Origin of the sequence: Alistipes sp. AF48-12 (assembly GCF_003477565.1) — a bacterium.
Taxonomy (GTDB): Bacteria; Bacteroidota; Bacteroidia; order Bacteroidales; family Rikenellaceae; genus Alistipes_A; species Alistipes_A hominis.
On the sequence record NZ_QUDJ01000001.1, the window covers coordinates 1 to 57,671 of the forward strand.

Annotated in this window: 48 protein-coding genes, 2 tRNA genes and 7 pseudogenes (1 of these 57 running past the window's edge); 31 read left to right on the top strand and 26 right to left on the bottom strand. The window is 53.0% G+C overall.

Features of this window, described 5'->3' with window-relative positions:
- Window positions 1-204: 204 nt before the first annotated feature.
- Both DW082_RS00005 and DW082_RS00010 read right to left on the bottom strand, forming a co-directional pair.
- Complete coding sequence (locus DW082_RS00005) at window positions 205-588, bottom strand: hypothetical protein (protein ID WP_118456792.1); 384 nt, start codon at window positions 586-588, stop codon at window positions 205-207.
- A gap of 37 nt (window positions 589-625) precedes the next feature.
- A complete protein-coding gene (locus DW082_RS00010; RefSeq protein WP_118456794.1) occupies window positions 626-1,798 on the bottom strand; it encodes a site-specific integrase in 1,173 nt (390 codons plus the stop codon).
- Between the two features lie 349 nt (window positions 1,799-2,147).
- Here DW082_RS00010 and DW082_RS00015 point away from each other — a divergent pair, with 349 nt between their 5' ends.
- The 3 genes from DW082_RS00015 to DW082_RS00025 all read left to right on the top strand — a co-directional run bounded on the left by DW082_RS00015 (window position 2,148) and on the right by DW082_RS00025 (window position 6,532).
- Complete coding sequence (locus DW082_RS00015) at window positions 2,148-5,165, top strand: FG-GAP-like repeat-containing protein (protein ID WP_118456796.1); 3,018 nt, start codon at window positions 2,148-2,150, stop codon at window positions 5,163-5,165.
- A gap of 424 nt (window positions 5,166-5,589) precedes the next feature.
- Window positions 5,590-5,964: a hypothetical protein gene (locus DW082_RS00020; protein WP_118456798.1), complete on the top strand. Its 375-nt coding sequence runs from the start codon at window positions 5,590-5,592 to the stop codon at window positions 5,962-5,964.
- Window positions 5,951-6,532 carry an RNA polymerase sigma factor gene (locus DW082_RS00025; RefSeq protein ID WP_118456800.1) on the top strand — a complete coding sequence of 194 codons (582 nt, stop codon included), beginning with the start codon at window positions 5,951-5,953 and terminating at the stop codon, window positions 6,530-6,532. The genes DW082_RS00020 and DW082_RS00025 overlap by 14 nt, the downstream gene beginning before the upstream one ends.
- 25 nt (window positions 6,533-6,557) lie before the next feature.
- Here the strand turns inward: DW082_RS00025 and DW082_RS00030 are convergent, their stop codons facing one another.
- From DW082_RS00030 to DW082_RS00070, 10 genes and pseudogenes are all read right to left on the bottom strand, one after another.
- Window positions 6,558-7,727, bottom strand: a complete 1,170-nt coding sequence (locus tag DW082_RS00030; protein ID WP_118456802.1) for a glycosyl hydrolase family 28-related protein — start codon at window positions 7,725-7,727, stop codon at window positions 6,558-6,560.
- A 158-nt stretch (window positions 7,728-7,885) separates the two neighbouring features.
- A pseudogene (locus tag DW082_RS00035) lies at window positions 7,886-9,960 on the bottom strand (alpha-galactosidase).
- A 28-nt stretch (window positions 9,961-9,988) separates the two neighbouring features.
- Window positions 9,989-12,057: pseudogene (locus tag DW082_RS00040) on the bottom strand (alpha-galactosidase).
- Window positions 12,058-12,078: 21 nt separating this feature from the next.
- A complete protein-coding gene (locus tag DW082_RS00045) occupies window positions 12,079-13,236 on the bottom strand; it encodes a sugar MFS transporter (protein ID WP_118456804.1) in 1,158 nt (385 codons plus the stop codon).
- A gap of 37 nt (window positions 13,237-13,273) precedes the next feature.
- The gene (locus DW082_RS00050; protein WP_055205334.1) at window positions 13,274-13,864 is read right to left on the bottom strand and encodes an SIS domain-containing protein; all 591 of its coding nucleotides are present in this window, start codon (window positions 13,862-13,864) and stop codon (window positions 13,274-13,276) included.
- Between the two features lie 2 nt (window positions 13,865-13,866).
- Complete coding sequence (locus DW082_RS00055) at window positions 13,867-14,838, bottom strand: ROK family protein (RefSeq protein ID WP_118456806.1); 972 nt, start codon at window positions 14,836-14,838, stop codon at window positions 13,867-13,869.
- Window positions 14,839-14,850: 12 nt separating this feature from the next.
- Window positions 14,851-17,273 (bottom strand): annotated as a pseudogene (locus DW082_RS00060) (glycoside hydrolase family 2 protein).
- Between the two features lie 27 nt (window positions 17,274-17,300).
- The gene (locus DW082_RS15380; RefSeq protein ID WP_409049059.1) at window positions 17,301-17,564 is read right to left on the bottom strand and encodes an alpha-L-rhamnosidase C-terminal domain-containing protein; all 264 of its coding nucleotides are present in this window, start codon (window positions 17,562-17,564) and stop codon (window positions 17,301-17,303) included.
- Window positions 17,465-19,935: pseudogene (locus DW082_RS00065) on the bottom strand (family 78 glycoside hydrolase catalytic domain). Before DW082_RS00065 ends, DW082_RS15380 begins: the two are co-directional and overlap by 100 nt.
- 85 nt (window positions 19,936-20,020) lie before the next feature.
- On the bottom strand, window positions 20,021-21,043 hold the full coding sequence (locus tag DW082_RS00070) for a LacI family DNA-binding transcriptional regulator (protein WP_101572355.1): 1,023 nt from the start codon (window positions 21,041-21,043) through the stop codon (window positions 20,021-20,023).
- A gap of 191 nt (window positions 21,044-21,234) precedes the next feature.
- On the opposite strand from DW082_RS00070, the gene DW082_RS00075 reads away from it, so the two are divergent.
- The gene (locus DW082_RS00075; RefSeq protein WP_118456808.1) at window positions 21,235-23,037 is read left to right on the top strand and encodes a hypothetical protein; all 1,803 of its coding nucleotides are present in this window, start codon (window positions 21,235-21,237) and stop codon (window positions 23,035-23,037) included.
- Window positions 22,998-23,537 (top strand): hypothetical protein, encoded by a 540-nt coding sequence (locus DW082_RS00080; RefSeq protein WP_118456809.1) that lies wholly within the window; start codon window positions 22,998-23,000, stop codon window positions 23,535-23,537. Before DW082_RS00075 ends, DW082_RS00080 begins: the two co-directional genes overlap by 40 nt.
- 117 nt (window positions 23,538-23,654) lie before the next feature.
- Here the strand turns inward: DW082_RS00080 and DW082_RS00085 are convergent, their stop codons facing one another.
- Together DW082_RS00085 and DW082_RS00090 are read right to left on the bottom strand one after the other, a co-directional pair.
- Complete coding sequence (locus DW082_RS00085; protein ID WP_118456811.1) at window positions 23,655-25,961, bottom strand: PAS domain-containing protein; 2,307 nt, start codon at window positions 25,959-25,961, stop codon at window positions 23,655-23,657.
- Window positions 25,962-26,224: 263 nt separating this feature from the next.
- A complete protein-coding gene (locus DW082_RS00090) occupies window positions 26,225-26,893 on the bottom strand; it encodes a hypothetical protein (protein ID WP_055205327.1) in 669 nt (222 codons plus the stop codon).
- Window positions 26,894-27,096: 203 nt separating this feature from the next.
- Between DW082_RS00090 and DW082_RS00095 the strand changes: the two genes are divergently transcribed.
- The 4 genes and pseudogenes from DW082_RS00095 to guaA all read left to right on the top strand — a co-directional run bounded on the left by DW082_RS00095 (window position 27,097) and on the right by guaA (window position 33,906).
- The gene (locus DW082_RS00095) at window positions 27,097-28,401 is read left to right on the top strand and encodes an aspartate kinase (RefSeq protein ID WP_220452625.1); all 1,305 of its coding nucleotides are present in this window, start codon (window positions 27,097-27,099) and stop codon (window positions 28,399-28,401) included.
- Window positions 28,402-28,403: 2 nt separating this feature from the next.
- Window positions 28,404-29,560: pseudogene (gene lysA, locus DW082_RS00100) on the top strand (diaminopimelate decarboxylase).
- Window positions 29,561-29,887: 327 nt separating this feature from the next.
- The gene (pheT, locus tag DW082_RS00105) at window positions 29,888-32,350 is read left to right on the top strand and encodes a phenylalanine--tRNA ligase subunit beta (RefSeq protein ID WP_118456813.1); all 2,463 of its coding nucleotides are present in this window, start codon (window positions 29,888-29,890) and stop codon (window positions 32,348-32,350) included.
- A 27-nt stretch (window positions 32,351-32,377) separates the two neighbouring features.
- A pseudogene (gene guaA, locus DW082_RS00110) lies at window positions 32,378-33,906 on the top strand (glutamine-hydrolyzing GMP synthase).
- Between the two features lie 56 nt (window positions 33,907-33,962).
- Here the strand turns inward: guaA and DW082_RS14395 are convergent.
- The 3 genes from DW082_RS14395 to DW082_RS00120 are packed head-to-tail and all read right to left on the bottom strand — an operon-like array spanning window position 33,963 to window position 35,497.
- A complete protein-coding gene (locus tag DW082_RS14395) occupies window positions 33,963-34,115 on the bottom strand; it encodes a hypothetical protein (RefSeq protein WP_153498304.1) in 153 nt (50 codons plus the stop codon).
- Window positions 34,116-34,141: 26 nt separating this feature from the next.
- Window positions 34,142-34,804 carry a uracil-DNA glycosylase gene (gene ung, locus DW082_RS00115; protein ID WP_101572343.1) on the bottom strand — a complete coding sequence of 221 codons (663 nt, stop codon included), beginning with the start codon at window positions 34,802-34,804 and terminating at the stop codon, window positions 34,142-34,144.
- Window positions 34,805-34,825: 21 nt separating this feature from the next.
- Entirely contained in the window at window positions 34,826-35,497 is a 672-nt protein-coding gene (locus DW082_RS00120; RefSeq protein WP_055205424.1) for an XRE family transcriptional regulator, read from the bottom strand.
- 227 nt (window positions 35,498-35,724) lie between these two features.
- Here DW082_RS00120 and DW082_RS00125 point away from each other — a divergent pair, with 227 nt between their 5' ends.
- The 3 genes from DW082_RS00125 (at window position 35,725) to terL (ending at window position 38,125) form a co-directional block, all read left to right on the top strand.
- The gene (locus tag DW082_RS00125) at window positions 35,725-36,003 is read left to right on the top strand and encodes a hypothetical protein (protein WP_055205321.1); all 279 of its coding nucleotides are present in this window, start codon (window positions 35,725-35,727) and stop codon (window positions 36,001-36,003) included.
- A 157-nt stretch (window positions 36,004-36,160) separates the two neighbouring features.
- Window positions 36,161-36,562, top strand: coding sequence for a hypothetical protein (locus DW082_RS00130; protein WP_125147213.1), 402 nt, complete (start codon window positions 36,161-36,163; stop codon window positions 36,560-36,562).
- Window positions 36,563-36,667: 105 nt separating this feature from the next.
- On the top strand, window positions 36,668-38,125 hold the full coding sequence (gene terL / locus DW082_RS00135; protein WP_101572341.1) for a phage terminase large subunit: 1,458 nt from the start codon (window positions 36,668-36,670) through the stop codon (window positions 38,123-38,125).
- Window positions 38,126-38,282: 157 nt separating this feature from the next.
- Here terL and DW082_RS00140 read toward each other — a convergent pair whose 3' ends face one another.
- Together DW082_RS00140 and DW082_RS00145 are read right to left on the bottom strand one after the other, a co-directional pair.
- On the bottom strand, window positions 38,283-38,699 hold the full coding sequence (locus DW082_RS00140) for a biopolymer transporter ExbD (protein WP_055205318.1): 417 nt from the start codon (window positions 38,697-38,699) through the stop codon (window positions 38,283-38,285).
- Between the two features lie 3 nt (window positions 38,700-38,702).
- Entirely contained in the window at window positions 38,703-39,404 is a 702-nt protein-coding gene (locus tag DW082_RS00145) for a MotA/TolQ/ExbB proton channel family protein (protein WP_055205317.1), read from the bottom strand.
- A 432-nt stretch (window positions 39,405-39,836) separates the two neighbouring features.
- On the opposite strand from DW082_RS00145, the gene DW082_RS00150 reads away from it, so the two are divergent.
- From DW082_RS00150 to DW082_RS00190, 10 genes are all read left to right on the top strand, one after another.
- Window positions 39,837-41,012 (top strand): site-specific integrase, encoded by a 1,176-nt coding sequence (locus DW082_RS00150; RefSeq protein ID WP_118456815.1) that lies wholly within the window; start codon window positions 39,837-39,839, stop codon window positions 41,010-41,012.
- Between the two features lie 6 nt (window positions 41,013-41,018).
- Window positions 41,019-42,158 carry a hypothetical protein gene (locus tag DW082_RS00155; RefSeq protein WP_118456817.1) on the top strand — a complete coding sequence of 380 codons (1,140 nt, stop codon included), beginning with the start codon at window positions 41,019-41,021 and terminating at the stop codon, window positions 42,156-42,158.
- A gap of 116 nt (window positions 42,159-42,274) precedes the next feature.
- Window positions 42,275-42,565 (top strand): AlpA family transcriptional regulator, encoded by a 291-nt coding sequence (locus tag DW082_RS00160; protein ID WP_118456819.1) that lies wholly within the window; start codon window positions 42,275-42,277, stop codon window positions 42,563-42,565.
- On the top strand, window positions 42,565-42,867 hold the full coding sequence (locus DW082_RS00165; RefSeq protein WP_118456821.1) for an AbrB family transcriptional regulator: 303 nt from the start codon (window positions 42,565-42,567) through the stop codon (window positions 42,865-42,867). The genes DW082_RS00160 and DW082_RS00165 overlap by 1 nt, the downstream gene beginning before the upstream one ends.
- Before the next feature lie 28 nt (window positions 42,868-42,895).
- Window positions 42,896-44,335, top strand: coding sequence for a phage/plasmid primase, P4 family (locus tag DW082_RS00170; RefSeq protein ID WP_118456959.1), 1,440 nt, complete (start codon window positions 42,896-42,898; stop codon window positions 44,333-44,335).
- Complete coding sequence (locus tag DW082_RS00175; RefSeq protein ID WP_259335433.1) at window positions 44,322-45,326, top strand: DUF6371 domain-containing protein; 1,005 nt, start codon at window positions 44,322-44,324, stop codon at window positions 45,324-45,326. The genes DW082_RS00170 and DW082_RS00175 overlap by 14 nt, the downstream gene beginning before the upstream one ends.
- Window positions 45,293-45,616 carry a hypothetical protein gene (locus DW082_RS14765; RefSeq protein ID WP_259335434.1) on the top strand — a complete coding sequence of 108 codons (324 nt, stop codon included), beginning with the start codon at window positions 45,293-45,295 and terminating at the stop codon, window positions 45,614-45,616. Before DW082_RS00175 ends, DW082_RS14765 begins: the two co-directional genes overlap by 34 nt.
- 87 nt (window positions 45,617-45,703) lie before the next feature.
- Window positions 45,704-45,952 carry a hypothetical protein gene (locus DW082_RS00180; RefSeq protein ID WP_118456822.1) on the top strand — a complete coding sequence of 83 codons (249 nt, stop codon included), beginning with the start codon at window positions 45,704-45,706 and terminating at the stop codon, window positions 45,950-45,952.
- Between the two features lie 21 nt (window positions 45,953-45,973).
- The gene (locus DW082_RS00185; protein WP_118456824.1) at window positions 45,974-46,213 is read left to right on the top strand and encodes a hypothetical protein; all 240 of its coding nucleotides are present in this window, start codon (window positions 45,974-45,976) and stop codon (window positions 46,211-46,213) included.
- Between the two features lie 3 nt (window positions 46,214-46,216).
- The gene (locus tag DW082_RS00190) at window positions 46,217-46,888 is read left to right on the top strand and encodes a hypothetical protein (RefSeq protein WP_118456826.1); all 672 of its coding nucleotides are present in this window, start codon (window positions 46,217-46,219) and stop codon (window positions 46,886-46,888) included.
- A 1,005-nt stretch (window positions 46,889-47,893) separates the two neighbouring features.
- Here the strand turns inward: DW082_RS00190 and DW082_RS00200 are convergent.
- The gene (locus DW082_RS00200; protein ID WP_118456830.1) at window positions 47,894-48,712 is read right to left on the bottom strand and encodes a Bro-N domain-containing protein; all 819 of its coding nucleotides are present in this window, start codon (window positions 48,710-48,712) and stop codon (window positions 47,894-47,896) included.
- Window positions 48,713-48,716: 4 nt separating this feature from the next.
- Window positions 48,717-48,980 (bottom strand): helix-turn-helix domain-containing protein, encoded by a 264-nt coding sequence (locus DW082_RS00205; protein ID WP_118456831.1) that lies wholly within the window; start codon window positions 48,978-48,980, stop codon window positions 48,717-48,719.
- A gap of 168 nt (window positions 48,981-49,148) precedes the next feature.
- On the opposite strand from DW082_RS00205, the gene DW082_RS00210 reads away from it, so the two are divergent.
- The 6 genes from DW082_RS00210 to DW082_RS00230 all read left to right on the top strand — a co-directional run bounded on the left by DW082_RS00210 (window position 49,149) and on the right by DW082_RS00230 (window position 50,984).
- A complete protein-coding gene (locus DW082_RS00210; RefSeq protein WP_118456833.1) occupies window positions 49,149-49,457 on the top strand; it encodes a hypothetical protein in 309 nt (102 codons plus the stop codon).
- A 7-nt stretch (window positions 49,458-49,464) separates the two neighbouring features.
- Window positions 49,465-49,779 carry an SH3 beta-barrel fold-containing protein gene (locus DW082_RS00215; RefSeq protein WP_118456835.1) on the top strand — a complete coding sequence of 105 codons (315 nt, stop codon included), beginning with the start codon at window positions 49,465-49,467 and terminating at the stop codon, window positions 49,777-49,779.
- A gap of 1 nt (window position 49,780) precedes the next feature.
- Entirely contained in the window at window positions 49,781-50,002 is a 222-nt protein-coding gene (locus DW082_RS14400) for a hypothetical protein (RefSeq protein WP_118456837.1), read from the top strand.
- A 195-nt stretch (window positions 50,003-50,197) separates the two neighbouring features.
- Window positions 50,198-50,479, top strand: a complete 282-nt coding sequence (locus tag DW082_RS14205) for a hypothetical protein (RefSeq protein WP_147386935.1) — start codon at window positions 50,198-50,200, stop codon at window positions 50,477-50,479.
- Between the two features lie 3 nt (window positions 50,480-50,482).
- Window positions 50,483-50,713 (top strand): hypothetical protein, encoded by a 231-nt coding sequence (locus DW082_RS00225; protein WP_118456838.1) that lies wholly within the window; start codon window positions 50,483-50,485, stop codon window positions 50,711-50,713.
- A gap of 73 nt (window positions 50,714-50,786) precedes the next feature.
- Complete coding sequence (locus DW082_RS00230) at window positions 50,787-50,984, top strand: hypothetical protein (protein ID WP_118456840.1); 198 nt, start codon at window positions 50,787-50,789, stop codon at window positions 50,982-50,984.
- Window positions 50,985-51,558: 574 nt separating this feature from the next.
- On the opposite strand, the gene DW082_RS00240 is transcribed toward DW082_RS00230, so the two are convergent.
- Together DW082_RS00240 and DW082_RS00245 are read right to left on the bottom strand one after the other, a co-directional pair.
- A tRNA-Leu gene (locus tag DW082_RS00240) sits at window positions 51,559-51,641 on the bottom strand.
- Window positions 51,642-51,680: 39 nt separating this feature from the next.
- Window positions 51,681-51,765 (bottom strand) — tRNA-Leu (locus tag DW082_RS00245).
- A gap of 410 nt (window positions 51,766-52,175) precedes the next feature.
- Here DW082_RS00245 and DW082_RS00250 point away from each other — a divergent pair.
- From DW082_RS00250 to DW082_RS00260, 3 genes are all read left to right on the top strand, one after another.
- The gene (locus tag DW082_RS00250; RefSeq protein ID WP_055205303.1) at window positions 52,176-52,760 is read left to right on the top strand and encodes a 50S ribosomal protein L25/general stress protein Ctc; all 585 of its coding nucleotides are present in this window, start codon (window positions 52,176-52,178) and stop codon (window positions 52,758-52,760) included.
- Window positions 52,761-52,861: 101 nt separating this feature from the next.
- Complete coding sequence (pth, locus tag DW082_RS00255) at window positions 52,862-53,425, top strand: aminoacyl-tRNA hydrolase (RefSeq protein ID WP_118456842.1); 564 nt, start codon at window positions 52,862-52,864, stop codon at window positions 53,423-53,425.
- A 9-nt stretch (window positions 53,426-53,434) separates the two neighbouring features.
- A complete protein-coding gene (locus tag DW082_RS00260; RefSeq protein WP_055205301.1) occupies window positions 53,435-53,860 on the top strand; it encodes an RNA-binding S4 domain-containing protein in 426 nt (141 codons plus the stop codon).
- A 71-nt stretch (window positions 53,861-53,931) separates the two neighbouring features.
- Here the strand turns inward: DW082_RS00260 and tatC are convergent, their stop codons facing one another.
- The 3 genes and pseudogenes from tatC to DW082_RS00275 form a co-directional block, all read right to left on the bottom strand.
- The gene (gene tatC / locus DW082_RS00265) at window positions 53,932-54,804 is read right to left on the bottom strand and encodes a twin-arginine translocase subunit TatC (RefSeq protein WP_172970805.1); all 873 of its coding nucleotides are present in this window, start codon (window positions 54,802-54,804) and stop codon (window positions 53,932-53,934) included.
- A gap of 87 nt (window positions 54,805-54,891) precedes the next feature.
- The gene (locus tag DW082_RS00270; RefSeq protein WP_101572337.1) at window positions 54,892-55,137 is read right to left on the bottom strand and encodes a twin-arginine translocase TatA/TatE family subunit; all 246 of its coding nucleotides are present in this window, start codon (window positions 55,135-55,137) and stop codon (window positions 54,892-54,894) included.
- Between the two features lie 252 nt (window positions 55,138-55,389).
- Window positions 55,390-57,671 (bottom strand): annotated as a pseudogene (locus DW082_RS00275) (glycoside hydrolase family 78 protein); it runs 492 nt beyond the window's last position.

Here is a 57,671-nt window from a genome sequence, read left to right on the forward strand (position 1 = left end):
TTTGTCCCAAGAGCAATTGCTCGATTCTACCTAAGCGTTGCTCGATACTAATTTCGTTTTGCATGAAAAAGGTTTTAGGTTAAACATGATTAGCATCGGCAAATATATAGTACGAAATAACCTTTTCAATCTCAAATTCTCACTCTTTCTCACTTATTATAAAATTAAAATACTATTAATGAGAAATATATACGCTTATAACGCTTAGTGCAAGCCTTTGACAATGTCGATATATTGCCGTATTATGTCCTTGTTTTGAATGGTGTCGAATTTGACGGCGCAATACTTGGCACTTGATAATATATTGCGCGTAATGGGTTTCCCTTTGACGGAAACAAAACATCGGTTTTCTTCTGCAATGGTTTGCCATATATTCGCAATCATCAATTGCTGACTCATATAGTCCATGATGTAGCAAAGCAACCGGGCATTGCGGACGATCAATGGTTTTTGAAGCCGACAGTAAAACAGATCGGCAACGGCCATAGCATCTACTTCAGGCTGAAATATGCGAAATTCGTTGAATAATTCGGCCAGTGCGTTTCGCTGTTTTCCGTTCAGCGAAATGCTAAATCCTTTTCCAATCATATGTGTCCAGATTATATACGAAGATAACGACCTTTATCTATAATTCTAACTCCGGCAGGGCATTAACCGCCTTTTCTTTCAGGGCATCGACGGCGCGGGTATATTTTTCGGTGTGTTTGAGGCCGCTGTGACCCAACAAGGATGCGACGGTCTTGATATCCGTGTGACATTCGCCGAGCAAATTGACCGCAAAGCTGTGCCGGGCGCAATGCCAAGTGATATGCTTGTCGATCCCGGCACGGGCCATCCATGTTTGCAAAGCTTTGAGGCATCCGGTATGGCTCGGCAACATAAAGATCGGGCCATCTTTTTTAGGCTTTTCTCCGATCAGTTTTAAAAGGGTGCTACTCAATGGAATAATAACAACAGAACTTTTAGAGTGACCTTTGGTTTTACTTTGTTCAAATTTGATGATTTTATTTGCGTAGTCTACATCGCTATACATCAAATCAACAACATCACAATATCGCAATCCTGCGTACAAACAAAATAAGCAAGCGCGTTGTATCTCTTTGTTTTTGTATGGGGTATTGGCAAGCTGTTTTATTTCATCAAGGCTTAAAACGTCTTTTGTAAGGGCTGTATCGTCAATTACACATAAAACGTCCGTGCAAGGATTCTTTAAAATAATATTCTGATCGACAGCATATTTAATTACTTTCTTAAAACGTTTGAAATAACTATGCGCGCCCTCTCCTTTAGAATGTGCCTGAAGATACTCGACGAACTTTGTCATCATCTCTTTGGTAATTTGTTCAGGCTTTAGGTTAGTCTTCATATTCGGATAGGACTCTGCAAGAAAACTCCGGAAACGGCCCAATGCGCCCTCGATCATTCGTATATCTTTTTTTGTATAGGCTTTGACATACGCTTCGTAAAAATTCAAAAAATTGATCTTTTGTTTGACCGGGGCGGCTTTGTCGTATTTACGGGCAGTCAGCACTTTTTCCTTGTCTATGCGGATTTCGGCGGCAAGGGCCAATGTTTCTTTGTTCTGTTGCCGTTCTTCGGGTGTCCGGGGATTGGACAACAGATACAGGCCCAGATATTCTTTCGACCGGATATGCTTGATATGCTCCCGTCCTGTATTCTCGTCGAATACCTTGTTGTAGCCCATGTAGTATTCCAGATACAAACTTTGCCGACCGTCGGCCAGCGTTTTTTGCATCAATTTTGGATTTTCTTTGGTTTTTGTTTGCAATTTTGCCATAACAACCGATTTTACTATATTTGTATAGTATTGATTATATGGCGTAAAGATATAAAATAATTTCTGATTTCAGGGTGTAAAAAAGGTGTAAAAAATAACGGAAAATGCGTAAAACAAGGGAAAATAACCAATGCATTAAAATACTTAAATAACTAATAATTAATAGTATATATTCTTTTGATTGGATGATATTAGATAGATGTGTACCCGTCGGGGGTACTAATAGCGTTGACAATCAACGCTATTTTTGTTTCCGAATACCGTACGCGGTACTTTCTGAAAGAGAAAGTGTTTTCTGAGATATCACATTCGCCTGCAAACTTCAAAATTTTCCAATTAACTTACGATAATGACGACGACGCTTAGAACCACCGCCTTTGTATTGAACTTGCTGGCTACCGTTAGTCTGCTATCCTCCTGTACCGTACAGCCTGAAACGAAAGTGTGGCTGGATGAAGATTTTTCACAGGGACAGGCTCTTTCCGGATGGAAATTTACGCCCGAAACGTCATGGAGCATAGATACTTTGGAAGGAGTGATCGGAAAAGGCTCCCTTAAAGTGGCAGGGGACGGCATGAAAAGTTATGCCGACGCTTCCGTTACTTTCGAATTCGACTCCCTCCGAGGGGAATTCATGCGCCTGGGGGGATGGGTTAAAACGGAGAAGGTAAATTACCGGCGGGACGCCATTGTAGAGCTTACTTTTTCGGGAGAAGGATTCACATATACACTCTCCCAATACAATCGGAATACACCTTTCAGCTATCTCGAACGTACGTTCAGGGTTCCGCCGGGACTGGATAAAGGCACTCTTACGATAAAATTCTATGGTTCTGCGGGTACGGCCTGGATAGACGGTCTGAGACTGGAATCCGTAGACGAACCGCTTATCGCGGAACTCCCGAAAGAGAACCGCTACGACATCGTCGAAAAGCGCCTCCGCTCCGACGGCAATTGGGCGGCGCCCGAGTTACCGTACAGGATAACCGGCAGCACCGACGACAACAGCGCCGGAGCGCCCGTATGGGCGGATCTCGATTTTGCGAGACTATTGCTGGTGGCGGGGCAAAACCGGCCCGTAGATCCCGCTTCCGTACGTATTTTCGCCGTAGACACGGATGGAAAGAAAACCGACTGTCCCGTCTCTTTCGGCGATCCGCTGTCGTCGCTGAGCGACCATTACCTGCGCAACGGCACCCTCAAGTGGAAAGCTCCCGAAGGAGCCGCCGGATACGAGATATACTTTGCCGCCTCCCATGCGGAAGGCCCCCGACCGCAGGCCGGAAACCTCAACCTCGGAGTCGGCGAACTGCTGACCTACGATGCCTCGGAGCCTAACATGTCATGGCTCGGATGGCCGGGCATGCAATTCGAAGCGGTCGATGCGGACGGAGACGGCGATTTCGATATTTATGGGATAAGAACGGACGGGGGAACCTGGTTGCAACGCAACATAGGCAGCAACAGCGAACCCAGGTTCCTGCCCCGCAGCCGTGCCCTGCCCACCGACCGACTTCCGTCGCCGGAACTTTCGTATATAACGCTCGACTGGGATGGCGACGGCGTGTCCGACCGCGTCCGATTCCGCAGGCATCCGCGCACCAACCGTTACCACAATATGAAAGGAGACATCGTTGTGGAACTCACCCGTAACGGCAAACGTACGCCGCAGGTCGTTCATACTCCCGACGGCCGTCCCGTTGAATTTCCCAATTCGTCATGGTCTGCGCTGAAGGCGGCAGACATGGATAACGACGGCCGTCCCGACCTTCTGGTAGGCACGGCCAACAGCGACTTGTTCGTATTGACGAACAAAGGTGTGGACGGCGAGCTGCCTGTTGCGGAAGTGAACAAAGTACCTTTCGGATATTTCGGTGACGATCCATATATTTCGGGTGACATGTCGCTCAAACCCTTCCCTTTGGATTGGGACGGCGACGGATACACCGATATCGTATGCACGGCATGGCAAGGATTCTACTGGCTGTTCCGCAACAAGGGCGTTCAGGGCAGTCTCGAATTCGAAGAGCCGATAAGATTCTTCCAGCAAGGCGGGGTACTCGTGCATAACGACTCGCCGACCCCCTACGCCGTGGATTGGGACGACGACGGCGACCTCGACCTAATATCGGGAGGATGCGGCGGCAACATCATGCTGTTCGAGAACACCGGGACGCCTACTCAGCCGAATTATAAAGGCGGCGTATTCTTGCAAGACGATTCCGGGGAGCCATTCTTTTTCAATGCCGTGGAGAACGGCGGTACCGTACAGGGTATGGAAGAACAGTATTGGGGATACCTCTCATGCGTTCCGAGGGATGTGGACGGCGACGGCGACCTGGACATCATTATTTCCGACTGCCTGGGCAAAGTCCGGTGGATAGAGAATACCGGGACGCGACAAAAACCGGTACTGTCGAAGAATGTACGCAATTTCTATTACGGGAACCAGCCGCTCGTGACCCCATGGCGCAACAGGCCCGGCGTCGCCGACTGGAACGGAGACGGGCGACTGGATTTTATAGTACTGGACGACCGGAGCGACCTGATGATGTATTCGCAGTCCGCACATAATCCGGAAGTCTTGGAAAACAAACGCAAACTGCGCAAAGCCGACGGCTCGGTTTTCCATATAGGACGCCTGACCCACCCCGGCGGTCAGGGACGTTTCAATATGGACGTCGCCGATTGGAACGGAGACGGTCGTTTAGACCTGATAATGGGCGAGCCGCGCAATTACCTGGGCGGCGGAAACATGACTATCGCCATAAATGTCGGCACGAACGAAGATCCCGTATTCGAATACGATTATATGATGGCGCGCGGCGGTTACTTTGTGGAATGGACCGGTTCCGACGGCCATGACGCCTGGCACTGTTGTATGCCATGCGTGTTCGATTTCGACGGCGACAGCCGCCCCGACCTGCTGGTGGGTACCGAATCGGGACGCATATCGCTCTACTCTCACGATTATTTCGACGGCGAAAAATTCCCAATATTCAAAGCTGCGAATTTCGACCGCAAACAGGGGAACAAAGTCTTCAGGATACTCGATTTCGAAAACCTGACCGAAAAGACAAAGGGCCTCAATACGCGCAACGTCCAATTACAGAAACTGCCGGAACAATCGGAGGAATACCTGACGGGCGAAGGTATCAAAGTCGAAATAGTCTCCCCGACCGTGGGCATCGTATTGTCCGGCAAAGTCCCTTACGTCGCGACGGTCACGGGAAATAAATCTGTCACGGGAGTCGATTTTTATATTAACGGAGAAAAAATTTGCACGGAAAAATCCGCTCCTTACGTGCCTACGGCGACGACAACTTATGGGATACCGCCGAGGTGCCGGACGGGCACTGCATCCTGAAAGTAATCGTACATACGGCCGACGGGGAAAGTTATGAAACGGAAAGCGGGTTCGAAGTGAAAAACAAATAACCTCAAGGTCATGGATCTCGTCAAAATAATCTGAAAATCGCTGAATAAATTAACGACGGCTTTCAACAAAAACAGAGCGGGAAATTCGCTCCATTTTGACGTATTTTTAACATTTCTGTTCGCACGTAGTCGTATTATCTCACTTAAACAGACCGAAGGTAGGTTCAAATAAGGCGTAAAGGGAGTCCCTTTACGCCTTACGAACATCTATGCGGTACTACCGACCGAAAAATCCCGAAAAACACGTTGTCGCGATTAATCGCTATTTTTATAAAATATCTTCCGTTCACGTTCGTCAGGGAATACGGGCGAACATTCGCCCGCGAAGAACAAAACGACAAAAACACGATACCATGAAAAACAAATTTCTGAGAGGCCTGATCGGAACGTCGATCTTCATCGCCGTATTCGGCGCGGCATCTACCGCGGTCATGTTGCTGTGGAACTGGCTCGTCCCGCAAATCATCGGCTGGACGGCCGTTACCTTCTGGCAGGCGGCGGGCCTGGTGCTGCTGAACAAACTGTTGTTCGGCGGGATGGGAAGGCACTGTTTCGGCATGAACGCCCTCCGCCGGTCAGGGCCCACCTTCCCCACATGGAAAGAGCGCGCCGCGATGCGGGACAGGATCCGGGCGATGGGCAAAGAGGAACGCAGGGAGTACATCCACCGGCAGATGTTCGGCTGCGGCCCGGATCAACCGGAAAAAACTGACCATGACAGCCGTTAAAAAGAAACGGAGACTCGACTCCCGAAGCGACCTGCCGCTGGTCTACGATCAGTACAAGCCGGAGCCCGAAGGGTATATCCGACGTAGGATGGACTCGGCGGAAGATACGGAAGACATCCTCCAGGACGTTTTCTACAAACTGACGAAAACGGATCTGCAGGAGAACCCCATCGAATACCTGTCGGCCTGGCTCTACCAAGCGGTTACAAACCGCATCATCGACCGCCGGCGAAAGAAACGGGAGCAGGCGCTGCCCGAAACCCGGCAGGAAAACGAGGACGACTATTTCCTCGACTCGCTGTCGGACTTCCTGGCCGACGACGGGAACGATCCGGAGATCATGTTCCGCAACGAACTGATCCGGGAAGAGATCGAACTGACGCTGTCGGAGCTTCCGCCCGAGCAACGTTCGGTATTCGAACTCACCGAATACGACGGTATTCCCTACAAAGAGATCGCTGAAACGACCGGCGTTCCCGTTCCCACGCTGTTATCGCGGAAACATTACGCGATCGGCCACCTCCGCAAAAGACTGCAGCAACTTTACCGGGAGATCGTCGCCCGGTAGCGGCCCGCCGGCACGAACCGGCCCGTCAGAACGACGGGCTCGCCTTCAGATGCGCGCCGCCGTCGGCCTTGAAATAGGAATTGTCGGCCCCTACGTTCGATTTGACGATGTGGTAATGCAGCGTGCCGTACAAATGGTTTTCCGGATCGTCTACGAAACAGCGGTAGTTGAAATCGACCGGCTTCTGACCGCTATTCACCTCGATGCCTACCTGTTCGATTTTCAGAAAAGCATCCCCGACGCCGTGCCCGGCGAACTCTACGTTCAACGACGAAACGATGTTCGCGCAATTCTGAGCGTGGATCCGACCGAACCAGGCGGAATGATCCATTCTCGAAAAGACGAAAGCGTTGTCGCAGTTCCACGCCGACAGGTTGTTTCCGTTCGCATGTTCGGAAAAAACGAAACCGAACCGGAAGGCGCTTTTGACACAAATATTCCGGAAATCCTGCTCCGGATTGCACCAAGTACGCGGAGCGATGAACCCGGCCGAATAGTGCCCGTCTCGGGTCGGCGAAGTCAGCACCATATTCCGGATCGACGAATAAATCAGAATATTATCGGTATATACGGTCGCCGCATAGGCCATATTCACACCGGACAAGTACGGGTATTGCCCCGCCTCGGCTTTCACCTGGAACGCAAGATCCTGCAGCCTTACGACCGCCTGGTTCAGCAGGTAAAGATTGTCTCCGGCTCCGGCGGCCAGAACGGATACGGGGGCCTGCGCAGGATCGGTCTGCAACTCGCCGGCCGCATCCGAAACCAGAACGGTACCGTTTCTCCACACTTCGGCCTTATCCTCGGCCGTATGGCTGGCATACGAGCACGGGGTGACAACGCTGCTTTCGCCCTGCAGCCGGATCATCACGTAATCGCGGCGGCCCGGACTTTGGCGGGGCTTCACGATCAGGTGGGCCCGCACTTTGCACGTATCCTGCAACGTAGCGAGCCGGTACAGGCCATTCGGGAAATAGACTGTACCCCCGCCGTGATCCACCGCATAATCCAGGGCAGCCTGGATGGCGCGCGTATCGTCGGTCACACCGTCGCCTACGGCTCCGAAATTTTTCACATCGTAAACCAAACCGCCGTCCGTTTTCATCGGATCGACCGCGCCCGCCCGACTGCGATCCGCACGTCCGGCACAGGCGCACAGCAGGACGGCACAAGCAACGTAAAATATCTTTTTCATCCGTTTTATATTTTTAATTTCGATTCAGACTCCTTTTTACCCGACTCGGCCAGGCGTGTTAAAGATACGGATAACATCCGAATATTCTACACGAACCGTACGACAAGGCGGGAACATCCGAAGAGTTCCCGCCTTGTACGATAACATACGGGCAGACGCTATTCGGCCCGGTATTTCAACAGCAGCGAACTGCGCGGCTGGTCGAGCGTCAGCACGAACCCTTCGGCCAGTTCGAGGCCGCTCTTGGATACCGTTTCGCCGGTATCCTTATTCGTAATGGAATAAACCGCATCCGGATCGAGGCCCGACAGCTTTACGGTGTGGGTCTTGTCGGGACAGGCTTCCCGGCGGAACGCCACGACGAAACCGCTCTTGTCGGACGGCCGGTAGAGCTGGTATGCCATCCAGATATTATCGCCGGTGATGTCGCCGGAACCGGTCAGCGGATAATAATCTTCGTAGAAATAGGGACGCACTTCGCGGAACTCCTTCATGCAGTCCTGGATTTCATAGAACGACGAGGAGCCGTTGGTGATCTTCCAGTTATAAACGACCGAAGTGCCTAGGCTCGAACGGAACGTAAACTTGTCTGTCTTCTGCACGCCCGTACCGTGCTGCGGCAAGTACATTTCCAGCCCGTAGGTATGGCACTGATAACCGACCGGTTCGCCGTAATTGTAATCGGTACGCCACATCGGGGCGCTGCGCGAAGTGGCCTCGAGGTCGATCCGGCGGCCGCCGCTCGCGCAGTTGTCTATCAGCAGGCCCGGGAAACGCTGCCGCAGGTAATCCCAAAACGCGTACAGGCCTTCTATATGCCGGATTTCACGGATTCCGGTACGGCCCGGTTCGTCGTTCTTCCGCCAGAAGATATCCGGTTCCATATTGAAATCCTGACGATAGTAATCGATGCCGTTCTGCTCGATCAGTTCCCCGATCTGGTCGCAGAACCATTCGAGCGCCTTCGGGTTCCCCAGGTCGAACAGGTAGGCATCCGTCCCGGCGTCCAACATCCACTCGGGATGCTCCTCGGCCCATTGGGAGCCCTTGATCACCCGCTCGGGCTCGAACCACACCATAAATTTGGCCCCGGCCTTGTGCGCTTCGTCGGAAACCGGCTTCAGTCCGTCGGGGAATTTCTCGCGGTCGACCGTCCAGTTGCCCACCGTATTGGCCCAGTTCTTATGATTCTTATAGTCGGCCGCCTGCGAATACCATCCGGCATCGAGCCAGAACACTTCCGGTACGATGTCGAACTGCTTGTAACGCCGGATCAGCGCGATCGCATAATCGGCCGTCAGGCAGGTGTATTCGTTGCACGGAGACGGGTCGCCGTAGTTGAAACTCGACGATTCGGGAAAAAGGGCGGGTTTGCCGTCCACCTTCGGCGTATGATGCGCCATCACGAACCGGCGGAACCGGTTGTGTCCGACCATCCGATCGTCGCCTTTCCAGAACAGCAGACAGATGCTCGGCGTGCGGATCGACTCCTGCGGATAGAGATACGTATCGAGGTATTTCATGCCCGAAGCCAGCGTCACGCTACGGTCGGTCTTACCGGCGATATCGGCGAACCATGTTCCCGTCCAACCGACGGCCACCATCACGCCCTGCCTGCGGGAGACTCGATGTTGAAGAACGGGAAAGCCATCTGCGACGAACGTCCGCCCTGCGGGGCCATGTACAGCGAATCGCCCGGCGCGAGCACTTTGGTACGCTGGTGAAAATCGTGTTTCGAGACATGGCTTCCGTCGGCATAGTGCAGGATAAAATCGCCCTTTTGCGGGGATTCGAAATCGAGATCGACCACCTTGACCTGAGAAATAGGTGCGGAATTGGCCTGCGAGTCGTTCTTAAAATTCAAAACCCACTCGACCGCATCGAAATCGGTAAAACCTTTCACCCGGCATTCGACCTGAAGTCCGGTCGAACGATCCAGGTACGTATACAGGTATTCGACCGCCTCCGGTTCGCCGGATTCGACGCGGGCGGCCGTGTACTTCCACTTTTTCAGCAGCTCGCGGGACGGTTTTCCGTCGTAAACGAAAGAGAACGGAGGAATTTTTCCTTTGGCAAAATGCGTCTCGATCCAACGGGTCACATCGAACGGCTTATCGGTCATGGCGGATTTGGCCTGTCCGGAAACGAACTGCGGGAATACCGCCAGCGTAAGCAGTGAACAAACGAACGACCGGAATTTCGACCGGAATGTATGGATTGTATTTCGTATCATCGTTTTAAATTTTTAATGAATGCAGAAACTATTCGACGGGTTTATATTGCAGCAACAACGAACTTTTCGGCTCGGCGAGCGTCAACTCGAAACCGGATGCCAGTTCCGCCCCGGTCTTGACGACCGACTCGCCGGTATCGCGGTTGCGCACGTCATAACGCTTCGCGGCATCCAGTCCCGACAATCTCACCGTAATGCTGCCGTCCGGATTGGCGGCGCGGCGGAATGCCACGACAATCCCCGTCCCGTCCGACGGGCGGTTCAACTGGTAAGCCAGCCAGATGTTGTCGCGGGTCAGGTCTTCGCAGCCCGTCAACGGATAATAATCCTCGTAATAATAGTCGCGCACTTCCTGATACTCTTTCACGCGCTCCTGCATATCGAGGAACGAAACGCCGGGCTCGGTGATCTTCCAGTTATAGATCAACGCGCTGCTGATACTCGACCGGAACGAATATTCGTCGGTCTGCAAAATCCCGGTTCCGTGGATCGGCAGGAAAAAATTCAGTCCGTAAGTGTGTCCCTGGTAGCCGTCCGGATCGTCGTAGTGGTAATAGTCGCTGCGCCACAGCGGTGCGCTGCGCGAGGTCGTCTCCAGGTCGAGCCGGCGACCGCCGCTCGCGCAGTTGTCGATCAGCAGGCCCGGAAACCGTTCCAGCAGATAATCCCAGAATGCGTAAAGTCCTTCGACATGACGAATCTCCTTCATACCGGTACGCCCCGCCTCGTCGTGTGCGGCCCAGTATTTATCGGGTTCCATATTGAAGTCCTGGCGGTAGTAATCGATGCCGTTCTGCTCGATCAGATCGCCGATATAACGGCACAGCCACTCGCGGGCCTCTTTGTTACCCAGGTCGAACAACAGGTAGGTTCCGTCGGGTTCCGACGGCAGGTCGAGCATCCAATCGGGGTGTTCGACGGCCCACTGCGTCCCTTTGATCACGCGCTCGGGTTCGAACCAGACCATAAATTTGGCTCCGGTCTCATGCACGGCGTCCGCAACGGGTTTCAGCCCGTCCGGAAAACGGGTCGTATCGACCGTCCAGTTACCGGTGGTATTGGCCCACGACTTGCCGTTTTTGTAATCGGCGGCACCGGTATGCCATCCGGCGTCGAGCCAGAACACTTCCGGAACGAGTTCGAATTGTTTATAACGTTTGACCATCGCGATCGCCCAGTCGGCCGTCAGGCACGAATACTCGGTGCACGGAGCCGGATCGCGGTAGTTGAATCCGCTGCACAGCGGATATTTCTGCATCTGCCCGTCCACTTTGCGGGTATGATGGGCGAGGACGAAACGACGGAAACGGTTGTGGCCGGCCATCCGGTCGTCGCCGTTCCAAAACATCAGGCTGATGCTCGGCGTGCGGATCGACTCGTCGGGATGCAGGTACAACCGCATGGTTTCATCCCTGAAACGAGCGTCGCGCCGCGGTCGCCGGTCTTGGTCAGATCGGCGTACCACATACCGGTCCATCCGATCCCCACCACTACGCCCTCTTTGCCCGACGGAGCCGTCAGGTTGAAGAACGGAAGGAAATCGCCCTGCGACGAACGCCCCCCTTCGGGCGCCATCCGAAACGGCTCGGTCGTACTCAGCACGGTCGTCCGGGGATGGAAATCCTCCTTCGAAATGTGATTTCCGTCGGCATAGTACAGCGTGAAGTCGCCGGCGGCCGGCGCCTGCATATCGAGATCGACCACTTTCACTTGCTCGAGCACCCGCGAATCGCTTTTGCCCGTGTTGGTAAAGTGCAGCACCCATTCGACGGCATCGAACGCCGGAAAGCCGGTAACAAAACACTCCACCTTCAGCCCCGACGGACGTTCGGTATAAGTATAAAGGTATTTCACTACGTCCGGATCGTCACCCGGCAGGCGTTTCATCGAATAATTCCAGCCGGGGAGCAGACTTTTAGACGATTTGTCGCCGTAAACGAATGAGAACGGCGGAACCTTTCCCCGCGCGAAGCGGGTTTCGATCCAGCGGGCGGCATCGACCTGTCCGGCGGACATTTTCATAGAAGCCTGACCGTGCGCGAACAACGGCAGGATGAGCATGATTAAAAAACTGTAACGGATTGCAGTTCGTTTCATCGGTTCGTTTGATTTCAGGATTTATGCTTTTGTTTTGATTTGTCCGGTCAGCCAGACCATATACAGCCAGGCGGCGGCCAGCATGATGACGGCGGCCAGTTGCGTGGCGAACAGGTCGGTCACCACGCCGAGCAGCGGCGGCAACACCGCGCCGCCCGACACGCCGACGATCAGCAACGCCGAAACTTCGTTGGCTTTTTCGGGAACCCGTTTCAGCGACAGCGAGAAAATGATCGAGAACAGGTTCGCATAGCCCACGCCGAACACCGCAACGCATCCGAGGATAAACCACAGGTTCTCGCTCAGCAGCATCAGAACGAGTCCGAGCAGCGCGATGTAGGTGCTGTACGTAAAGAACTTGCTTTCGGAATACTTCATCAGGAGAATACCGCCGAGGAAAGCTCCGACCGTGCGGGCGAAGAAATAGACGCTGTTACCCATACCGGCGTCGGTCAATTCCAGGCCGCACCGCTCCATCAGCAGTTTCGGGAACGTCATGTTCATGCCGACATCTACGCCGACCAGCACCAGAATACCGATAAAATAAGCCACGATCCGGCTGTCGCGCAGCAGGTCGAAAGTCGCCCGAAACGAAATATTCGTCGACTTCTCGCGGATATCCCGGATCGGCGTCAACCACAGCCACAGCAACGCCACGAGCGAGGCGCCGGCATAAATCGGGAAGATCATCTTCCACCCGAAGAACGTCCCGGCGGCCCAAGCGGCCAGAATCGGCCCGACGAACGAGCTGACGGCCTTGACGAACTGCCCGAGGGTCAGCGTTCCGGTCAGCTTGTCTTTGGTAACGACTTCCATCACCAGCGGGTTCATCGACACCTGCAGCAACGTGTTGCCGATCCCGATCAACCCGAAAGCGATCAATACCGACGCGAAATCGTAAGCGATCAGCGGCATACACATCGCCAGCACATGGACGGCGAAACTCAGCAGCACGGTGTTTTTGCGCCCGATGCGGTTCATCAGCATCCCCGTCGGGATCGACAGCACCAGGAACCACAGGAAACATGACAACGAGATCATATTCACCACCGAGTCGCTCAGGCCCGCGAAATCGCTCTTGACATAACTGGTCGCGATACCGACGATGTCGACGAAACCCATGATGAAAAATCCGAACATCACGGGCAATATTTTCAGCAACGAAGTTTTCGAATTCATTTGTTTTTGGTTTTAGGTTATCCGGCCCGTCGCCGGTTTATCGCTTCGCATCCGAAGCGTAAAAGATCGCGTCTTCGAGCGCTTCGATCAGAATGTGAATCACTTTGATATGGATCTCCTGGATGCGGTCGGAGTGCGGGGTGCGCGGAGCGCAGATCGCGACGTCGGCCAACTCGGAGAGCTTGTTCCCCCCTTTGGCGGTCAGCGCAACGACCTTCATACCGCAGGCTTTGGCCTTCTCGATCGCCATCACCACATTGCCCGAATTGCCGCTGGTACTGATTGCCAGCAGCACGTCGCCTTCGCGTCCGAACGCCTCGACCCAACGCGCAAAAATCTGGTCGAAACTGAAATCGTTGCCCACGCAGGTCATGTAAGCCGCGTCGTTGATCGCCATGGCCGGCAACGGACGGCGGTCGCCTCGGAAACGCCCGGTCAGCTCTTCGGCAAAATGCGCGGCATCGCACAGCGAGCCGCCGTTGCCGCAACTGATGATTTTACACCCTTTATCGAGCGCCTGTTTAAAAATTGCGACCGCCTTTTCCATCAGCACGGGCGTCTGCGGGTCCGAAATGAACTCGTGCAACGCCGTCTCCGCCTGATGCAAACTGTTTTCTATGATTCCCATAATTATTCCTTTATTAAATCCGCGGCTACCGAAAGCGCCGCATAATCACCGATCTGTTCGCCGAGCGCAGCCGGACGGATCGAACAAACCCGCCGGGCGTGCGACAGCGCCTCGCGCTCGATCTCCCGCAGCACGAAAGGCTCCATCATCTCCCGGTTGCGCGTATAAATGCCCCCGATAACGATCACCTCCGGATTGATCAGGTCGATTACGATCGCAAGCCCGCGGCCGAGGTACGTAGCCGAAATCCGGTAGATCTCAAGAGCCAGCTCGTCGCCGGCAGCGGCCGCATCAGCCACGTCCCGAGCCGTAATCTCATCCAGTTGTCCGGGCGCGCACCAGCTTACCCGTTGGCCCATCTGATGCTTCTCGCTCACTTTGAACCGCGCGAGCTGCGCGATCCCGCCGCCGCTGGCGAATCCTTCGAACGAACCGCACTTACCGTAGCCGACCGGGCCGAAATCCGACAGACGGATATGCCCCAGCTCGCCGGCGTTGTCGTTCGTTCCGGCATAGAGCTTCCCGTCGAGGATCAACCCTGCGCCGAGCCCCGTGCCGAAAGTCAGAAAAGCCATGTTCCGCGCACCGATGCCGGCCCCGAATTTCCATTCGGCCAACGCGCAGGCGTTCGCATCGTTATGAATCCCCGTGCGGATACCGAAACGATCGCCCAACAACTTGACGATCGGGATGTTGTCCCAGCCAGGCAAATTCGGCGGCGACATCACTACGCCGGTACGGCTGTCGAGCGGACCGCCGCAACTGACTCCTATCGCGGCCGTATTGCCGGCCGTCAATCCGTTCTTTCGCATCACATCGTCCACTGCGCGGACGATGTTGGCGATCGTCTCGTCGACATCGGTCGTCGCAAACCGGATCTTCTCCCGGATATGCAGCTCGAAACCTTCCTTTTGCCCGTAGGTCACCGCACATTTGGTTCCCCCGACATCCACTCCGATGATATTCGTTTTCATGTCAACCGACCGCTATTTATCTTTGTTCGTATACATTTTCGTCTTGTCGAGCCATCCCTTGTACTCTTTCAGCTTGTAGGGCGGTTCGCCGTACAGGAAGTGGTTGCTGCAACTTTCGCCGTTCGCATCGTAACGGATCTGCAACATTCCCTGTCCCTTCATCACGGGCAGGTTCGAAACGCACTGCCGCCCGTTGGGGCCGACATTGTAGCTGCCCTTGAACACTTCCTTGCCGGTCGCCACGTCGGTAACCGTCACCGTCCCTTCGGCCGGAAGGCGCGTATCGTTCACCGCAACCAGCGGATAGGCCCCGTCGACCGGATCGTTGATCAGCAGGCAGACGTTTTTCTGCACGTTCTGCAGGAAATAGTAAGCCAACTTTTTCGAACCGTAATAGTCGACCACGGCGTCCGAAATGATCGGCCAGCCGTCGCGCACATTCCACCAGATAATGCCCGTACGTTCGAACTTACGACTGCGCCACATCTCGACGAAATACTTCATCGCCTCGGCCTGTACCGACTGCGATGCGAAAACGAAATCGTCCAAATCGTCCGGAACCGATCCGAACAGAATGTTCACCTGATTCAGCATCAGATTGTTGCGATCCATCGTCGGCCCCCACGCCTCGTAGCGGCGGGTCGACTTGGTGATCCATTCGTCGTTCCATTTACGGCCTCGGTCCACGGATAGACGCCCTGTTTGGTCATCATCTTCTCGATGCTGCTGCGGTTCGGACAGCCGTGATAGCCGATCTCGCTGACGAACGTGCAGGGAGCCGTCGTGTAGAACTTGTCTTTGTAATATCCCCGCGGTCCCCACAAGTGGTTTTCGGGCAGGTATTGTTCGAGGCTCCCCTTCTCCCACACGGCTTCGCTGTAATAGGGCGAGCTGGGCAGGTAAGGGCGCGTCGGATCGAACTCATAAAGGACTTCGGGAATCACATGGCGCGAAACCTGGTCGCGGTTCGGATCGAGATGGAACGGCTGCAAGCGGCTCCAGAACAGATTCGCATCGTCCTCGTTGTTACCGGCCCACAATGCGAGAGACGGATGGTTACGCAGTTTCAACACGACCGAGGTGACCTCCTCGCGAAGCTGATCCAGGAAATCGGCGCGCTGCGGATAGAACGAGCATCCCATCGCGAAATCCTGCCAAACCAGAATGCCGTTCTCGTCGCACAGGTCGAAGAAGCGGGTATCCTCGTAAACGTTCCCGCCCCAGCAACGCACCATGTTACAATTGGCGTCGGTCACCAATTTCATCGCGCTCTCGTACTGCGCCGCGTCGCGACTGTGCAGCGCGTCGAGGGGAACCCAGTTCGTGCCGCGTACGAAAATTTTCTCGCCGTTGACGATAAAACAGAATTTTCCGCGCTCGTCGGGCAAATGAATATCTGAAAGATCGAGTTGCACGATACGCAGGCCGATCCGCTTGACATCCGTATCGAGCACCTGTCCGTCGGCGCCGATCAATTCGCCTTTGGCTTCGTACAGGGCCGGTTCTCCGTACCCCCGCGGCCACCACAGGTCGGCCTTTTCGAGGTTCACGACGATCCGTCCGGCATGCGCGAACAGCACTTGCTCGCCCCGGTAGGCTTCCTTGCCGTCACGCGTCAACGTAAAACGGACTTTCGCCTTGTCGTATTGATCGAAAGGCAGTCTCGTCTGGAAATCGACGAACAAACTCACGTTGCGCGAAGCCGTATCGACGTGCGTCGTCACCCAATTGACGTCGGTGAAACGCGCGGGATTGAGCGTGCGCAGTTCGACGCCGCGCCACAGTCCGGCGCTCACCAGACGGGGCATGATGTCCCAGCCGTACATGTGCGGCGCCTTGCGGATATAGACCGATTCTTCGGTCGCGAAATTACCCATGCTGAACGAGCCGAGCAGGTGATCCTGCGCGCCGAGCACAACCGGACGGATGATAACCTGTACCGTATTGCTGCCGCCCTGTTCGATCAGATCGGTCACGTCGAAACTGCGCTCGATCAGCATATCGGCCGACGAGCCCGCATGTTTGCCGTTGACCCAGACGTCGGCCAGGCAGTCGATCCCGCCGAACCAGAGTTCGGCGCGCTGTCCGGGCTCCAGTTTCGGAGCGTCGAACCGGCGCGTATAGCACCATTGATACCCCTCCCAGGCGCGCAGTTTGTTCACGTTGGCTCCGATCATCGGGTCGTCGATCAGGCCGGCGGCCAGCAGGTCGAGTTCGACGTTACCGGGCACCTTCGCAGGAATGGTTTTCACTTCGATCCCGGAGAGCGCCGCCGGATCGGTCACGGCTTTTTCGGGTTGGGGCCAGTAAGAGAGTTCCCACTCGCCGTCCAGCGAAACCGGAGCCGCCGGCGCAGTCGCGCCCGATGCGGACGCGACCGTCCCCAGCAACAACAACTGACTTAGACAAAATCCGAGTATTCGGTTCTTTTTCATCGTTTCGTTCTTTAAGTTTATCGTTTTTTAAAATTTGAATTCATGCACGCCGGCGGAAACCGGAATCTCTTTGTCCCCGACGATTACCGTCCCGGTCGTATTGACCGGAACATCGACGGTCAGCCGCACTTTTCCGCCGTCCCGCTTCCACTCGGAACGAATCGGGCCGTTGACCGAACGGTATTCGGCTTTCACCCAGTCGAGTCCCTCGACAAAATGGGGCCGGAAAAGAATGTGACGGAAACCGGGCTGCTGCGGATCGAAATTGATCCCGGCCAGGTCGTTATACATCCAGGCGCTGACATCGCCCAGGAACACGTGTTGATCGACGCGTCGCGGAACTCTTCGGAAAGCTGCCACGTTTCGGCCAGCGTCGTGAACCCGCGGTTGATCCACCCGCCCCACGACGGGCAGTCTTCCTGCGCCACCATCCGGTACGCGAGGTCGGCATATCCGTATTTGGTCAACATCCGCAGCGCGAACTTGCTGCCGAGCATCCCGAAATCGAGGTGTCCGTTCGACGCTTCGACCGACTGTGCGAGCCGGTCGGCCACTCGCTGTTCGTACTGCTGCGGCACGAGCCCGAGCGCCAGCGCCGTCGCAAGGGCGGCCTGCGAACCGTTGGCATAGGTCGCGCTGTCGGCGTTGAAATATTTCTTATTGATCAATTCCTTAAGATTTTCCGCTTTTTTGGCATAGGCTGCTCCGTCGCGACCGGTCAGTTCCGCAAAACGCGTCATCAACGCCTGGTCGAGGTAATAGAAACAGGTGGTCGTGTAATCCGTCGGGGTCTGGGTCTTGTAGGGCACCCAATCGCCGATTCCGTAAGTCACCGTACCGTCCTGGTCTTCGCGCGCCTGCAAGTAACCCAGGTATTTTTCGCACACCGGTACATTTTCTCGATCGCCCGCTTGTCGCCGTAATAGTCGTACAACGCATTCGGAATAATGAACATAGCCGCATCCCATACGGGGCCGATCCAGTCGGCGTAACCCCATCCCGAACTCGGGATAATCCCCGAGATGCTTCCGTCCTCGCGCTGGTTGTCGACGAAGTCGTCGAGCCATTTTTCATAGAAACGAATGCCGTCGAAGTTCAGCAGCGCCAGGTCGATCGAAATGTGCGCATCGGCCGTCCAACCGTTCTTTTCGCGCTGCGGGCAGTCGGTCGGGATGCTGTGCAGATTCGACAGGTAAGATTGGTTGGTGGCCTTCCAGATTTTGTTCATCAATTCGTTCGAGCAACTAAAAGTGCCGACCGGCTCGACAGCCGTATGCACGAACAAGGCCGTCAGACTCTCTTCGTTCAACTTCACGGGACGGTCGGATTTGACCTCGACATACTGGAAACCGTGATACGTAAAATCCGGCGTAAACGTCTCGACGCCTTCGCCCTTCAGCGTATAGGTATCGGTCTGGAAAGCGAGACCCGGCAACGGTTTGTAATAGATGTCGATATTCCCCATTTCGACGCGGCCGTTCGCTTTCTGCAATTCGCCGTGCTGCATCGTGATCTTCGTACCCTTCTCTCCCTGCACCGACAAGCGGCATACTCCGGCCATGTTTTCGCCGAAATCGAAAACATACACCGTATCGCCGAACGATTTTACCGCAACCGGACGGATCTCGCGCGTCGCACGGATCGCCGGGGCGGTCTGCGCCACCAGCAGCGGCGACGGAGCCTCTACCTCGACGGCCGCGCTCCACGCCGCATCGTCGAAACCGGGTTCGTCCCAACCCGGAATCTCCAACCGGGCGTCATACGTATCGCCGCTGTAAATGTTGTTCTGCACGTACGGCCCGGTAGCCGTTTTCCACGTGCCGTCCGATGCGACGACCTGTTGCGAACCGTCCGCATAAACGATATGCAGCTCGCCGATCATCCGCGCCCGGTCGCGCCAGCGCGCGTTTTCGAAATCCCAGGTAGCGACCGGTGCGTCTTCGTTATAAAACCCGTTGCCGAGAACGGCCGAAAGCACGTTTTCGCCCGGAACGAGCAACCCGGTCACGTCATAGGTACCGTACAGGTTCCGTTTGTCGTAATGCGTATAACCCGGTTCAAGGCGGTTCGGCGTAACCGGCTTGCCGTTCAACCGCATCTTCCCGTAAGCCGCTGCGCTCATGTAAAGACGCGCGTCGCGTACCTCTCCGGTTACGTCGAACGATTTGCGCAGCATCGGCGCCGCAGCGAAGCGCTTGTCGTGTCCGTCGGTAATCCAGCGGGCCGTCCAGCCCGACAGGTCGGCCTGCGCCGTTTCGAAGCTGTCGACCGGCGACACGACGATCCGTCCGTCATCGCCCCAGGCCACCGCATTCCAATAATAACGGGTACGGGGCTCCAGCGGCTGCGGCGCGTCGTACTGCGCGAAACCGTTCACCGAAACGATCTCCGGAGAAGACCATACGTCGCCGTCGGCCAACGAATCGGCCAGCGCCGCTTTCGTCGAAGCGACGCGCACGCGGCAGCGCTGCTGCACGAAATCGTCGTCGCCCGTATAATTCCATGTAAACCGCGGCGGGGTATTCGCGCCGATTCCGATCGGGGAACTCATGTATTCGCACCGCATATCCGCGATTTCCGCCCGACGCTGCGCGCAGCCGGACAACAAAAACACCGTCAGCGCCGCCCCGGCGCAAACCGTATTTATCCGATATCCTGTCATAGTTTTTATTTTTAATTCCGGGGCATTCCGACCCGGATAAAAGTTACTTAATCGTTTAAGTTTCTTGCCCTCAAAAAAAGTCCCGTCAATCCCGGAAGCAGAGTTCGCAGGGCAGCACGAGCGACTCAAACTCCCGATCGGCAGACCGCGGCAGACTGCCCCGGTTCCGGATATCGCCCAGCAGCATCCGCACCGCGTTGCGTCCGATCTCCCCGACCGGCATCCGCGCCACGTTCATCGCAGGAGCCAACACGCTCATCGCAGGCACCTCGTGAATACAGGCCAGCCCGTAACCGTCGTTGATGTCGATCCGGCGGCCGTGGAAATAACGGAACGCCTCGAGCGCCAGGATATGGGTCGTAAAGAAAAAACCGTCCACGTCGGGCGCCTTGGCGAAAATCCGGTCGAGCGCGCGGAACACGTTCTCTTCGTAACCGACGAACGCCGCCTCGCCGTACAGGTCGGGATCGACAGGAAGACCGGCTTCCGTCAGCGCCCGGGCATAACCGGCACGCCGCTGATCCATCGTGGTCAGATGCGGGTTGGTCGTCACGATGGCGATCCGGCGGGCTCCCCGCTCGATCAGGTGGCTCACCAACCGGTAGCTGCTCTGTTCGTTGTCGATAATTATATAATGGGTTTTCAGTTCCGAAAAATAACGGTCGAAAACGACCAGCGGGAACGCGTCGTCAACCAACTGCCGGATCTCCGTCTTCGAAATCTTGGTCGGGGCCAGAATGATCCCGTCGACCTGCTTGGCGCGGAACATCCGGATCATCCGGTTCTCCCGCTCGCCTTCGGACTCCGAACTGCATATCATCAGCGAATAGCCGTGCCGTTCGGCTTCCATCTCGACTTCGCGGGCGACTTGCGAATAAAACGAGTCGGAAATAGAAGGAAGAATCAGGCCGATCGTGCTGGACACCCCGGTATTCAGGCTGCGAGCCAGCAGATTGGGCTGATAGTTCATTCGCCGGGCGCACTGCTTGACCCTGTCCTGAGTCGCCTGGCTGATCCCGCGCTCGTTCCCACGACCTGAAAGCACCCACGAAACGGTCGTTTTCGACAGGCGAAGCTCTTCGGCGATATCTTTCAACGAAGTTTTCATACGATCGGAAAAACGGGATATGCTACCCCGAATCGACTTTTAAATCACTTAATCGGTTAAATCCGCACTAAATTACTTCTTTTTCCAAAAATAACAAATTAAATCGCAAAAAAACGGAACAAAGCGGATATTTTTTTCAAAAATCTATCCTATTTATTTATTACTTTTGACAAACCCAAAACTTAACCCGCATGAAAAAAAACATTTACAAGATCATCGCTCTTTCGTTGCTGCTGACGCCCGGCGGCGCAGCGGCGGAAGACGCCCGGACGCGTCTCGTCGGAGACGGATGGTTCGAAATGCCGTTCCGGCCCTCGCAGCAGAATCCGCAAGGCGAATACATCTATTTCGTCGGAGGATACAACTCGGAAGACCGCGGCACCCCGCCCTGGGGCAGTCTCGTGGAATCGGAAAACCTGTTCATCGGCGACCGGGCCGGCGAGATCGTGATCGCCTACGCGGACGGAACCGCCGACGTAATTCCGCTGATCTTCGGCTACACCATGTGGTTCAAAGCGAACTGGCGCGACGGAGGAGCCCCGTTCAAAACGGAAGAGGCGGAACCGGCCATGACGGCCTGCCTGCGGAAAGCGCTTCAGTTGCAGGGCGGATTCGAAGGAAACGACCAGACCGCCATCAAAGTGAAAATACAATCCAAACCGATCCGCGAAATCCGGCTCGCCGACAATCCCCGCAAAGCAGGGGAACCGGTGTTCGACGGCGGATATCTGCTCCGTTCGGACGAGCGGAAAACGCTCTCCGGCGGCAAACCGGTCGATGCGGCCGATCCGTTTTTCGACACGCATACGATCGACAGCCGACGCCCGGACACGATGCGCCGCGAGATCGAACGAATACGCCGCCGCCTTTACACATTCGAAAGCGATTTTAAGAAAGCTCCTGCGTTCAAATATCCCGAAACCTACGAACGCGCCCGGATTTCGTTTACCGGCAACCGTTTCGCCGACATCCTGACGCAGGTGTACTACTACAACGTCGAGGATATCCTGACCAAAATGCGCGACGACGGAATGATCGACGAAAGCTCGCCGGGAGCCCCGTCATGGCGGTACGACGGCTTCGGAACCTGGGTTCCGCAAGCGAACAGCTATTGCGGAGCGATGTATTCGCGGAACCGGGCGCTGGGAATCCTCTCCTACCTGGATCTGCTGCCGAAAACGCAGAAATCGGTCGATTTTCTGCACAAATGCCTGATGTATTACCCGGACAACGGACTGACGATGCTCGGCAAACGGATTCCGGGGCACTGGAGCGTCATCCCGAACAAACCGATGGAATACTCGAAAGTGCTCGTCCCGGTAGCCAACTGGCCGACGCAGTACACAAAAGAACTTTTCGGGGACGACTACCAGAACTTCGGCAACAGCGAACCGGACGGACACGGACTGACCATGATGAGCATCGCCAACGTATGGCGCAACGGCGGAGCCGACCCGCAGTGGGTGCTCGACAATTGGACATACGTCAACGAAGCGGTGCACTACATCGACTGGGCGATGAAAAACCCCGACATATCGTTCAACAAGAACGGACTGATGTACGGCGAAACGGAAGCCGCCATGATGGACTACACGATGTTCGCCAACATCCCGTGCTACCTCGGCGTGCGGATGTACGTCGAAATGGCGCAGGCGGCCGGCAAAACCCGCGAAGCGACGGCATGGACCGAACTGGCCGACCGGATGGAGCGGGCGATCCTCGACGGATTCTCCGACGGGCGGCAGTGGACCCCGGAAAAGTTCGGATTTTTCCACGACCCGTCGATGTCGATCTACGCCGACTACGTGGCTACGACGTCCGCAACGACGCGCCCGCAGCATGGTATTCGCTCTGCGACAACACCTACCGGAGCGATATCGACCGTTATATCGGCAACGCGTTCTTCGGGCCGCGCGGACTCGGATACGACCACAACATCATCACGCAGACCTCGATGCTGCTCGACCGGAGCGACGATTACGACCGGTTCCTGACCAATCTTTCGAAACTGTGTTACAGCCCGAGGTTGCCGAAGCCGTTCATCGTCCCGGAAGGCGCGTCGTACAGCCGAGAGCAGGGAATGTACCGACGCCAAGGCGATCTCGGCAATTTCGTGCAGCAGAATGAAACCGTCCGGACGATCCTGATGGCGGCCGGCACTTCGAAAGCGCAGGGCAACGTCGTCAAGATCATGCCCCGGCTGCCGAAAACATGGAACGTCGAAGTAAACGACCTGACCGTTCCCGGCAGCGAAGCGAAAATCAGCTACCGGGCGACCTGTCCGGAAAATAACGTGCAAACCGCCTCGTTTTCGATCGAAAACAAAGGAAACCTGGATACGCTGAAATTCAGGGCCGGACCGTTCACGTGCGACCGGGTTACCGTGAACGGCACGGTCGTCCGCACCGAACCGGCCGGAGACGCACGATGGGCATGGATTACCGTCGACCGGTTGCAGAACGGAGAGAAGTACACGTTCAATATCCGGCCGTAACCGGCCGTATCAAACAGAAAAGGCGGGATAAATCTCCCGCCTTTTCTGCCACAACCAAAAATCAATATTTTACAAACCAGTCACTTACAGCCGAAACAAACATCGGACCAAAAGGAATCAGCACTTCCGGTAAGGAAAATTAAACCGGAATATCGAACCTTCGCCCAGTTTCGATTCGGCCCATATTTTCCCATGCTGCCGTTCGACGATCATCCGGCAGATGGCCAGTCCGAGCCCCGTTCCCGCAATGAATGAATTCAATTTCGTGAAACGGGTAAAAATCGTGCTCAGTTTGTCCTCCGGAATCCCCAGGCCGGTATCCGCCACATAGAACTCGACCCGATCCTCCCTGAGCCGATACCCGTAACGGATGAACCCTTCTTTGGTAAATTTGATCGCGTTGGTAATCAGGTTGACGATCACCTGCGACAACCGGCCCGGGTCGCAAAGCGTCACCAGATTGTCGAAAGCGCCCTCGAATACCAATTGCACGCCCGGAGCCGTCTTCTCGATCAGCGTGCAGTAAATATTCTGGCACAGATCGGTCAGGTTCGCCGGGATGTCCACGAACTCGATGGTTCCCGCCTCGATCTTCGACAGGTCGAGGATGTCGTTGATCAACATCAGCAATTGATCGGAATTGGTGTCGATGATATTGATGATCGAAGCGCGCTCCATCTCGTCGGTAATTTCGGGCAGTATCTTGGCAAAGCCGACGATAGCATTCAGCGGCGTCCGGATTTCGTGGCTCATGTTGGCCAGGAAAGCGGTTTTCAACTGGTCGGACTGCTCGGCCTTCACTTTGGCTTCGAGCAACTCGGTCTCGATCACCTTGCGTTCGGTAATATCCCACGAAATCCCCATCAGCAGCGGCAGCTTGCGTTCCTCGACCGGAACCAGCATCTTCACCGTATTGACGATCCGCTTCTGGCCGGTTACGACGGAATACTCCTCTTCGAAAGGCGGCAACTCGCCCCGCTTCAACAATTCGAGATCGTCGCGCTGGAAATGAGCCGCATCGGCCGGATTCGGAAAAATTTCGAAATCGGTCTTCCCGATCACCTGCGAAGCCGGGATTCCCGAATGCTTGACGAACGACTGGTTCCAGTACAGATAACGGAACTCGTTGTTCGGATCTTTCACGAACAGGTATACCGGGATATTATCGAGAATCGCTTCCATCAGCCGGTTCAGTTCTTTCAACTCGTTCCCTTGTCTGACTCGCTCGGTAACGTCCCGGCAGAAAAACCAGACGACCTTCTGATCCGAAAACGAATCGTCCAACAGGTAAACCATCGACTCCATCGTGATCGACTCGCCGTCGGGCAATTCGTAGGAGCACGTATTCTGCAACACTCCGCCGTTCCGCCGCAACCTATCGACCAGGGCCTCGAAACCGTCCGGAGCATACTGTCCCTCTTTGAGATCGTTCAGACTATATTTCGCGACGTCGTCCGTAATCCGGTGGTGCGACAGGAACGTCCGGTTGGCAAAACGGAACATGCCGTCCAGCGAACAGCAGAAAATCTCTTCGCTGGCATTATTCACCGCATATTTCAGGATTTCCAGTTCATGGTAACGCTCGATAATCGGCGTTACGTCTTGCACGTACCCCTCGACGACGCGATGTCCTTTTTCGACGGACTCCCGAAGAACCCGGTGACGCAGGTATTTGACTTTGTCGTCGGTAACGATCCGAAACTCGATGTAATCTTTTTCTCCCAGCTCCGGATTATAATGCAGCAACTGGCGCGCTTTTTCACGGTCGTCCGGATGGACGAAATGCTCGAAATAGTAATCGGCATTCACAGAATCGGCTCCGCTCTCCCGTTCCAGCAGTACCGGCAGGATATCCGGGGCATAAAATTCGTTGGTTTTCGAATAATAGAACCAATACCCGAGCGAAACCACCTGCTCGATCAGCTTCATCCGCTTGTTGGCGTCGTTCATCGCCTTTTGGGTACGCACCGCCTCGGTGATATCCCGGCACATACACAACACTTTGTCCCGGTCGAGCGGCCAGATCCGGTTTTCGTAATGCCGGAGTTCGCCGTCCACGGTCAGGTCGTGCCGCCCGGTAGAACCTCTTTTCGTTTCGAGCACGTGATCCAGATTGGCCCGCACGTTTCGATAAGCCTCCTCCGGCAACAGCTCCCGGATATTCATCCCGATGAACCGTTCGGACGGAACGCCCACATGATTGGTCTCTTCGGACGAAATCAGATCCGTAATAACCCCCGAATTGGTCCACACCGTCATCATATCGGGCAAGGTATCCAATATCCGATCCGCGTATTTGGCCCGGGTTTGTTCAGCGGCGCCATCAACGGCGCCGGAAGTACGACGATTCAGTTGTGTGCGAAGCTTCTCGTTTTCCGTTTCCAGTTCCTGAATTCTTTTCAGCAATTGCTCTTCCCTGACCATCCTTGTCCGTGTGAATAAATTAATCTGCTATAACTAATTTTACAAATATACAACTTCGTAATGAGAATCATCGGAAATTCGTGAAAAAGTTCACTTTTTTATGGCCCCGCAATCCTCTTGCAGATACATATTTACATCCTAAAATAACGCAAAACGTCGCCACCGGCGCATTCCCGGCCCGAAAACTTCGGAACAATCAGTCCGTTCGCTTACCGTCCAGACCTTTTTATATTATTCGCCTTATTCGCCGAAAACGGAATCATTCAGACGCCGACCTGACGTTTGGCCTCCATCAGGATCGTAAATGCCCGGTGAATGTCCTCGTCGCCGATCACGACGGTAAACTCGTTGGTCGTACTGATTACCTCCGCAATATTGATATTGTCCCACGCCAGCTCCTTGAAAATATAGTAATAGACGCCCGGACAGATGGTGTTTTCGGCCGGCAGCTTCACCGTAATCGACGAAAGGTTCTCGGTTTTGGCGATCTCGGTCTCTTCGGCGAAAATTTCGTCCACCAACTTGACGATCGAACTGCTCACGACGAGGGTCGTCTCGTAGATCCCCTGCGAAAAAGTGCAAAACACGTCCTTCATCGCCCGCACGCGGTCGAGCAGCTTGGCCTGCCGTTCGTAAAGGGTCGGGGAGTTGACGAAAGCGTAATCGGCCAGGTTCGAGCGCACGATGATGTCCCCGATGTTTTCGACCACCTTTTTGAACTTCATCGCCGACATCAACTCCAGACGCGGAACCAGCCTGTTCAGCGCCATGATGACGGCGCTGTCGTTTACCTCCTTTCCTACTTTTTTCTCTATTTCGGGCTTCAGTTGCCGGGCCAACGCCGAAAGATTGACCAATCCTTCGACGAGCGCGCCTTCCAGAAAAGGCTTCTTTTTGATCACCTCTTCGACCGCATTCGGAATCGTGAGCATATCGTTATTTTTTGTGTGACAATACCAACCGGATCCGTCGCCGCACAGGACGCTTCCCTGCCCGGGCCGTGTCTAATTTTTTACTCCGACCCGCTTTGTTGCAAAAAAAATAAAATTACCCGATAAAAACAAACAATTCATTCTATTTTTGTGCGAAAAATAAATTCTTGTTTGATTTTACAACTTATTGATTGTTTTTTATGATTAAAGTGTTGAAATTCGGAGGCACGTCGGTGGGTTCGGCCGCGAATATGAAGAAAGTAGCCGAAGTAGTCCGTCACGAAAGAGCGAGGATCACGGTGCTGTCGGCGATGTCGGGCACGACCGACGCTCTGGTGAAGATCGTGGCGGCAGCCGCAGCCGGAGACCGGGACACGGTGGAAAGCCAGCTCGCGATGCTGACCGATAAATATACGACCTGCATCGACGGGGTGCTCGGCGCGCACCGAGAAGAGGCCCTCGGACGGATGAAAGCCGCCTTCGAACTGATTCGCAGCGAAGTCGGCGCATTCCGCGAATACACTTCCGAACGCACGATCATCGCGCAGGGCGAACTACTGACCTCGGCGATTTTCACGCTGTACCTGAACGAAACCGGCATGAAGGCCGTATGCCTAAACTCGCCCGACTTCATGGTGACCGACGAAGACGGGAAAGTAGATACTTGCCGTCTGAGGGAAGCGCTGGCTCCGGTAGCGGCCGACCAGGATACTTTCTATGTGGCGCAGGGTTTCATCTGTACGAACAACCGAAGCGAAATCGACAACCTCGGACGCGGCGGCAGCGATTACAGCGCGGCGCTGATGGGCGCGGCGATCGACGCGAACGAAGTGCAGATATGGACCGACATCGACGGAATGCACAACAACGATCCGCGCATCGTCGACCACACCCACCCGATCCGAAACATGAGCTTCGACGAGGCGGCCGAACTGGCTTACTTCGGGGCGAAGATCCTGCACCCGGCGACCATACAGCCCTGCAAAGACAAAGGGATCGCCGTGCTGCTGAAAAATACGATGGACCCGAAAGCCCCGGGCACGACGATTTCCGACCGCGACGACGATTCGAAATCGTTCCACGCGGTGGCCGCCAAAGACGGAATCACCGTGATCCGTATCCACTCGGCGCGTATGCTGATGGCCTACGGCTTCCTGCGTAAGGTATTCGAGATTTTCGAACAGTACCGCACGCCGATCGACATGATTACCACGTCCGAAGTGGCCGTATCGCTGACGGTCGACAACGACAAGCACATCGACGAAATCGTCGCCGAACTCGAAAAGCTCGGCACGATCGAGATCGAACGCAACAATTCGATCGTGTGCGTCGTCGGACGAATGGAACACGGCGACGCGGGACTGGCCGCCAGCGTTTTCAAAAGCGTCCAGTCGATTCCGATCAAAATGATCTCGTACGGGGCAAGCCACCGCAGCCTGGCGATGCTGATCAGCACCGAATACAAGAAACAAACCTTGCAATCCCTTAACGACGGACTTTTCGAATAATTATGAGCGCACGAAATTACATCAAACAGTTAGCGGAACTGCCCACGCCGTTCTATTTTTACGACATGGAACTGCTAAACCGCACACTGAACAAGGCGACCGAAGCGTCATCGCGTTACGGCTATAAAATACATTACGCGCTGAAATCGAACTTCGACCCGCGCATCGTCGAAGCCGTGCGCCGCGCCGGCATGGGCATGGACTGCGTCAGCGGCAACGAGGTGCGGATGGCCGTCGAAAACGGGTTTGCGGCATCGGAGATCGTATTCGCCGGCGTCGGCAAAACCGACCGGGAGATCGAATACGCGCTCGGCCAGGAAATCTTCTCGTTCAACTGCGAATCGTTGCACGAATTGCAAGTCATCAACGAAATCGCCGGACGAATGGGCAAAAAGGCGCGAATCGCGCTTCGGATCAACCCCGATGTCGATCCGAAAACGCACCGCTACATCACCACCGGCAAAGCGGATAACAAATTCGGCATCTCGTACGACGAAATCGACGCGGCGATCGCTTCGCTCGAAAAACTCGCAAACCTCGAAATCGTCGGGCTGCACTTCCACATCGGCTCGCAGATCCGCGATATGCAGGTGTTCGAAACGTTCAGCAAACGGGTATTCGACATCAAGGAGTGGTTCCGCGAAAAGGGCATCGTTTTGAAACACCTCAACATGGGCGGCGGACTCGGCATCGACTACGACGACCCCGACCGGGAACCGATGCCCGACTTCGAAACCTATTTCGACATCTTCCACCGCAACCTGAAAATCGACGAGGCCAGACCGTGCATTTCGAACTGGGCCGCTCGCTGGTCGCGCAGTGCGGCGAATTGATTACGCGCGCGCTTTACAACAAAGAAACGTCGGCCGGTACGAAGATCGTGATCGTCGACGCAGGAATGACCGACCTGATCCGGCCGGCCCTGTACGGCGCGAAACACAAGATCGAAAACCTGACTTCCGCGACCGGGAGCGAAAAATATACGATCGGCGGCCCGATCTGCGAATCGTCGGATATTTTCGGCCGCGACGTCGAACTGCCGGTCACCTCGCGCGGAGACCTGCTGACGCTGCGTTCGGCAGGGGCTTACGGCATGGCGATGGCATCGCGCTACAATCTGCAGGATCTGCCCGGAGCCGTATACAGCGATAAACTATAAAAACATATTTTTATAAACTACCGAATAAAGCGCTCATTCATAGCGCTTTATTTTTTGATGTGCGATTTTCCGTTCGGAAGCACCTCGGTGACGACGGAACCCGGTATCGCTGCCGGAGCTTGTGAAGATAAGGAATGAGCCGCCGCCGTCCGATACGAATTATCCGCATTTATCGCCGGGCGTACCCGCTGAAATTAGATACTTTGTAAAACTTTTCGTAACTTTCGCACCTATTTCAGGCGACCGGAACACCGGCCGATTTCCGGAGGAAAGCCCGACTGCCCGAAACAATCGACGACAAATTATAAAGGAAAACAAGATAGAACGATGAAAATTTCATTGAACTGGCTGAAAGCCTATATCAAAACCGACCTGAACGCCGAACAGATCTCCCGGACGCTGACCCAGATCGGACTCGAAGTCGAGGGATTCGAAAAAGCGGAATCGATCCGCGGGGGACTCGCCGGACTGGTCGTCGGCGAAGTGCTGACCTGCGACAAACACCCGGACGCCGACAAACTGCACGTAACGACGGTCGACCTCGGCGACGGGCAGCCGACCCAGATCGTATGCGGCGCGCCGAACGTAGCGGCCGGACAGAAAGTGGTCGTAGCGACGATCAACGCCATGCTGTATCCGACCGGCGAAGAGAACGGCTTCAAGATCAAAAAAAGTAAAATCCGCGGCGTCGAATCGTTCGGTATGCTGTGCGCCGAAGACGAGATCGGCGTGGGAACGAGCCACGAAGGAATCATCGTACTGCCGGCCGACGTGAAAGCGGGAACTCCGGCGAAAGAATATTTCCAATTGGAAGACGATTACCTGCTCGAAATCGGCCTGACGCCGAACCGGGCCGACGCGATGTCGCACTACGGCGTAGCGCGCGACCTGGCCGTCTACCTGAAGGCCAACGACATCCCGCACGAACTGATCCTGCCTGCGGTCGACGCGTTCGGCCGGGACAACGATTCGAAAACCATCGCCGTGGAGGTAGCCGATTCCGAAGCCGCGCCGCGTTACATGGGCGTAACGATGACCGGAATCAAAATCGCGCCTTCGCCGGACTGGTTACAACAACGCCTGCGAGCTATCGGCATTAACCCGAAAAACAACGTGGTCGACATCACGAACTTCATTTTGCACGAAACCGGACAACCGTTGCACGCATTCGACGCGGCGAAAATCAAAGGAGACAAAATCGTCGTGAGAACCTGCCCGGAAGGGACGCCGTTCGTTACGCTGGACGGTGTGGAACGCAAACTGTCGGCCGAAGACCTGATGATCTGCAACGCCGAAGGGCCGATGTGTATCGCCGGCGTGTTCGGCGGACTCGACTCGGGCGTATCGGACTCGACGACCGAAGTATTTATCGAGAGCGCCTATTTCAACCCTGTCTGGATCCGCAAAACGGCCAAACGCCACGGACTGAGTACCGACGCGTCGTTCCGCTACGAACGCGGAATCGACCCGGACATGACGCCTTACGCGCTCAAGCGCGCCGCGCTGCTGATCCGCGAACTGGCCGGAGGCGTCGTTACTTCGGCCGTAACCGACATCTACCCGGTGCGGATCGAGCCGTTCCGGTTCGAGGTGTCGTACGACCGGATCGTCCGGCTGATCGGCAAAGCGATCCCGGAGACGACCGTCCGGAAAATCATCGACGCGCTCGGCGTGACGATCGAATCGGAACGCGACGGCGCATGGCAGGTCTGCGTACTGCCTTACCGCGTCGACGTGCGGCGCGAGGCCGACCTCGTGGAAGACATCCTGCGAATTCACGGCTACGACAACGTAGAGATCCCGATGCACGTCAACTCGACGCTCTCCTACGCTCCGAAGCCGAACCGCGACAAGCTGATCAACATGCTCTCCGATACGCTGAGCGCCAACGGATTTTTAGAGATTATGAGTAATTCGCTGACTAAAGCGGCCTATTACGAAAACTTATCGGCCTACAAAGCCGAAAACTGCGTGCAGATTCTCAACCCGCTCAGCAACGACCTGAGCGTAATGCGTCAAACACTGTTGTTCAACGCAATGGAGGCGATCCAACTGAACGTCAACCGCCGCAACGGAGACCTGAGAATCTACGAATTCGGCAACTGCTACTCTTACGATCCGGCAAAAGCCGAAGAGGGAGGGCTCGCGCCGTACAGCCAGCGGGCAATGGTTTCGATGACCATAACCGGCGCAGACCACGCGGCTTCGTGGAACGTTCAATCGCAGCCGAGCACTTTTTACACGCTACGGAGCGCGGCTGAAAAAGTGCTGAAAAAATTCGGTGTCGACCTGAACGACGCGACCACCGAACCGCTCGACAGCGACCTGTATGCCGAAGCGGTCCGCTGCAAATTCAACGGCAAACAACCGCTGCTCGAAATGGGCGTCGTGTCGCGGAAGATCCGCAACCTGTTCGACGTTAAAGCGGACGTTTATTACCTCGAACTGAATTTCGACGCGCTGGTCAAACTGACCCGAAACCATACGGTCACGGTCAACGAACTGCCAAAATACCCGGAAGTGAAACGCGACCTGGCACTGCTCGTGGACAAGAGCGTCAACTTCGCGCAACTGCGCAGGATTGCTTTCGCGACCGAGAAAAAACTATTGAAGAGCGTATCGCTGTTCGACGTATACGAGGGCGACAAGCTGCCGGAAGGCAAAAAATCGTACGCGCTGAGTTTCGTCCTCGAAGACCGTGAAAAAACGCTGACTGACCAAGTGATCGACCGGACGATGGGCAATCTGATCCGCGAATTCGAACGGCAGGCCGGAGCGCAGATCCGCTAAACGCACGAAAAACACATCTAACAGAATATGCAGGAAAAAATCTTGATTCTCGATTTCGGTTCACAGTACACGCAGCTGATCGCACGCCGCGTGCGCGAGCTGAACGTCTATTGCGAAATCCATCCGTACAACCACTTCCCTCAGCCGGACGAATCGGTCAGAGGAGTGATCCTCTCCGGAAGTCTTATTCGGTACGGGACGCCCAGGCGCCTCAGGCAGACCTGTCGGCGATCAAGGGACGCCTTCCGATGCTGGGCGTCTGCTACGGGGCCCAGTACCTGTCACAACAATTCGGCGGCGAGGTAAGACCATCGGCCACAAGGGAATACGGACGCGCGATACTATCGAAAGTCGTTGCGAACAACCCGCTGATCGCAGGCCTTTCGGACAAGACGCAAGTATGGATGTCGCATGGAGATACGATCGTGAAGATTCCGGAAAACTACCGCATCATCGCCAGCACGGACACCGTTCCGGTCGCCGCCTTCCAGATCGAAGGCGAACAGACCTGGGGCATCCAGTTTCACCCGGAAGTGTACCATTCGACCGAAGGCAAACAACTGCTGAAACATTTCGTCGTGGATATCTGCGGCTGCCGCCAACAGTGGACGCCCGACTCGTTCATCGAATCGACCGTCCGCGAACTGCGCGACAAGATCAAAGGCGACAAGGTATTGCTGGGACTCTCCGGCGGCGTCGATTCGTCGGTGGCGGCCGAACTGCTGCACAAAGCGGTAGGCGATCAGTTGGTCTGCATCTTCGTCGATATGGGCCTGCTTCGCAAAGACGAATTCGAATCGGTGCTGAAATCCTACGAGTCGATGGGACTGAACGTAATCGGCGTACGGGCCGGCGATAAATTCCTCGCCGACCTGGCCGGCGTGACCGACCCGGAAAAGAAACGGAAGATTATCGGCCGCGATTTCATCGAAGTATTCGACGCCGAGGCGCAGAAACTGACCGACGTGAAGTGGCTCGCCCAGGGAACGATCTATCCCGACGTGATCGAATCGATCTCGGTCAACGGCCCGTCGGCGACGATCAAATCGCACCACAACGTAGGGGGGCTGCCCGAAAAGATGAACCTCAAAATCGTCGAACCGCTGCGACTGCTGTTCAAGGACGAAGTACGCCGCGTGGGACGCCAGTTGAACGTTCCGGCGGATATCCTCGGGCGCCATCCGTTCCCGGGGCCGGGACTCGGCATCCGTATCCTCGGCGAAGTGACGGCCGAGAAAGTCCGTATCCTGCAAGAAGCCGATAAAATCTTTATCGACGGACTGAAAGAGTCGGGACTGTACGATCAGGTCTGGCAGGCGGGCGTGATGCTGCTGCCGGTTCAGTCGGTCGGCGTGATGGGCGACGAACGCACTTATGAAAACTGCGTAGCGCTGCGCGCGGTCACCTCGACGGACGGCATGACCGCCGACTGGGTACACCTGCCCTACGATTTTCTCGCTAAAGTCTCGAACGACATCATCAACCGCGTAAAAGGAATCAATCGCGTCGTTTACGACATCAGTTCGAAACCGCCCGCAACGATCGAGTGGGAATAGGACGATTCACCGAATCAAACGCCCGGACGTTCATACAGGAACGATCCGGGCGCTTTTCATTCGGTCAGCGCGGCAGGCCAATTCGGATCGTTCGCATCGGCCGTAGCCAAACGAATGTCGTAAACGATGCCGTCGCCGCAATAAGTGTAGTACAGATAAATCGGTCCGTCCTTAACGACCATGCAGGAGCCTCCGGTCCCGTAAGCCACTTTATGAATTAATTCGTTCGTACCCGCTACCAGCGGATCGGTGTCCTTCCGATACTTTGCAGGTATTGATTCGCCTGACTGAAATGACGGCACCCGAAAAAGCCCCGGTAAGCCGACAGCGGGGACGGATGCACGGTCTTCAGGATACAATTCCGCTGCGGATCGACCATCGACGCCTTACGCTGGGCGTAAGACCCCCACAGCATGTAGACAATCCCCTGTTTTTGCCGCGCGATAGCCTGTACGACGGCATCGGTAAACTGCTCCCACCCTTTTCCGGCATGCGAAGTCGCCTCGTGGGCGCGCACCGTCAACACGGCGTTCAACAGCAACACACCCTGTTCGGCCCAACGGTCGAGGTTGCCGCTCTGCGGAACCGGCGTCCCCGTATCGGCGTTCACCTCCTGGAAAATATTGACCAGCGACGGCGGAAACTGCACCCCGTCGTTTACAGAGAAACACAGGCCGTTGGCCTGCCCGACGCCGTGATAAGGGTCCTGCCCGATAATCACGACCTTCAGATCGTCCGGATCGCACTTATCGAACGCCCGGAAAATATTTTTCCCGGCGGGAAAAACCTGCCTCGTGGCATATTCCTGTTTGACGAACGCGGCAAGCTGCTCGAAATAGGGTTTCTCAAACTCCGCTCCGATCAGATCTTTCCACCGCGGAGCTATCTTTACGTTCATATCGCTATAAATTTAGGTTAGTTACCGGATCGAGTTCATCCGTATGCTGGCTTTCACGAAAGCCAGCGCACGGATTCTGGATATTTCGACGTCCTTGTCGGCATGATGGACATTCTGGCTCACCAGTCTGACGCACCCCTCCTTGTCGGACTTCTGGATATATTTGACCGTAATGTACTCCTCGCCGTCGATGTCGATCGAAAGCAGGTACATATCGCCCCAGAAAATGTCGTTGATGTCGTTCAACTGCTTGTACAGCACGATATCGCCGCTTTTGAGCAACGGATACATGCTGTCGCCTACGACATAAATCGCCCCGTCGCACTTCGGCAGATTCGGAATGTGGATGTAATCCACCGGCTGCCGGGACGCCTTGTCCAGAAATAGCGGAACGAGGCCCGCCGTCCCCTCCACGTTGTACAGCGGCACGCTCTGCGATCCGACCGGGCGGTCGCTCCCCTTCAGGAAAGTCCGCTCGGGGAACTGCTCGTTGAACATGGCTCCCGTTCCGGATTCAAGCCATTCCGGATTGACATTCAATGTTTGAATCAAAATATTGCGGTTTCGTTCCGACAACGACGCCCTTCCGGTTTCGATCATCGACAACGCGCTTTTACCGATCCCTATGATACGGGCCATATCTTCTTGAGTCATCGACAATTCAGAGCGAATCATACGCAGCCGGTCGCACAAAATACGGATATCGTTATTTTTTTGCATTTTTTCAGGCAAAAATGTGTTTTATTAAAATATTGAACTTATATTTGTACTGCAAAGTTAAACAGTTTTACACAAAATTCAAATAGAAATTGATATAAAGACTATTACAAGCTTTCCAAATTCAAATATTAGATTCAAAAATTGTATAATCCATTTCGAACCGTTCTTATTTAATCTTTGTATTCAAAACTGCAAGAATTATGATCACGATCACCAAACAAATTTACGAAGAAATTGCGGAACTTCTATTGGAAAAAATTCGGGAAAAAGATTTTTTTAACGGCACCGTCGAATACGACACCGACGAATTCTATTCCTCGCTGACCTGTACGCTGATCATTTGCCGCGCCCCGGAAACCGGAATCATCCTCTCGGTACTCCCGGTGTGGTGGAACTACGACATCGCCCTGATCGATGGGGAGCAGCAAAGCGATTTCAGTTGGAACACCCTGAACCGATTCCTCGAAAGCCGGTTCTAAACATCGGAGATCCTGCCTTATGAACATGACAGGTCCGGCGTACAGGTCCGGCGGGAAACGCATCCCGGTCGCGCGACCGCCCCGGCGCTCCGACCCGGAAACAAGTACGGGAAGCGCATCGGCGCCCGACGCGCTTCCCGGCACAAACCGAAAAACCATGACCGATTCCGAAAAAGCTTCCGTTTCGTCCGTTTCCGCAGGGGCTCCCGCCCCGGCCCGGCAGGAAAAGGCATCCTCCACGTTATACCCCAAAGCCCTGAAAAGCCTCGAAAAACGAATCCGGGGCTACCTGCTGAAAGAGGTCAAGACGACCTACGAATACGACGGAGACGGCAACAAACGAATCAAAAACGAAACGATCACCCGCAAGCAGGTCGCCCCCGACCTGGCGGCGATCACATTCGCGCTGTCGAACCTCGATCCGCAACGATGGCGCGCAAAATCCGCTGCCGACACGGGCAGTCCTCCGGACAACGACACTGCGGACGACGACCGTCCCGACCTGTCGGGACTGTCCGAACAGGCGCTCCGTGAAATTTCGGGATTGTCGGAACTCTGACGAACCGGTCGTACCCGTCCGAAATTTACTCCGGAGTACGACCGAATCCGACTCCGGTAAAATGGAAACCGCCCCCGTAACTTTTCGTCTTAACCATACCGATCTATGCTGCTTTCAAAACGACAGGCAGCGGCGGAACTCGCCCGCCGCTCGCTATGCGATTTCGCGCGGGTCTGCCAGCCGGCGATCCGCCTGACCCCGTTCCATCGCACTTACTACAATACGCTCGACCGCTTCGCGCACGGACAAATCCGCAGGCTGATCGTTTCGGTGCCGCCGCAACACGGCAAATCGCTCGGGTCGTCGGTGCTGCTGCCGGCTTACCTGCTGGGAATCGCACCGCAGACCCGAATCGCGCTGGCCTCGTACAACCTGCGGCTCGCGTCCCGCTTCAACCGCCGGGTACAACGTTTGATGAGCGAACCCGCCTACCGGGACGTTTTCCCCGCGACACGGCTCAAGACGTCCTCCGCAAAACAACCGAACGTGATCCGCACGAGCGACGAATTCGAACTGATCGGCGCTCCGGGCGGTCTGCTCAGCGTCGGGCGCGAAGGAGCGCTGACCGGCAACCCGGTCGACGTTTTCATCCTCGACGACCTATATAAAGACGCGGCCGAAGCCAATTCGCCGCTGATCCGCGACCATGCGTGGGAATGGTACAATGCGGTCGTCAAAACCCGGTTGCACAACGATTCGCGCGAACTGATCGTCTTCACGCGCTGGCACGAAGACGATCTGATCGGACGGATCGCCGCCCACGAACCGGTACTCGAACTGACCGCCTCCTCGGAATCTTATAACGGAAAAACGCAGGCGGAACAATGGCTGCACCTGAACTTCGAAGCCGTCAAACAAAGTCCCCCCACCCCTTCCGACCCGCGAAAGCCCGGCGAAGCGCTGTGGCCGGAACGCCACGGCATACGGTTACTGGAACAAAAACGCAGACTCGACCCGCTGCTGTTCGAGACAATGTACCAGGGACATCCCGCCGTACGCGAAGGACTGCTATACGGCGACAATTTCAAGACCTACGACCGCCTGCCGGAAGATACCGTCCGCCGGGCCAACTACACCGACACGGCCGATACCGGCGAGGACTACCTGTGCTCGGTCTGTTACGAGGTGGGGCGCGACGGTATCGTCTACATTACCGACGCGGTCTATTCGCCGCTCGGCATGGAGGAGACGGAGATCCTGGTAGCCGACATGCTGCTACGCAACGGCACCGTCGCAGCCCGCATCGAAAGCAACAACGGCGGCCGCGGATTCGCCCGCGAAGTAGCGAAACGATGCCGCGAAGTACGGGTCGAGTGGTTTCACCAGAGTCACAACAAGGAAGCCCGTATCCTGTCGAACGCCCCGGCCGTACTGAACCGCATTGCGATGCCGGCCGGATGGCAGATCCGCTGGCACGTCCTGTACGGCGACCTGGTCACCTTCCGGCGGCTGTTCCGCGCAAACCGGCGCGACGACGCGCCGGACGTGCTGACCGGCATCATCGAGACGGAAAGCGAAACCGCTTCGCGAAAAAATATCCGGGCCGTCGGATTCAGCCGGTAACGACCGGCGGGTCGGCACGACCGCCGGCAGTTATGCGACACAGAATCGCCGCGGCCGCCGCATCGCATGTTCCGTAAGAGACGGATCGCTGAACACAAAAACCCTCCGGGCGTTGCAAGAACGCCCGGAGAGTTTCATTCCGGCATCGATCATCCGGCTATTTTTTCTCAACAAACAGCAACATCTTCAACTGAAGCCTGTTCGCTATATCGATCAGATCTACGACCGGCTGTAGGTTCAGCGACATGTCGGCCTGCAGCAAGACGACATACTCGATCTCCGCATTCCCCTCTTTCTTGTTCTTGACCATCGAGGCCAGCGCCGGCTCGATCTCCTTGAACTCCACTTTCCGGTCGTCGATGAAATACTGACGGTCGGCCGTGACCGCCAGCATGATATTCTTTTTGGTAATCACCTTCTCGGCCGTGCTCGAATGCGGCAGCATCACCTTCAGCGCCACCGGCGTGACCATCGTGGAGATAATCAGGAAAAACAGCAGCAGGAAGAACATGATGTCGTTCAACGATGCCGTGTACACCTCGGCGAGCCTTGTTTTTCTGCGTTCGATTTTCATCGGTTACGGTTTAACGGCGTGATCCCGGTCGGCGCGGATCGCCTTCAGCGCTTCGTTGGCGACAACGTCCATCTGCAACACGATCTTGTCGATCCGGTTATTGAGCAGCGAATACCCCGAATAGGCAATGATCCCGACCAGCAGCCCGGTACCGGAGCAGATCATTTTTTCGTACAGACCGTTCGAAATCGTGGAAATATCCAGCACGCCGGACTTCGAAATGTCGTAGAAGATCCGGATCACCCCGAAAATCGTTCCCAAAAAACCCAGCATCGGCGCGACCGACGCGGTAATGGCGAGGTAATTCATCCCTTTTTCCATTTTGGAAATCTGCAAACGCGCCTGAATCTGCATCGACTCTTCGACGTCCTGCAAAGTCCGGTTGTCGTTTTTCAATCCCGCTGCGACCACCTTGAACGACGGGAAAGTCCGGCTCGCGGCAAATTGGCCGGCTTTATCGGAATCGCCGGCATAGATCAGTTTCAGCAGGTAGCCGAACGCCCGGCTGTCGTGCTTTCCGAGCTTGCGTAGCATGTACCATTTATCGGAAATAATGAAAATCGCCAAACCCGCCAGCAGGAAAATCGGGATCAGAATCAGCCCCCCCTTCATCAACAGGCTGAAATAACTCTCGCTATGAACCGCGGCGGCCGGCTCTGCCGGAAGGTTTGCGACGGCCTGCAAGAAAATACACAGTAAACCCATATTCGTTCGATAAATTTATGGGACGACGACACGCACGACGCTCCGCAATCCCGCTATGACCTACAAAAATATATCTTTTCCCGGTTTCGGAATCACTTTTCGGAAATAAACTTCACCCGAGTCTCAAAAACGGGCAAAACGCCATCGGCCTGCGCCCGAATCCGGCGAACGATCGGAAATAAAAAACTCCTAAGTCCGAAAACTTAGGAGTTCAAACGGTGCCCAGGAAAGGCAACCAACCCGGGAAATATCGGAAAGTAAAAACAAAATAATACTTGATTTTAAACTATTTATCATTATGTGCACACCTGCTATTATTCCGATATTTGCCCTTTCTTTGTGAAGTAGTACACTTTTAGTACACCTTGGTATCGTATCTTTCATTATCTTTGCAAAGATAAGAAAATAAATGAAAACCAAAGCAATACCGAGGTGGCTAAATTGACGGTAAAGACAAAGGAGAATCCGAAACTGCATCAGAATACACTTTCTGACGGGCGGATAAGCCTTTATCTTGAGTATTATCTTGGTCGTTCACAATGGACTGATGAGGAGACAGGCAAAGTGATGGTTAAGCATTATCGGCGCAAGGAGTCGCTGAATCTCTACCTGACTGCCTCTCCACGCACCCCTGCCGAACGTCAAACCAACAAGGAGACATTAGAGCTTGCCGTAAGAATAAGAGCCGAAAAAGAACAGGAACTCAAGAACGACATACACGGCTATCGTCTGAGCAAATCGAAGAATATTAACTTTCTCGATTACTTCCAGTCCTACATAGATAATTACACGAAAAAGGACGTCCGCCATCTCAACGCCGGACTGCGTAAATTCAAAGACTTCCTAAGCGTTCATTATCCGATTTATCAAGCGGCCATAAAACCGGAACAACTGACGAAGGAAATGATGTCCGCCTTTGTCGCTTATCTGGAGAGTAAAAGCAAGGGAGAGGGGGCGCATACCGTTTATCAACGTTTTAAGAAAGTGGTTAAATACGCCTATGAGAATGGAATATTGAAACAGAATCCGTGCAATGGAGTAATTTGCAAAATAGACACGCAGACTCTCAAGAAAGATGTTTTGAGCATGGAAGAAGTGCAGCGCCTTATCCAAACGTCATATCCCGGTCAGAGCCAAACCATACGCAGGGCATTTATCTTCTCGCTCTATACCGGCATCCGGTTTTGCGATATTATCGAGTTGAAATACAGCAATGTCGATTACGCTAATATGTTACTCTCCTTTGAGCAGACCAAAACGAAAGGGCACAGCGCAAATAGCGGCGTTGTTATTCCGTTAAATGAAAGCCATCTGCAACTGATCGGCCCGAAGCCGGAAACGGATGATCGTATTTTCCCATTACCCAGCCATACGATGTGTCTGAAAGCGTTACGGCATTGGACTAAACGAGCCGAGATAGACAAGCATATCACCTGGCATTGTGCCCGGCACTCGTTCGCCGTAAACATCCTCAACAATGGAGCGAATATAAAAACCGTTGCCAGTTTGTTAGGGCATAGCGGCCTGAAAAGCACAGAGAAATACACCCGGGCGGTAGACAAGTTAAAGCAGGAAGCCATAAACAGCCTACCGGAAATAAAATTGTAGTATGCAATGAAAGCAATCATCAAAACGGATCAATGTATAGAGCTTTTGAAAGAAGTGTTATTTTCGCTTTCTCCCTTTTTATTTGATGCTCGAATTAATGATGAGTTAAAAGCGATTCTGAAGGATGCAACGAATAAAGGAGAAGCGATAAGACAGTATTATCTTGACAAATCCGGGCGGGAGATATTCACAACAGATGAGGATGCACTAAAACACGTTTTCGATAAGGAGTTATTACTGAAACGACTGACACGATCAAAGGCGCTAATGTGCTATGTAATATGTCCGATGATGTTAGTTGAGGGGGACTTTACAAACCGGGAGAGAGTGCTGGATTTTATGCGTAGGAATAACTTATGGACGGGAGAGCCATATTCCGACATAGTTTTGGATGCTTTGCAGATCGGAGTAATTACAGCAAAGGATTTAGAGCATGAATTTATGGAGATGTGTCCTGATATTGACAGCATTCCAAAATATTTGCAGGTTACACGTGTCAAGTTCAAAGACGTACTTTCTCGCATCCCGGATAAAGATTGTTATTCGTTTGACAATCTACTTTTCAATCAGAACGATAATGAGTACTCCAGACGTGTCCAGCCTCTTGTGGAGATGGGAGTAATAACCCATAAAGAGGCAGAGGATATATTAGTTTCTGTATCTATGATTATCCGAGACATTAATTGGGCGGTTAATAAAATTGCCGAAATGTATAAAGAACTCGAAAAGATGGCGCTCCCATCTACTAATGGACAAGAAGCGACAAGAAGCATTACAGAAACCCATTTTAGCTTAGGCCTGAGCGAAGATAAAATAGGGACTATCCACGCAGGACTGATTGATAAAAAAATCATCAACTCTGAAACGCCTGAAAGTCATATTGAATATGTCCTCAATGGCGGAGAGCGCCCCGATACATTCAAGGCTATTTCATGGTTAAAAAGTCAATCTCTTTTGGCGTACTTTATCAATAAAATATGCTCTCAGGCCCATGCGAATAATTTATGGGCTATAACCAGACAAGCCTTTCGGGTTAAGGAACGGGAGCCAAATGTTAATGCCATGAAAAATGGTGTCAGTAAAACAACGGGAGGATGGATTAAAAATCCCAAAAACTCAGATTTAATAGATGAGATATTGGAATAAAATAGTTTTGCAAACGGTAAGGGTTACGGTAATATACTGTAACCCTTTTTATTTTTCAATACTTGCCAAATTTGCTCCTGTTAATAGATCACCGGTGATCCTAAATCAAATTAAAAATGACACAGGATCAAATTACATCAATGGTGGAACGCTGCATACAAGGTGCAGGGCTTGCCACAAAGAAAATCCTCTCATTTGAGGAGGCAGTACAGTTTACGGGATTGTCGAAGTCGTACCTATACAAGCTGACTTCACAACAACGTATTCCGCATTATAAACCATCTGGCAAACTCCTCTATTTCGAGAGGGATGAACTGGAGCGCTGGCTTATGCAAAATCGGGTAAGCACTACCGATGAAATTGAGAGGAAGGCACAGAGTTATTGCATGAAAGGAGGACGGCGATAATGAGAGGTAACAGAAATGCCGCCCCGGTCGCAAACGACAAGAACGGCACCCAAATCAAATTCAAAGATAGTGAATACTATCCGAAAAAGCAAACCCGGCTACTCTTTCTATCGGGTGGCAAATACCTTGCAAAAGAAATAAATGATCGGGTTGGTTTTAACGATGCTCGCAAGGTTATCAGCACATTACGCAGGGAGGGAATGCGGATAAAAGATATTCGCCTTGATGACGGTCGCAAACTCTATTGGCTGGAGCAGGATAACCAACCTACTTTATTTGGAAAGGAGGCTTTCAATGGATAGCATACAGTCTTTGACAAACGGTACGGAGATGCCGGACTATATCGGCCTAATAGGGGCGGAACTGGAGAAAGCCAAACGGTTGCACGTTGAGGTTCAAAAGGAAGTCCTTACCGGCAAGACCTATCAAAAGGTATTGCGGGAACTGCTTACCCAGATCGAGCCGGTGGACTTCCGGGAGCGGGCCGGACTTGACGAGGACACCAAGATCACCCGCAAACTCTATGTAGTGATCGCCATTGATGAAATAATCGACACAGCTATCCGTAATAATTGGGGACTATGCACCAAAGACGGGTTTATCTATGTCTTTAACGGTAAGTATTGGCAAGTAGTGAACGCAGAAGATTTTAAACCTTTTTTAGCGGATGCCGCTATGAGAATGGGAGTACCGGTACTGGAGGCGAAATACCATCAGTTCAAGGACGAGCTTTATAAGCAATTCCTTTCGGCCTCGAACCTGCCAACACCGGAAACCAAGAAGAATGTCCTGATAAACCTGCTTAACGGCACTTTCGAGATTGCAGACGATAAGCAGGAGCTCCGAGGGCAACGCCGGGAGGATTTCCTCAAATATCAACTACCATTTGAGTATAATCCGGATGCCCGGTGCCCGATGTTTGATAAATACCTCAACCGTGTCGTACCTGATGCCGACTGCCGGAAAGTGTTGGCCGAATACCTCGGTTACATCTTCATCAATAATCTGAAGCTCGAAAAGGCACTGATCCTGTACGGTAGCGGGGCAAACGGTAAATCGGTATTTTTCGAGATTGTGAACGCTATTCTGGGAGACGAGAATATTTGCTCCTATTCGTTGCAGAACCTCACTAAATACGACAGCTACCAGCGAGCGGAACTATCCAACAAGCTATTGAATTACGCCTCGGAGATCAACGGGAAACTGGAAGCGTCGATATTCAAGCAGTTGGTAAGCGGCGAACCCGTTGAGGCCCGGCAGATATACGGTAAGCCTTTCGTAATGCGGGACTATGGCAAACTGATGTTCAACTGCAATGAGTTGCCGAAAGAAGTAGAGCAAACCAATGCGTTTTTCCGCCGGTTCATCATCATTCCGTTCAATCAAACTATCCCGGAATCGGAGCAAGATCCGGAACTGGCAAAGAAGATTATAGCCTCGGAATTGAGTGGCGTATTTAATTGGTTGCTAGATGGGTTGCGCCGGGTATTGGCTCAAAGAAAATTTACCCAGTCCGAGATGGTGCAGGATCAGGTCGATGCCTATCGCCGGGAATCCGACAGCGTGGCAATGTTTATCGAGGATGAGGGGTATAAGCCCGCCGTTGAGGACTTCGTATTTCTGAAAGGGATTTACGGAGACTATAAAACATTTTGTACCGATAACGGATATAGGGCTTGTTCCATCAGAACCATGTCCGATAGGTTGAGGTCGCTATTGTTTGAATCCAAGAAAACCATGCATGGGATAATAGTCTATGCAAAAAAATAAAGTTTTATTTCATCGTCATTTGCGTCATTATCGTCATATCCTCGACCAAAATATGACGCACATGACGAATATGACGCAGGAAAAACAAATTATTTTTTCAGGTATGATACGACACAATCCACCATATTTAGAGAAGTACACAGGCCGTAAGTCCCGGCACGAGTGCCCGGCCTGCCATGATAAGCATTCTTTCACATGGTATCTCAACGGGGACACGGGCGAGGTTATCCATCCAAACGTTGGCCGGTGTAACCATGAAAGCGGCTGCGGCTATCACTACACACCAAAGCAGTACTACCAGGACAACCCTCAATTATCGGAGTTTTCGAACACTATAAAAGAGGGTGAGGTTACAGCGAGGGTAAAACAGAATCACCCCAAGTTTACCCAAAGGGTTGAAGAAAAAGAACCGGGCCGGATACCAAAGCAGTATATCATTCAGTCATTGGGATATAATAGCAATTTTGTAGCGTTCCTATGCTTGATCTTCGACCGCTACACCCTCGAATCTCCGACCATCAGGCGAGTAATGGCAGACTACTATTTGGGCTGCACTAAAAACGGCTCTATTATCTATTGGCAGATAGATGAACGCAACCGCATCCGAACGGGAAAGGTAATGCAGTACGACCCTGTAACGGGCAAGCGGGTAAAGAACGCTAACGGTGCGATAGACTGGGTTCACGCCAAACTGAAGCGGGACAAGGTATTGCCTGATGATTTCAATCTCGTGCAATGCCTGTTCGGGGAACACCTGTTGAAGCGCTATCCGGATAAAGTAGTGGCTTTGGTCGAATCGGAGAAATCGGCGCTTATCGCCGCCGGGGTCTATCCCGAATATCTATGGGTGGCGACCGGTGGGCGCTCGCAGCTCTCTATTGATAAACTCCGAGTGTTGATGGGGCGCACCGTGATAATGTTCCCGGATACCGACACAGACGGCAAAACTTACTCCCTTTGGCAGATAAGGCAAAGGAATTGGCGACGATAGGATGCACCGTAACGATCTCTAACCTACTGGAGACGGTGGCAACCGACGAGGATAGGATAAACGGACTCGACATTGCCGATTACCTGATCCGTCAGCTCAAAGCCTCGATACCAGAACCGAACAACATCCCCGCAACGGAATCGGCCAAAGCTCCTATCCGGCCTCTCAACCGTGAAGAACAAGCATTACAACACCTCGGCAATCTCAACCCGAATATCTACACCCTGATAGATAGTTTGGGGCTTGTAAGCGTAATGACAGGCGAACGCTTACGAACGATCATTAATTAACCATAGCGGGCAGATTCCGTGCATGACAAACATCCATCCAAGACAACCGAAATTAAACCGTTTTAACCAACTAAATAAAAAAAAACAATGAAGCAGAACAAGAAAAAGACGGCATTTTTGCCATGTAAGATTTTCAAACATGACGGTGCAACCTTGACTGTCGGGGTAAGTGAAACCACGATTAACGACAAGCCCGCCCCCTCAGAAGTGTATTTCCTCGTCGAAGGATATGGAAACGGAGAAGATGATCCCGAAGCCGTTGCCACTTTCACGCCAGACCGAACGGTGGAGATCGCTGAGGCCCTATTAAAGTTTGCAAGGCTGGCGAAAGAGTAATTAACCCCAAAATCAAATATCATGAACAACGAAAAATTAAGAAAGATGCTGCAAGCAGCAGAAAAATACGGTGCTGATGTCGCTTACGAAATGGCTGTCAACCAAGACGGCGAGGGCGATTCGAATGACAACGCAAATGAAGGCGCCGAAATTGCGACATTTATCAACAAGGGCACCCGTCGTATCATCGAAGGCAAAGATAACACCGGCAATTCCGACGGTTCGCTGGCAGTAGATCCTATCACAAATTTACCTATGTAAGCGATGAAAACAATTTGCATTGGACAAATACCCCAGGAACACACACGCTATTTATTCGATCAGGCGATAGCCAAATTGCGGGAACTTGTAACCGCCGACAGGGTAGGTGAATACGGGGAGGAACTGACAACGGCATTTATCCAGGAATTATTGCAAGGCGGCTGCGCTATCCGCTCCCGGATGCTCGACAAATTCAATGCCTCGCTGTCCGCTGTATTATTCCCGGCGGAACGCCGGCAGAAGGAGGCGTTATATGACGCCCTGCTATCACAGTTCGACGAACTGACCCGAAAGGCTTGCAAGACAATCGAGGATTTCAAGTATATCCCCATAGAAGCCTATACGGTGGGGGCTGACAGCGGTATAGGGTGCGACCCCGAAGTGATTGATAAGGCTTTCGCAGAAGCCGGAAACGTGTGTATCTCGCATCCATCGCAGGTTGAGGTGTATAATGCGGCTCAGAAAGCCATTGCAGCTATCCACGAGCTCGATGCGCTGGCCCAGAATTACGGGATGTATGCGGTCAACAAAAACAATTACCGCTCGATCATAGACATAGATTTGGAGATGGATGCTACCATTGGAGTACTGGGAGCCAAAAGGGTTGTGCAACTCAATCCATTTGCCATACAACAGGCGTACGATGGTGGTTTGTTTAATAATCCGAAAGGTTAACGGGGTATTTATTAGGCGGACTATACATCCGTCTATCCCTAATAATTTAGGTTATGGCAAAGCGAAGAACGTGGCCTACACTTTTTGAGGAGTGCAATCGCATAGAACTTTCGTATTTGTGGAAACGATATGCAATGTGGATACCTCAGCGTTTCGCTGCCTCGATGTCATGGAGCTGTCGAGGTAGGCCGGCCGGCAATATCGACCTGATCATTGACACCCGGGAAATGTATATCGAACTCGATTACAGATTCGGAGACGAGCCTCGTCATTATCGGGTGCAACTGGTCTCGGTTGCATCGAATCTTGGCAAGGGGCGGATATGGTATTTCTTATGCCCTCAAACCGGTAAACGTTGCCGGATTCTTTACGGAGTGGAAGGCTGGTTTTTCCACCGCTCAGCGTTCCGTGGGTGTTGCTATGATCGGCAAACCCTTTCAAAGCAATATCGATTATACGATTATGCGATATTTCCCCGACAGATCGAGATCAACGAGCAACTGCGCAAATGTCGTAAAACCTATCGAGGCAAACCGACACGACAATACGAGAGATTATTGCGACGACTGAGAAAATGCGACGATATGCAACGTGCTATCGGGAATAGCTTGGGATTGTTCGGAAAATAAAGGGAAAGCCTCTCGAAAGCAGCTTCCCCGATTTTTTGATTCTCGACAAGTCAAAGATAGCAAAAATCGGGGATATGAACAATACACGACAGGTACGAGAACGCAGAGGTGGAGCACGGGACGACAAATGCGACAATGTGACTATAAACATGACACGGGACGAACTGATAATACACCTCCAGCGAATCAAGCGAAAATGCGAAATTTTGATACTGAAGCACAAAATTAAATCGTAACACAATATCCCGTAAATACCCTTGCAACAAAGGGGCAGACGATCCGAATAAGCAAACACGTATAAAAGAAACAGCCACCTCAACGGGTGGCTATTCTTTTTGATATCACAAATTGTGATGCCCGGATGTCTATCAAGTAGTTACTTCTTGAGAACCTTTTTAGCGCTTAACGGACTAACGACCTTTTGACCGGTTTGGGCCTCCAGTTCTTTCCGGGCGGCACCGGCAACCTTACCGCCCCGGTGTGCGATCTGTTTGCTATGCTCAAAGGTTTCCGGCTCCTCTTTCTGGGAAATCTCGGTTGTTGAGGCTTCTGCAAGCATATTGAGGACTAATTCGAGGTTAGTCATATTATCCCGCAGGCTCTCGGTTTTAAGCCCTTTATATTGCTTGTACTGCTTTGTTGATAGACCAGACCAACCCTGCGTAATAACATCAGTAAGGATAGCGTATTGCTGACCTTTCTGTATTCCCCGGCGCTCCCACTCATCAGTAAGCTCTTTGCGTACCTCGATGGATTTAAGCCTTTGATTTATCCAGTTAGCCGAATAGCCTTTACGGTGGTAATACTCCATTATTCGGTCAATACCTTGTTCCGGATCATCTATTTCCTCAAGGCGTTCCCGGCCTAATTGCGCTAACCATTGTTTGAATGGCTCCGCTTTCGGAGATGGGATAGACTGGATAAGCCGGAAAAGTTGTTCGACATCAGCAACATCGGTTAAGCGCATCTTCCCATCCGGAGCCTCCATTTTCAACTGTACGATATTCTCGTACACTTCGCTCCCTTCTTTTTCAAGTTTGATTTTGAGATCGCTCCAATAACGACGGGGATTTGCGCTATCAGTTAGCACCTCAATCACATCGATAATAGAAATGTACCATTTCTCAGCCTCGGAATCCCACACGGAACGCACTTGCTTGTCCTCAAAAAGCTTTATAGCGTCTTTTTTTGTCATAGTCTTACTCCTTTCCTATCTTTTCAGCCGTCAACCGCAATTCCGTGCCGCAATATGGGCAGGTAAAGTTCCCGGCCTTTGGCTCGTCTATCAACTCCGATACCGGTACATCTAAAGCGTTGGCGATCTTTTCAATAGTATCAAGGGATGGGGTTACTTTGTTATTTACGATATTACTCATGCTCGGTTGGGCGATACCTATTTTTTCAGCAAGGGATAACGCCGTTACCTTTTTCTCCTTTAAGACCTCTTTAATTCTCAGTTTCATTTTATAACGAATTAGATTATAGGGCAAATATAGTCATTTATAATGTATAAAAATATATCAACGCAAAAAATATTACGTTTTTGGTTAACTTTTTTTATCAAACGTTTGGTTGTTATAATTTATTACATTATATTTGTGGTGTAAAAATAATTGAAAACATTATAGACCATGCGAGCACACTTCACCACATCAGACTACCAGGCGATAGTAAACAAGATTTACGGCGAGATATCGGATGAAAGCGCCGAATCTGTGATAGAGTTCGAGAACGGCGATTGCCTGCTGGTCGTTCAGGTAAATCACCGAATAGGGTACAGGGATGAGATAGGCGGTTCTTACGAGGGTTACGACTTTGAGATGCTGGCGGTGGTGGATGAAGAAGAATTTGACGTACTGAGCGCCGATTGCTATGACAGCGAGGGCAACGAAGTGGACAGCGACTTTGACGCTAACGAATTATACAAACTCTTAAACTAATATAACGATGAGAAAAAGTGATTTGAGGAACATTATGTTGCGGGCCTGGGAGATGTACCGCACGACCGGCAAAGCCTTTGCCGTATGCCTTTCCCGTTCTTGGGTTATTTTCCGCCTTATACAGCGAATGCGATCCAGTGTAGTACAATTCTCCTATGAAAAGATAAACGGGACACTACGCAAAGCAAAAGGCACGTTACGGGGCGTTTCGTCTATTATCAAAGGCACAGGAACGGAAACACCCAAGACAGTGAAATATTACGACATTGAGGCGGCCAACTGGAGGTCATTCAAAATCGAGAATCTGATAACAATTTACTGATATGAAAGGATTGACAACCAAACAGACGTTACAACTGTTAAGAATCGCCCAAAATGTCCAACGGGGCACCGGCCTAGACGAGGTAGCATTTGTCACTCTGATGCGCATTTGCCGAGATTATGTAACCCCCGGACTTTATCCAGCTATTCCGGACGATGAGCGAGATAAATGGTTTATGGATCGCCTCAACAAATTCCGTGTCCGGTTCTTTGAGAAAATATAGACCGTTATGGAGCAGGCAAAGATGATGATTTATGAACTTTCCTATTGATGGCTATTTGCTGGGGATGTTCCCCACCGAGGCCGAAGCCGTCCGCCGTGCGGACTATTTGCCAAAAAGTCGATACACTCTCCGTGAATGGGAAAAGGACGGCGAATTTTTAACGTTTGATACATTAACCAAATAAACCAAATAGTTATGACAACAATCACATTTAACACTGAAGAACTGGCAATTATCACATCTGCGTTACACTGGCGCAATCGTTACCACGCCTACCGTATTGAGAAACTGGAGCGCAAACTACTTTCGGGCAAAGCCTCTGATCCTGAAACAGCAGAACGTTCCTTGCTTGAAAGAAAACGATACCAAAATCTCCGTGCAGATTTGGAATTAAAAATCAAGATGGCGGCAGGTTCAGCCTATCGTGGCGACCGAGAGAACAACTATCGTACAACTGAAACGTATAACATAGAATGAAAAATGAACCTCAAGAGCGAAACTTTAAAAATGAAATCCGCAAACGTATTCACCCACCCGTTATGCCCCGATTGCTTTGCGGTTGCGGTAATAGATGACAACGGGCGGCTGATGGTGAAATATTACGAGGTTGCCGGCACTGGATTTACGGGAATGGACGGCAGGCGTGTCCGCCGGGAACTTGGTCGCCTTGTTCCTGATTGGCATGTAAAAATAGGGATATTCATCGAATGAAGCATTTTATTTTGACGGCCCGGCCTTTCCACCGGGCCGTTGTTTCCTGTGTTAACCAATAAAGAACAACGTTATGAATAACCAAAGCCAGAAAGATGACAAAGACCGTCACACAGACGGGAAAGGAAGTACCGATAAATACACGGCCGCCGATGTAATGTTAAGGTTAACCCAAGATAAGGCCTTCAGGCATGAACTTATAGGACTATTGGCCGAATTAGAACTAAGCCTTACGCCGATGAACAAGGAATATCCAAAACACAAAGCATGAGATCATCCCCGGCTCACTGACAGCGAGCGCTGTGAGATTCCATCTGTTTTTTTTAATTTCAAAACAATATCTTCGCATTATGAAACCTATCAAAGAACCCCCCCTATACCTACCGATAAGGAAGGTCTATTTTGACGAGATAATCGCCGGTACTAAGACTACCGAATATCGTGAGATCAAAGACACCACGGCAAAAAGATACCTACTAACAAACGAGCAAGGCGGTTTATTCCAGATCCGAACGTTCCGGGATCAGAGAGTTGTGAGTACATAGACGATTATAACGGCGGAAGATTCCCGTATTTCCCCCGGCCTTACAAATACCTGTCGCTGGCAGTCGGTTACGCCAAAGAGCGAGATACGGCGATTGTCGAGGTGGTTGGTTACAGCTTCGAGCCGCACATAATACGGGGCAACCGCTATGCCTTTTGGGTGATCGCATACCACCTGGGGCGCATTGCTGAGGTAAAAAGAAAAAGGGGTAAAAGATGTTGTTTTGTCGAAAAGTACACTTTTAGTACACCTTAAAGAAAAGCAAAAGCCGCTTAATCAAACGATTAGGCGGCTTATTTTGTGCCCAGGAAAGGACTCGAACCTTCACATCATCACTGACACTAGTACCTGAAACTAGCGCGTCTACCATTTCGCCACCTGGGCAATCCAATACCTCAAAAAACTCAAACCCTTCGGTTCCCGTGCCCAGAACAAGACTCGAACTTGCACGTCGTAAACCGACACTACCCCCTCAAAGTAGCGTGTCTACCAATTTCACCATCTGGGCTTATATCTTATTTACAACAGGAATAAAGTTCATTCAAAATTCAAAGGAAAGCTACAGAAAGAGAAAAATCTCACTTCTGCGGCATTTTCCTTCTACTAACCTAAAACTACTAACCTAAAATGAACCTAAAACTTCGTTGCAAAGATAAAACTTTTTTCCGAATCGTCCAAAACTTTTTTCCGTCCGGATCATTCTTTTGAGAACGCCCTTTACGTGTATCCCGTAAAAGTGCTGCAAAGGTAACCAAATTTGGAATAATCCAAAATATCAGGACATAATTTTTTCGATTTTTTTTATTTTCCCGTTATTAATCCTATCTTTGCGGCTGCAAAAGGCGCGATGGGGCGACAGAGTTCGAATCTCTCTTCTGTTTCTGAGTAGCGCCGGATAACACAAACACAATCAAAATTATGGAAACGATCAAAATCGCCGGCGTGAAACGTAACGCATTCGGCAAAAAAGAGAGCAAAGCCGTACGTAAAGAAGGCATGGTGCCGTGCGTAATCTACGGAAACGGGGAGACCATTCATTTCGCAGTGGAAACGCGTTCGCTAAGGCCGCTGATCTACACCCCGCAGTCGTACCTCGTGGAATTCGACATCGACGGCAAAAAAGAAGTAGGCGTAATGCGCGAAGTACAGTATCACCCGGTAACGGATAACGTGTTGCACGTGGATTTCTTCCATGTAATCCCCGGCAAACCGATCTCGATCGACGTTCCCGTGAAGTTGACAGGCAACTCGGAAGGCGTCAAACTGGGCGGTAAGCTGATCCTCAGCAAACGAAAAGTACGCATCAGCGCCACCATGGAGAACCTGCCCGACGAAATCGTCGTGGACGTAACCAAACTCGGCCTGGGTAAAAGCATTTTCGTGGGCGACCTGCAATACGACAACATCGCGATCCTGACCCCCGCGTCGACTGCGATCTGCGCCGTTAAGATGACGCGTGCCGCCAGAGGCGCCGCCGCATCCGAAGCTGCCGCAGCGAAGTAGGACGACCGCGGAACGACCGCGACGACCGACATACCAAAACGCCCTGTCGCGAAGCCCCTGTAAGGGAAGCGACAGGGCTTTTTTCCTAAAAATCCGACACATTGAAATATCTGATCGCAGGGCTCGGAAACATCGGAGCCGAATATACGGAGACCCGCCACAACATCGGGTTCAAAGTGGTGGACGCGCTGGCGAAAGCCGCCGGCGTAGCGTTCGAAACGGGCCGCTACGGATCGGTCGCCGAACTGAAATACAAAGGGCGCACCTTCATCCTGCTGAAACCGTCGACTTACATGAATCTCAGCGGGAAAGCCGTCGGCTACTGGCTGAAGACCGAAAAAATCCCGATTGAGAACCTGTTCGTCGTCGTAGACGACATCGCCCTGCCGTTCGGCACGCTCTGCATCCGCGGGAAAGGAAGCGACGGAGGACACAACGGACTGAAAAACATCGCGGAATCGCTCGGGCACAACAACTACGCCCGGCTGCGTTTCGGGATCGGCGGAGACTTTCCGAAAGGGTTTCAGGTGGACTACGTCCTCGGCACCTGGACAAAAGAGGAGGCCGACGCCCTGCCCGAACGGCTCGATATGGCCGGAGAGGTCATCCGGTCGTTCGCAACGGCCGGACTCGAACGAACGATGAACGCATTCAACAACAAATAAGACAAAACGATGGGCGAAGATTTCTCGGTAAGAGTTGACAAATGGCTGTGGGCCGTGCGGATCTTCAAGACCCGCAGCGATGCGGCGGATGCGTGCCGCACGAACCGGGTATTGATCAACGGAGCTTTCGTAAAGCCTTCGCGGGAGATCAAAGTCGGAGATACGGTGACCGTAAAGAAGATGCCGGTCACTTACACATACCGCGTCGCGGCGATGGTCTCTTCGCGGCAACCGGCCAAGAACGTGCCCGATTACGTCGAAAATCTAACGTCCCAGGCGGAACTGGACAAGTTGCACATCCCGAAACTGACCGTCTTCGTACAGCGCGACCGGGGAACCGGCCGCCCCACCAAACGCGAACGCCGGGAGATCGATTCGCTGATGGGAGAGATTTACCTCGACGACGATTCGGAAACGTCCGGCGATTCAGAATAATCTTTTTCCGGTATAACAAAAGAGGAGCGCATCCCCATGCGCTCCTCTTCGTTATTTTATAACGAAAGCGGTTATTCTTCCAGGTCTTCCTGCGGCACGTCCACCGGATAACCGTTCGCAGCCTCCTCTTTCGCCTTTTTCCGTTCGACATGGCGGGCGAGGAATATACTCAGCTCGTACAGCGAATAGAGCGGCAGAATTACCAGCACCAGGCTGAACAGGTCGGGCGGCGTGATTACCGCCGAAACGATGGTCAGCAGGATGATCGCATGTCGGCGGTATTTTCGTAGGAAAGCGGCCGTCACGATACCCATCTGCGTCAGGTAATAGATCAGCAACGGCAGTTGGAACACTGCGGCGCACGCCACCGACACGGTCAGTACGGTAGTCAGGTACGAGCGCACGTCGATCATGTTCGTAATATCGGCGCTGGCCTGATAACCGGCGAAAAAATTGATCGACAGCGGAACGATCAGAAAATAGCCGAACAACAGTCCGCAAAAGAAGCACACCGAAACGTAGAACACGAACATCCGGCTTTTGTAACGTTCGTAGCTGGTCAGGGCCGGAGCCACGAAGCGCCAGATTTCCCACAGCAGGTAGGGAACCGCCAGTACGACGCCCGTCACCATCGACACCTGCATATGCAGGTTGAACTGCCCGCCGAGCGCCGTATTCACCATATTCAGTTTGATATGGTTGATACACAAGGTGTCGTCGCCGAACAGCCGGTGCGATAACTCGCACAGCCAGCGATTGGTCGGAAAGTCGGGGGACTGAGGCCCCATCAGCACCATATCGATGATAAACTTCTTGGCGACGAATGCGACGATCATGATGATGAACAACGCCGAAAAACCACGCACCAAATGGGGACGCAAAGCATCGATATGTTCAAAAAAAGTCATCTCGTTATCGGATGACTTTTCCTGTTTATCGGTCATAATATTCAAACGGTTAGCATACGATACACATTCGCGGTTCCGTAGAACCGCGCAAAGGCCCGAGCCCCTGCCGTATCCTGCAAGATTCTAATTCTTGGTAGTCTCGTCGGTCGGTTTTGCAGCGGGCGCAGAGGGAGCCGTCGTCTCGTTCTTGGGAGTTTCGGCCGTATAATCCTTGTTAATAGCGTCCTTGAACTCCTTGATACCGCGTCCCATGCCACGCATCAGTTCGGGAATTTTCTTGCCACCGAAGAAAATAACGACCAGCGCCACGATCACTAAAAGCTGCCACGGCCCGATCACACCCATTATCAGCAAAGGTAAGTTAAGCATAATTTACATATTAGGTTTCACACTCAGGTTATTGCGGTCCGGGCCCCGATTCGCGTTTCCCGAAAGCCCGTTCGTCTTGCAAATATAACACAAAAAACAGATTTTTGTTGTTCGCAGGGCATTTATTTTAGCCTGTCCCCATTCCCGCGCATTCCGGTCGTTGCGCATTCGACCGTCCAAACGGAAAAGCCGGCTTACAAAAAACCCCGCCGTTCGATCGGGCGGGGTCTTTTGTTTTTTCGGTACGTAAGCTTATTTCCCGGCCAGGAAATCGAAAGTTCCCGATCCCGCTTCGACCACCACGAAACCGTCGGCCGCATTGACGGACTTCACCGCTGGATTCTGCAACAGCGGCTTGCCGCTTTCGGTGACCTTATCGGCCGATGCGGCCGGGATGCGGATGCTGGCCGTCGTATTGGCAGGAATTACGACTTTCCACGAAAGTCCGTTCTCACCCTTCTTCCAATTGCTTTCGATCGGGCCGTACAGCGATTCGTACGACGCGTTCACCCAATCGAGCCCGTCGGGGAAATAGGGAGCCATAACGATTTTCTTGAAACCGACCTGCTGCGGATCGCTCTTGATCCCGGCCAGGTTCTCGTAATACCACGTCATCAGGTCGCCCAGCAACATCACGTGGTTGCCCGAGTTCATCGCCGGATCGGCCGTATCGCCGTTCCACAATTCCCAGATCGTCGTGGCGCCCTTGTCGATCATATACCCCAACTCGGATAGGTACGGTTCGTAGCGATCGTGTAAGCCAGGTCGCCCTTGCCGTGCTCGGTCAGGCCGCGCATCAGGAACTGGATTCCGATCAGGCCGGTGCTGACATGGCTGTCGAATTCGCCCTGGGTTTTTTCCACGATATTTTCGAACACCTTGCCCTGCAACGAATCGGGGGTCAGATCTTGCATCAGCGACAGGATGTTGGCCGTCACCGTGTTGTTGGCGTACTGACCGGTTTCGGCATTCAAGAACATCTGGTTATAAGCGCTCTTAATATTGGCGGCGAGCTCCTGGTAAGCCGGAATATCGGCCTCGTTGCCGCTGATTGCGGCGAATTTGCTCATAATGTTCAACAAACGGTAGTAGAAACTGGTCGCGAGCAGGCGGCCGTCGGTTTTGCGAGCCGGATCGGCCGAGTGGATCAGTTCCTGGCTTTCGGGAGGCATACACCAGTCGCCGTACACGTCGTTGATAACGACATTATCCTTCATCTGCGTGTCGCGGATGAAATCCATCCACTTTTTCATCGAAGCGTAATGCTCCTTGATCGGGCGGCTGTCGCCGTACTGGTTGTACAACATATCGGCCACGCAAATGTAAGCGGCGGGCCAGGTTACGTTGCCGGAGTGTTGGTCGAACGTCCAGAAAGCCGGAGCCACGTCGGGCACGCAACCGTTTTCGCTTTGGATCTGTTCGATATCCTTCAGCCACTTTTCGTAAAGCAGCGCATGACGGAACATGAAACTTTCGCCGATGCAACCCATCGCGCGGTCGCCGAGCCATCCCATACGCTCGTCGCGCTGCGGACAGTCGGTCGGCATACTGCGGTAATTGCCGCGAATACCCCAGAACGCATTGTGGTAAATCTGGTTGATCGTCGAATCGGACGACTCGAACGAACCGACCGTTTCCATCCGGTCGTAATTGACTTTCCCTTTGAAATTTTTCAACTCGGGCTTGTAGTTCAGTCCGGTAATCTCTACGAAACGGAACCCGTGATAGGTGAAACGGGGTTCCCAGCTAAACAGGCCGTCCGACGCAGGCGTATAGATGTCGGTCACGTGCGCGCCGCGCAGGTTGTCCATATACAGGCTGCCGTCGTCCTTCAGCGTTTCGGAGAAACGCATCTTGATCGGCTTGTCCTTCTGCCCTTTCAGCGTTACAGCCAGCCATCCGACCAAATTCTGCCCCATATCGACGATGTAAGTACTGTCGTTCAACTGGTTGATCGAAACCGGGTCCACCGTATCCATCGTCATGATGTTCGGATTGCGCTGAGCGACCAATTCGCCTCCCGGAGCGCCTACCTTCCGGGCCTGCATCCACGCGCTGTCGTCGAAGCCGTTTTCGTTCCAGCCCTTCATCTCATAATTGGCGTTATACTCCTCGCCGTCGAATTCGTTGTTGGCGATGATCGGGCCGTTGGTGGTCAGTTTCCAACTGTCGTCGCTGACTACGACCGTTTTCGAACCGTCTTTATAAGTGATTTCCAGTTGTGCCAGCAGCTTCGGGTAGCCGAACTGACGCAGCGAACCGAGCAAACCGGCAGAAGGATCGCCCAGACGCATCGAGAAATAGCGCCCGTTGCCGAGGATCACCCCGATCGTATTCTGCTTGTCCTTCAGGAACTCCATCACGTCGAAAACATTGTAGTTGACCGACTTCGTATAGTCGGTAGCCGTCGGTGCGAAGATGTCCTCGTTGATCTTGCGGCCGTTCAGGTAGCATTCGTAAAAGCCCAGTCCGCTAATGTATAAACGCGCCGAAGCGACGTTCCCTTCCACCGGGAATTCCTTGCGCAGGTAACG

Coding starts and splice junctions, on each gene's coding strand:
- DW082_RS00005 (WP_118456792.1), bottom strand. CDS start 588: ATGATTGGAAAAGGATTTAGCATTTCGCTGAACGGAAAACAGCGAAAC.
- DW082_RS00010 (WP_118456794.1), bottom strand. CDS start 1,798: ATGGCAAAATTGCAAACAAAAACCAAAGAAAATCCAAAATTGATGCAA.
- DW082_RS00015 (WP_118456796.1), top strand. CDS start 2,148: ATGACGACGACGCTTAGAACCACCGCCTTTGTATTGAACTTGCTGGCT.
- DW082_RS00020 (WP_118456798.1), top strand. CDS start 5,590: ATGAAAAACAAATTTCTGAGAGGCCTGATCGGAACGTCGATCTTCATC.
- DW082_RS00025 (WP_118456800.1), top strand. CDS start 5,951: ATGACAGCCGTTAAAAAGAAACGGAGACTCGACTCCCGAAGCGACCTG.
- DW082_RS00030 (WP_118456802.1), bottom strand. CDS start 7,727: ATGAAAAAGATATTTTACGTTGCTTGTGCCGTCCTGCTGTGCGCCTGT.
- DW082_RS00045 (WP_118456804.1), bottom strand. CDS start 13,236: ATGAATTCGAAAACTTCGTTGCTGAAAATATTGCCCGTGATGTTCGGA.
- DW082_RS00050 (WP_055205334.1), bottom strand. CDS start 13,864: ATGGGAATCATAGAAAACAGTTTGCATCAGGCGGAGACGGCGTTGCAC.
- DW082_RS00055 (WP_118456806.1), bottom strand. CDS start 14,838: ATGAAAACGAATATCATCGGAGTGGATGTCGGGGGAACCAAATGTGCG.
- DW082_RS15380 (WP_409049059.1), bottom strand. CDS start 17,564: ATGTATAACGACCTGGCCGGGATCAATTTCGATCCGCAGCAGCCCGGT.
- DW082_RS00070 (WP_101572355.1), bottom strand. CDS start 21,043: ATGAAAACTTCGTTGAAAGATATCGCCGAAGAGCTTCGCCTGTCGAAA.
- DW082_RS00075 (WP_118456808.1), top strand. CDS start 21,235: ATGAAAAAAAACATTTACAAGATCATCGCTCTTTCGTTGCTGCTGACG.
- DW082_RS00080 (WP_118456809.1), top strand. CDS start 22,998: ATGCTGCTCGACCGGAGCGACGATTACGACCGGTTCCTGACCAATCTT.
- DW082_RS00085 (WP_118456811.1), bottom strand. CDS start 25,961: ATGGTCAGGGAAGAGCAATTGCTGAAAAGAATTCAGGAACTGGAAACG.
- DW082_RS00090 (WP_055205327.1), bottom strand. CDS start 26,893: ATGCTCACGATTCCGAATGCGGTCGAAGAGGTGATCAAAAAGAAGCCT.
- pheT (WP_118456813.1), top strand. CDS start 29,888: ATGAAAATTTCATTGAACTGGCTGAAAGCCTATATCAAAACCGACCTG.
- ung (WP_101572343.1), bottom strand. CDS start 34,804: ATGAACGTAAAGATAGCTCCGCGGTGGAAAGATCTGATCGGAGCGGAG.
- DW082_RS00125 (WP_055205321.1), top strand. CDS start 35,725: ATGATCACGATCACCAAACAAATTTACGAAGAAATTGCGGAACTTCTA.
- DW082_RS00130 (WP_125147213.1), top strand. CDS start 36,161: ATGACCGATTCCGAAAAAGCTTCCGTTTCGTCCGTTTCCGCAGGGGCT.
- terL (WP_101572341.1), top strand. CDS start 36,668: ATGCTGCTTTCAAAACGACAGGCAGCGGCGGAACTCGCCCGCCGCTCG.
- DW082_RS00140 (WP_055205318.1), bottom strand. CDS start 38,699: ATGAAAATCGAACGCAGAAAAACAAGGCTCGCCGAGGTGTACACGGCA.
- DW082_RS00145 (WP_055205317.1), bottom strand. CDS start 39,404: ATGGGTTTACTGTGTATTTTCTTGCAGGCCGTCGCAAACCTTCCGGCA.
- DW082_RS00155 (WP_118456817.1), top strand. CDS start 41,019: ATGAAAGCAATCATCAAAACGGATCAATGTATAGAGCTTTTGAAAGAA.
- DW082_RS00160 (WP_118456819.1), top strand. CDS start 42,275: ATGACACAGGATCAAATTACATCAATGGTGGAACGCTGCATACAAGGT.
- DW082_RS00165 (WP_118456821.1), top strand. CDS start 42,565: ATGAGAGGTAACAGAAATGCCGCCCCGGTCGCAAACGACAAGAACGGC.
- DW082_RS00170 (WP_118456959.1), top strand. CDS start 42,896: ATGCCGGACTATATCGGCCTAATAGGGGCGGAACTGGAGAAAGCCAAA.
- DW082_RS00175 (WP_259335433.1), top strand. CDS start 44,322: ATGCAAAAAAATAAAGTTTTATTTCATCGTCATTTGCGTCATTATCGT.
- DW082_RS00180 (WP_118456822.1), top strand. CDS start 45,704: ATGAAGCAGAACAAGAAAAAGACGGCATTTTTGCCATGTAAGATTTTC.
- DW082_RS00185 (WP_118456824.1), top strand. CDS start 45,974: ATGAACAACGAAAAATTAAGAAAGATGCTGCAAGCAGCAGAAAAATAC.
- DW082_RS00190 (WP_118456826.1), top strand. CDS start 46,217: ATGAAAACAATTTGCATTGGACAAATACCCCAGGAACACACACGCTAT.
- DW082_RS00200 (WP_118456830.1), bottom strand. CDS start 48,712: ATGACAAAAAAAGACGCTATAAAGCTTTTTGAGGACAAGCAAGTGCGT.
- DW082_RS00205 (WP_118456831.1), bottom strand. CDS start 48,980: ATGAAACTGAGAATTAAAGAGGTCTTAAAGGAGAAAAAGGTAACGGCG.
- DW082_RS00210 (WP_118456833.1), top strand. CDS start 49,149: ATGCGAGCACACTTCACCACATCAGACTACCAGGCGATAGTAAACAAG.
- DW082_RS00215 (WP_118456835.1), top strand. CDS start 49,465: ATGAGAAAAAGTGATTTGAGGAACATTATGTTGCGGGCCTGGGAGATG.
- DW082_RS14400 (WP_118456837.1), top strand. CDS start 49,781: ATGAAAGGATTGACAACCAAACAGACGTTACAACTGTTAAGAATCGCC.
- DW082_RS14205 (WP_147386935.1), top strand. CDS start 50,198: ATGACAACAATCACATTTAACACTGAAGAACTGGCAATTATCACATCT.
- DW082_RS00225 (WP_118456838.1), top strand. CDS start 50,483: ATGAACCTCAAGAGCGAAACTTTAAAAATGAAATCCGCAAACGTATTC.
- DW082_RS00230 (WP_118456840.1), top strand. CDS start 50,787: ATGAATAACCAAAGCCAGAAAGATGACAAAGACCGTCACACAGACGGG.
- DW082_RS00250 (WP_055205303.1), top strand. CDS start 52,176: ATGGAAACGATCAAAATCGCCGGCGTGAAACGTAACGCATTCGGCAAA.
- DW082_RS00260 (WP_055205301.1), top strand. CDS start 53,435: ATGGGCGAAGATTTCTCGGTAAGAGTTGACAAATGGCTGTGGGCCGTG.
- tatC (WP_172970805.1), bottom strand. CDS start 54,804: ATGACCGATAAACAGGAAAAGTCATCCGATAACGAGATGACTTTTTTT.
- DW082_RS00270 (WP_101572337.1), bottom strand. CDS start 55,137: ATGCTTAACTTACCTTTGCTGATAATGGGTGTGATCGGGCCGTGGCAG.